This is a genomic window from Alphaproteobacteria bacterium, from assembly GCA_025210155.1.
Lineage (GTDB): Bacteria > Pseudomonadota > Alphaproteobacteria > Rs-D84 > CASDRH01 > JAOASE01.
The window spans coordinates 1-57,671 of the sequence record JAOASE010000007.1; the positions used below are offsets into that span (position 1 = coordinate 1).

General features: G+C 31.1%; 61 protein-coding genes and 1 tRNA gene. 31 read left to right on the top strand and 31 right to left on the bottom strand.

What is annotated here, in order from left to right:
* Positions 1-432: outer membrane protein assembly factor BamE (bamE, locus tag N4A44_02845; protein ID MCT4552579.1), on the top strand; the 432-nt coding region annotated here is incomplete at its 5' end.
* Between the two features lies 1 nt (position 433).
* On the opposite strand, the gene N4A44_02850 is transcribed toward bamE, so the two are convergent.
* Entirely contained in the window at positions 434-1,027 is a 594-nt protein-coding gene (locus N4A44_02850) for an RsmD family RNA methyltransferase (GenBank protein MCT4552580.1), read from the bottom strand.
* A gap of 58 nt (positions 1,028-1,085) precedes the next feature.
* On the opposite strand from N4A44_02850, the gene N4A44_02855 reads away from it, so the two are divergent.
* Positions 1,086-1,565, top strand: a complete 480-nt coding sequence (locus N4A44_02855) for a nucleoside deaminase (GenBank protein MCT4552581.1) — start codon at positions 1,086-1,088, stop codon at positions 1,563-1,565.
* Between the two features lie 273 nt (positions 1,566-1,838).
* On the opposite strand, the gene N4A44_02860 is transcribed toward N4A44_02855, so the two are convergent.
* Positions 1,839-2,486, bottom strand: a complete 648-nt coding sequence (locus tag N4A44_02860) for a complement resistance protein TraT (GenBank protein MCT4552582.1) — start codon at positions 2,484-2,486, stop codon at positions 1,839-1,841.
* A 90-nt stretch (positions 2,487-2,576) separates the two neighbouring features.
* On the opposite strand from N4A44_02860, the gene N4A44_02865 reads away from it, so the two are divergent.
* From N4A44_02865 to N4A44_02875, 3 genes are all read left to right on the top strand, one after another.
* A complete protein-coding gene (locus tag N4A44_02865) occupies positions 2,577-3,251 on the top strand; it encodes a winged helix-turn-helix domain-containing protein (GenBank protein MCT4552583.1) in 675 nt (224 codons plus the stop codon).
* Positions 3,252-3,438: 187 nt separating this feature from the next.
* Positions 3,439-3,618 carry a hypothetical protein gene (locus tag N4A44_02870; GenBank protein ID MCT4552584.1) on the top strand — a complete coding sequence of 60 codons (180 nt, stop codon included), beginning with the start codon at positions 3,439-3,441 and terminating at the stop codon, positions 3,616-3,618.
* Positions 3,619-3,765: 147 nt separating this feature from the next.
* On the top strand, positions 3,766-4,686 hold the full coding sequence (locus N4A44_02875) for a hypothetical protein (GenBank protein ID MCT4552585.1): 921 nt from the start codon (positions 3,766-3,768) through the stop codon (positions 4,684-4,686).
* Positions 4,687-4,878: 192 nt separating this feature from the next.
* Here N4A44_02875 and rpmG read toward each other — a convergent pair whose 3' ends face one another.
* The 3 genes from rpmG to N4A44_02890 all read right to left on the bottom strand — a co-directional run bounded on the left by rpmG (position 4,879) and on the right by N4A44_02890 (position 6,309).
* Entirely contained in the window at positions 4,879-5,049 is a 171-nt protein-coding gene (gene rpmG / locus N4A44_02880; protein ID MCT4552586.1) for a 50S ribosomal protein L33, read from the bottom strand.
* Between the two features lie 198 nt (positions 5,050-5,247).
* Positions 5,248-5,424 carry a 4Fe-4S binding protein gene (locus tag N4A44_02885; GenBank protein MCT4552587.1) on the bottom strand — a complete coding sequence of 59 codons (177 nt, stop codon included), beginning with the start codon at positions 5,422-5,424 and terminating at the stop codon, positions 5,248-5,250.
* Between the two features lie 123 nt (positions 5,425-5,547).
* The gene (locus tag N4A44_02890) at positions 5,548-6,309 is read right to left on the bottom strand and encodes a Bax inhibitor-1/YccA family protein (GenBank protein MCT4552588.1); all 762 of its coding nucleotides are present in this window, start codon (positions 6,307-6,309) and stop codon (positions 5,548-5,550) included.
* A 247-nt stretch (positions 6,310-6,556) separates the two neighbouring features.
* Here N4A44_02890 and N4A44_02895 point away from each other — a divergent pair, with 247 nt between their 5' ends.
* Entirely contained in the window at positions 6,557-8,440 is a 1,884-nt protein-coding gene (locus tag N4A44_02895) for a lytic transglycosylase domain-containing protein (protein ID MCT4552589.1), read from the top strand.
* A 29-nt stretch (positions 8,441-8,469) separates the two neighbouring features.
* Here the strand turns inward: N4A44_02895 and N4A44_02900 are convergent, their stop codons facing one another.
* From N4A44_02900 to N4A44_02935, 8 genes are all read right to left on the bottom strand, one after another.
* The gene (locus N4A44_02900) at positions 8,470-9,255 is read right to left on the bottom strand and encodes a hypothetical protein (GenBank protein MCT4552590.1); all 786 of its coding nucleotides are present in this window, start codon (positions 9,253-9,255) and stop codon (positions 8,470-8,472) included.
* A 119-nt stretch (positions 9,256-9,374) separates the two neighbouring features.
* Positions 9,375-9,845, bottom strand: a complete 471-nt coding sequence (locus N4A44_02905; protein ID MCT4552591.1) for a type II secretion system GspH family protein — start codon at positions 9,843-9,845, stop codon at positions 9,375-9,377.
* Positions 9,846-10,012: 167 nt separating this feature from the next.
* Entirely contained in the window at positions 10,013-12,583 is a 2,571-nt protein-coding gene (locus N4A44_02910; protein ID MCT4552592.1) for a hypothetical protein, read from the bottom strand.
* An 80-nt stretch (positions 12,584-12,663) separates the two neighbouring features.
* Positions 12,664-13,902, bottom strand: a complete 1,239-nt coding sequence (locus N4A44_02915; GenBank protein MCT4552593.1) for a hypothetical protein — start codon at positions 13,900-13,902, stop codon at positions 12,664-12,666.
* Positions 13,903-13,965: 63 nt separating this feature from the next.
* Positions 13,966-15,489, bottom strand: a complete 1,524-nt coding sequence (locus tag N4A44_02920) for a hypothetical protein (protein ID MCT4552594.1) — start codon at positions 15,487-15,489, stop codon at positions 13,966-13,968.
* Between the two features lie 18 nt (positions 15,490-15,507).
* On the bottom strand, positions 15,508-16,758 hold the full coding sequence (locus N4A44_02925; protein MCT4552595.1) for a hypothetical protein: 1,251 nt from the start codon (positions 16,756-16,758) through the stop codon (positions 15,508-15,510).
* Complete coding sequence (locus tag N4A44_02930) at positions 16,758-17,771, bottom strand: hypothetical protein (GenBank protein ID MCT4552596.1); 1,014 nt, start codon at positions 17,769-17,771, stop codon at positions 16,758-16,760. Before N4A44_02930 ends, N4A44_02925 begins: the two co-directional genes overlap by 1 nt.
* Positions 17,772-17,792: 21 nt before the next feature.
* A complete protein-coding gene (locus tag N4A44_02935) occupies positions 17,793-18,533 on the bottom strand; it encodes a prepilin peptidase (GenBank protein MCT4552597.1) in 741 nt (246 codons plus the stop codon).
* A 190-nt stretch (positions 18,534-18,723) separates the two neighbouring features.
* Here N4A44_02935 and N4A44_02940 point away from each other — a divergent pair, with 190 nt between their 5' ends.
* The 7 genes from N4A44_02940 to gpmI all read left to right on the top strand — a co-directional run bounded on the left by N4A44_02940 (position 18,724) and on the right by gpmI (position 28,834).
* A complete protein-coding gene (locus tag N4A44_02940) occupies positions 18,724-19,338 on the top strand; it encodes a hypothetical protein (GenBank protein ID MCT4552598.1) in 615 nt (204 codons plus the stop codon).
* A 90-nt stretch (positions 19,339-19,428) separates the two neighbouring features.
* On the top strand, positions 19,429-21,777 hold the full coding sequence (locus tag N4A44_02945; GenBank protein MCT4552599.1) for a hypothetical protein: 2,349 nt from the start codon (positions 19,429-19,431) through the stop codon (positions 21,775-21,777).
* 9 nt (positions 21,778-21,786) lie between these two features.
* Complete coding sequence (locus N4A44_02950; GenBank protein MCT4552600.1) at positions 21,787-23,046, top strand: helix-turn-helix domain-containing protein; 1,260 nt, start codon at positions 21,787-21,789, stop codon at positions 23,044-23,046.
* Positions 23,047-23,305: 259 nt separating this feature from the next.
* The gene (locus N4A44_02955; GenBank protein MCT4552601.1) at positions 23,306-24,646 is read left to right on the top strand and encodes a histidine--tRNA ligase family protein; all 1,341 of its coding nucleotides are present in this window, start codon (positions 23,306-23,308) and stop codon (positions 24,644-24,646) included.
* Between the two features lie 68 nt (positions 24,647-24,714).
* The gene (gene prfA, locus N4A44_02960) at positions 24,715-25,797 is read left to right on the top strand and encodes a peptide chain release factor 1 (GenBank protein ID MCT4552602.1); all 1,083 of its coding nucleotides are present in this window, start codon (positions 24,715-24,717) and stop codon (positions 25,795-25,797) included.
* Between the two features lie 706 nt (positions 25,798-26,503).
* On the top strand, positions 26,504-26,905 hold the full coding sequence (locus tag N4A44_02965) for a hypothetical protein (GenBank protein MCT4552603.1): 402 nt from the start codon (positions 26,504-26,506) through the stop codon (positions 26,903-26,905).
* Between the two features lie 417 nt (positions 26,906-27,322).
* The gene (gene gpmI, locus N4A44_02970; protein ID MCT4552604.1) at positions 27,323-28,834 is read left to right on the top strand and encodes a 2,3-bisphosphoglycerate-independent phosphoglycerate mutase; all 1,512 of its coding nucleotides are present in this window, start codon (positions 27,323-27,325) and stop codon (positions 28,832-28,834) included.
* Positions 28,835-28,869: 35 nt separating this feature from the next.
* On the opposite strand, the gene N4A44_02975 is transcribed toward gpmI, so the two are convergent.
* From N4A44_02975 to eno, 7 genes are all read right to left on the bottom strand, one after another.
* Complete coding sequence (locus N4A44_02975; GenBank protein MCT4552605.1) at positions 28,870-29,172, bottom strand: hypothetical protein; 303 nt, start codon at positions 29,170-29,172, stop codon at positions 28,870-28,872.
* 115 nt (positions 29,173-29,287) lie between these two features.
* Positions 29,288-29,545, bottom strand: coding sequence for a hypothetical protein (locus N4A44_02980; protein MCT4552606.1), 258 nt, complete (start codon positions 29,543-29,545; stop codon positions 29,288-29,290).
* Between the two features lie 110 nt (positions 29,546-29,655).
* On the bottom strand, positions 29,656-29,877 hold the full coding sequence (locus N4A44_02985) for a hypothetical protein (GenBank protein ID MCT4552607.1): 222 nt from the start codon (positions 29,875-29,877) through the stop codon (positions 29,656-29,658).
* A 125-nt stretch (positions 29,878-30,002) separates the two neighbouring features.
* Positions 30,003-30,446 carry a single-stranded DNA-binding protein gene (gene ssb, locus N4A44_02990; protein ID MCT4552608.1) on the bottom strand — a complete coding sequence of 148 codons (444 nt, stop codon included), beginning with the start codon at positions 30,444-30,446 and terminating at the stop codon, positions 30,003-30,005.
* 453 nt (positions 30,447-30,899) lie between these two features.
* Positions 30,900-31,781, bottom strand: coding sequence for a DMT family transporter (locus tag N4A44_02995; GenBank protein MCT4552609.1), 882 nt, complete (start codon positions 31,779-31,781; stop codon positions 30,900-30,902).
* A gap of 113 nt (positions 31,782-31,894) precedes the next feature.
* A complete protein-coding gene (locus N4A44_03000; protein MCT4552610.1) occupies positions 31,895-32,374 on the bottom strand; it encodes a hypothetical protein in 480 nt (159 codons plus the stop codon).
* 124 nt (positions 32,375-32,498) lie between these two features.
* On the bottom strand, positions 32,499-33,785 hold the full coding sequence (eno, locus tag N4A44_03005; protein MCT4552611.1) for a phosphopyruvate hydratase: 1,287 nt from the start codon (positions 33,783-33,785) through the stop codon (positions 32,499-32,501).
* Between the two features lie 176 nt (positions 33,786-33,961).
* Here eno and N4A44_03010 point away from each other — a divergent pair, with 176 nt between their 5' ends.
* The 6 genes from N4A44_03010 (at position 33,962) to N4A44_03035 (ending at position 39,668) form a co-directional block, all read left to right on the top strand.
* Positions 33,962-35,587, top strand: a complete 1,626-nt coding sequence (locus N4A44_03010) for a hypothetical protein (protein ID MCT4552612.1) — start codon at positions 33,962-33,964, stop codon at positions 35,585-35,587.
* A 17-nt stretch (positions 35,588-35,604) separates the two neighbouring features.
* Positions 35,605-36,279, top strand: a complete 675-nt coding sequence (locus N4A44_03015) for a hypothetical protein (GenBank protein ID MCT4552613.1) — start codon at positions 35,605-35,607, stop codon at positions 36,277-36,279.
* A gap of 81 nt (positions 36,280-36,360) precedes the next feature.
* On the top strand, positions 36,361-37,650 hold the full coding sequence (locus tag N4A44_03020; protein ID MCT4552614.1) for a peptidoglycan DD-metalloendopeptidase family protein: 1,290 nt from the start codon (positions 36,361-36,363) through the stop codon (positions 37,648-37,650).
* 9 nt (positions 37,651-37,659) lie between these two features.
* On the top strand, positions 37,660-38,046 hold the full coding sequence (locus N4A44_03025) for a polymer-forming cytoskeletal protein (GenBank protein ID MCT4552615.1): 387 nt from the start codon (positions 37,660-37,662) through the stop codon (positions 38,044-38,046).
* 454 nt (positions 38,047-38,500) lie between these two features.
* The gene (locus N4A44_03030; GenBank protein ID MCT4552616.1) at positions 38,501-38,938 is read left to right on the top strand and encodes an RpiB/LacA/LacB family sugar-phosphate isomerase; all 438 of its coding nucleotides are present in this window, start codon (positions 38,501-38,503) and stop codon (positions 38,936-38,938) included.
* Between the two features lie 121 nt (positions 38,939-39,059).
* Entirely contained in the window at positions 39,060-39,668 is a 609-nt protein-coding gene (locus N4A44_03035; protein ID MCT4552617.1) for a rubrerythrin family protein, read from the top strand.
* Between the two features lie 60 nt (positions 39,669-39,728).
* On the opposite strand, the gene N4A44_03040 is transcribed toward N4A44_03035, so the two are convergent.
* Both N4A44_03040 and N4A44_03045 read right to left on the bottom strand, forming a co-directional pair.
* Positions 39,729-40,211 carry a hypothetical protein gene (locus N4A44_03040; GenBank protein ID MCT4552618.1) on the bottom strand — a complete coding sequence of 161 codons (483 nt, stop codon included), beginning with the start codon at positions 40,209-40,211 and terminating at the stop codon, positions 39,729-39,731.
* A 127-nt stretch (positions 40,212-40,338) separates the two neighbouring features.
* On the bottom strand, positions 40,339-40,713 hold the full coding sequence (locus tag N4A44_03045; GenBank protein MCT4552619.1) for a hypothetical protein: 375 nt from the start codon (positions 40,711-40,713) through the stop codon (positions 40,339-40,341).
* Between the two features lie 219 nt (positions 40,714-40,932).
* On the opposite strand from N4A44_03045, the gene murF reads away from it, so the two are divergent.
* On the top strand, positions 40,933-42,363 hold the full coding sequence (murF, locus tag N4A44_03050) for a UDP-N-acetylmuramoyl-tripeptide--D-alanyl-D-alanine ligase (protein MCT4552620.1): 1,431 nt from the start codon (positions 40,933-40,935) through the stop codon (positions 42,361-42,363).
* A 13-nt stretch (positions 42,364-42,376) separates the two neighbouring features.
* Here murF and N4A44_03055 read toward each other — a convergent pair whose 3' ends face one another.
* Positions 42,377-42,916 (bottom strand): phosphatase PAP2 family protein, encoded by a 540-nt coding sequence (locus N4A44_03055; GenBank protein ID MCT4552621.1) that lies wholly within the window; start codon positions 42,914-42,916, stop codon positions 42,377-42,379.
* Positions 42,917-43,048: 132 nt separating this feature from the next.
* A complete protein-coding gene (locus N4A44_03060) occupies positions 43,049-43,213 on the bottom strand; it encodes a hypothetical protein (protein ID MCT4552622.1) in 165 nt (54 codons plus the stop codon).
* Between the two features lie 111 nt (positions 43,214-43,324).
* On the opposite strand from N4A44_03060, the gene N4A44_03065 reads away from it, so the two are divergent.
* Together N4A44_03065 and N4A44_03070 are read left to right on the top strand one after the other, a co-directional pair.
* Positions 43,325-44,083: a LytTR family transcriptional regulator gene (locus N4A44_03065; protein ID MCT4552623.1), complete on the top strand. Its 759-nt coding sequence runs from the start codon at positions 43,325-43,327 to the stop codon at positions 44,081-44,083.
* Between the two features lie 471 nt (positions 44,084-44,554).
* Positions 44,555-44,631 (top strand) — tRNA-Gly (locus N4A44_03070).
* A gap of 67 nt (positions 44,632-44,698) precedes the next feature.
* On the opposite strand, the gene zupT is transcribed toward N4A44_03070, so the two are convergent.
* Positions 44,699-45,508 (bottom strand): zinc transporter ZupT, encoded by an 810-nt coding sequence (zupT, locus tag N4A44_03075; GenBank protein MCT4552624.1) that lies wholly within the window; start codon positions 45,506-45,508, stop codon positions 44,699-44,701.
* Positions 45,509-45,623: 115 nt separating this feature from the next.
* On the opposite strand from zupT, the gene N4A44_03080 reads away from it, so the two are divergent.
* The 3 genes from N4A44_03080 to N4A44_03090 all read left to right on the top strand — a co-directional run bounded on the left by N4A44_03080 (position 45,624) and on the right by N4A44_03090 (position 47,486).
* On the top strand, positions 45,624-45,998 hold the full coding sequence (locus tag N4A44_03080) for a hypothetical protein (GenBank protein MCT4552625.1): 375 nt from the start codon (positions 45,624-45,626) through the stop codon (positions 45,996-45,998).
* 133 nt (positions 45,999-46,131) lie between these two features.
* Positions 46,132-46,440 (top strand): hypothetical protein, encoded by a 309-nt coding sequence (locus tag N4A44_03085; protein ID MCT4552626.1) that lies wholly within the window; start codon positions 46,132-46,134, stop codon positions 46,438-46,440.
* A 191-nt stretch (positions 46,441-46,631) separates the two neighbouring features.
* The gene (locus N4A44_03090) at positions 46,632-47,486 is read left to right on the top strand and encodes a hypothetical protein (GenBank protein ID MCT4552627.1); all 855 of its coding nucleotides are present in this window, start codon (positions 46,632-46,634) and stop codon (positions 47,484-47,486) included.
* A gap of 115 nt (positions 47,487-47,601) precedes the next feature.
* Here the strand turns inward: N4A44_03090 and N4A44_03095 are convergent, their stop codons facing one another.
* Entirely contained in the window at positions 47,602-48,042 is a 441-nt protein-coding gene (locus tag N4A44_03095; GenBank protein MCT4552628.1) for a hypothetical protein, read from the bottom strand.
* Between the two features lie 164 nt (positions 48,043-48,206).
* On the opposite strand from N4A44_03095, the gene N4A44_03100 reads away from it, so the two are divergent.
* Entirely contained in the window at positions 48,207-49,031 is an 825-nt protein-coding gene (locus N4A44_03100) for a prephenate dehydratase (protein ID MCT4552629.1), read from the top strand.
* A 26-nt stretch (positions 49,032-49,057) separates the two neighbouring features.
* On the opposite strand, the gene N4A44_03105 is transcribed toward N4A44_03100, so the two are convergent.
* The 5 genes from N4A44_03105 to N4A44_03125 form a co-directional block, all read right to left on the bottom strand.
* Positions 49,058-49,573: a hypothetical protein gene (locus N4A44_03105; protein MCT4552630.1), complete on the bottom strand. Its 516-nt coding sequence runs from the start codon at positions 49,571-49,573 to the stop codon at positions 49,058-49,060.
* Positions 49,574-49,756: 183 nt separating this feature from the next.
* Positions 49,757-50,923: a tRNA guanosine(34) transglycosylase Tgt gene (gene tgt / locus N4A44_03110; GenBank protein ID MCT4552631.1), complete on the bottom strand. Its 1,167-nt coding sequence runs from the start codon at positions 50,921-50,923 to the stop codon at positions 49,757-49,759.
* 169 nt (positions 50,924-51,092) lie between these two features.
* Positions 51,093-51,299, bottom strand: coding sequence for a hypothetical protein (locus N4A44_03115; GenBank protein MCT4552632.1), 207 nt, complete (start codon positions 51,297-51,299; stop codon positions 51,093-51,095).
* 442 nt (positions 51,300-51,741) lie between these two features.
* Entirely contained in the window at positions 51,742-51,912 is a 171-nt protein-coding gene (locus N4A44_03120; GenBank protein MCT4552633.1) for a hypothetical protein, read from the bottom strand.
* A gap of 124 nt (positions 51,913-52,036) precedes the next feature.
* Positions 52,037-53,587 carry a hypothetical protein gene (locus N4A44_03125; GenBank protein MCT4552634.1) on the bottom strand — a complete coding sequence of 517 codons (1,551 nt, stop codon included), beginning with the start codon at positions 53,585-53,587 and terminating at the stop codon, positions 52,037-52,039.
* A 251-nt stretch (positions 53,588-53,838) separates the two neighbouring features.
* On the opposite strand from N4A44_03125, the gene N4A44_03130 reads away from it, so the two are divergent.
* From N4A44_03130 to N4A44_03150, 5 genes are all read left to right on the top strand, one after another.
* A complete protein-coding gene (locus tag N4A44_03130; protein ID MCT4552635.1) occupies positions 53,839-54,534 on the top strand; it encodes a hypothetical protein in 696 nt (231 codons plus the stop codon).
* Between the two features lie 177 nt (positions 54,535-54,711).
* The gene (locus N4A44_03135; protein ID MCT4552636.1) at positions 54,712-55,398 is read left to right on the top strand and encodes a hypothetical protein; all 687 of its coding nucleotides are present in this window, start codon (positions 54,712-54,714) and stop codon (positions 55,396-55,398) included.
* 110 nt (positions 55,399-55,508) lie between these two features.
* Entirely contained in the window at positions 55,509-55,829 is a 321-nt protein-coding gene (locus N4A44_03140) for a hypothetical protein (GenBank protein ID MCT4552637.1), read from the top strand.
* A 156-nt stretch (positions 55,830-55,985) separates the two neighbouring features.
* Complete coding sequence (locus N4A44_03145; GenBank protein MCT4552638.1) at positions 55,986-56,654, top strand: hypothetical protein; 669 nt, start codon at positions 55,986-55,988, stop codon at positions 56,652-56,654.
* Between the two features lie 124 nt (positions 56,655-56,778).
* Positions 56,779-57,600, top strand: a complete 822-nt coding sequence (locus N4A44_03150) for a hypothetical protein (GenBank protein ID MCT4552639.1) — start codon at positions 56,779-56,781, stop codon at positions 57,598-57,600.
* Positions 57,601-57,671: the final 71 nt, after the last annotated feature.

A 57,671-nucleotide genomic window follows, 5' to 3' on the forward strand; every position in this document is an offset into this window, starting at 1 on the left:
GCAGTATTATCAATAACAGCTTGTGAGGGTAATATAGTAAGAAGAGGATACATACCTCATAAAATGGAATTAAAACAACTTCAAGAAGCTAAAACAAAAGCAGACATTAAGAAAATATTAGGAACTCCAACTTTCGTTTCTAGGGCAGATGGAAGTTCTTGGATTTACACTTCATATAAAACTGTTCAAACAGCTTTCCTAAAACCAGAATTTGAAAACTATTACGTTATGAAAATTAAGTTCGACAAAAATGGTAATATAATTTCTAGAACAGTTAGAAACATCAAAGACAAAGAATTTGCTCAAATATCAAATAAAACAACAACTTTCTCAGGTGGAAAAGAAACTACATTCATAAGAGAAGTATTTGGAAATGTTGGTGCTGTTAATCCAGGATTAGCATATAACTCTGACGATGACAATCTGAAATAAACTATTTCAACTTACAAAACACTAATAAATTCTTTCCGTATTTTCTTTCATCGAGAATGCGGAAATTTTTTTCTAATAATTCTTTTCTGCCAGTTTTAGCATATTCTAAAGAATCGGTAGAAACTACAATCAATAAATCCTCAGATTTCTTCCAATCCATAGAACAGACTTTGTTTACTAACTTAGCAAGAACATCAGAAGAATAGGGCGGATCACAATATAATAAATCTGCATCAGAATGATTTGCAATCTCAGAAACTACATCAGCATTAACATAAGAATAACTTCCATCTTCAAGCTGCTCAGAACAGCTATCAAAATTAGTCTTAACAACTTTATAAGCATTCCTATCCATCTCAACACAAACAGCTTTCTTTGCAACATTTTGAGATAATGCTTCTATAGAAACTACACCAGAACCACCAAAACAATCAACCATCTTTTCAAATGGTAGGTCAGCAAACTTACCACCTCTTAAAACATTAAAAAGTGCTTCTCTTGCTCTTTGACTATTAGGTCTTGTAATCTCAGCTGAAGGAGAAAACAACTTCTTCCCTCTAAGAAAACCACTACCAACTTTAATATTCTTTTCCATTTGACAGCTCCAATCCAAATATTTATTATAAAGATAAAATAATTAAGGACGCAAAAAAATGCAAGGTAAAACATCAAAAATAAATAATAGATATTACATGGAAATAGCACTCAAAGAAGCTAAAAAGGCATTCAAGAAAGATGAAGTGCCTGTGGGCGCCGTTATAGTAAATGCAGAAAACGGAAAAATAATATCCAAAGCACATAACCTTTGCGAAAAGAAAAACAATCCTACACTGCACGCTGAAATGATAGCTATTAACAAAGCTTGTAAGAAATTAAAAACAAAAGTCCTTAACAATTGCGAAATCTATATAAGCAAAGAACCTTGCCCTATGTGTGCAACAGCAATAAGCTATGCAAGAATGAAACACATTCATTTCGCTTTAGAAGATGAAAAGGGTGGAGCATTCAATAGCGCTAAATCCAAAAGCATATATGAAAATAATCCAAATTTATTCAAGGTTCCTTTTTCCTCAGGTGTAATGAAAGAAGAATCAAAAGATCTAATACAATATTTTTTTCAACTAAAAAGATAAAATTCCTAAAAAAACCATTGACATTAGTAAGTGAATCATTATTATCTCAAGCAGGTAATTATTAAACATTTGCCCGTGCTCCGAGGGCTAGAGAAGAGCAACCCGATAAATAATTTAAATTTTTAAAAAAGTTTCCGAGGGGCTATTTACTTAGCCCCTAAACTTTCGACCTAACAAAAGCCCTCAAACGTGAGGCGCAAATTTGACATATCTTAAATAAAAAAGGTGTAGATTAATTTCTACACCTTTATCTTTTACTTAATCTAGTTTAGATTAAAACATTCCTGATAACGATTGAGCAAATTTTTGCTTAATAGTCATAACAGCTTCAGGTAAGCTAATATTTATTTTGTGAGCACTCATACTCATAGAACTTGTATGAGATCTATTAACTTTATTTTCTACAATTCTAAAATCAGCATTCACATAATAAGTAGAATCTTCATAACTACTATCAGCTAACAATCCAAGGGCAGCTCCAGCTAATATACCAGTCGCCATAGCAGAATTACTGTTACTTCCTCCTGTAGCTGAAGAAGTTAGCCCACCAATAGCAGCACCTTGTATAGCTGACTCACTTAAAGAGTCTCTGCCTTTATTATCTCTTAACACAGCTTGTCTTACGTTAACTTGAAAAACATATGTAGCCGCTTTAGGATCATTTGTAAGTAAGAAACCTTTGCTCATAAGGTTAGCTCTAACAAATCTTTCTAAATCATTGAAATCAGCGTTATCAGAAGTATTTCTAACATTAACATAAATAACCTTATCGGCATCTGCAATAGGGTCTAGCCAGATAGTCCTAGAAACCTTAGTAGAAGTCTCAAGTTCATTAGATGAAACTCCAGCTCCAATAGCTGAACAAGAAGCTAATCCTAAAACTGCAATCCCAAGCACAGCATATCTTTTAAATAAATTCATAATAAAACCCTCCAAATTTTTTTCTTGGTATTTTCAAATACTATACTATATAATATATAAGAAAGGCTCAAATAGCAAGGAGATTAAAAGATGTTTAGATATATAATTAAAATCATAGAAAAAGACCAGGTCATAGCAGAAACTATGAAAGGACTTATGCATGAGCTTTTCCCAAAGACAGAGATAGAGCTTCACGAAAGCATGTGTTCAGATTTCTCTACATGCGAAAGAGGCGTAGTAAACGTATATATGGTTTCCCTAGATGAATTCGAAAAAAGCGACTGTGGAGTTAAATGTATATTCGACAATATCATTATTTTCTATGAAGATCCTGCAAAAAAAGAAGAGTTCGAAAAGAAAATCCAAGACTACAGAAAGCACTATTACTTCGTACAAAAGCCATTCCATATCAATTCTATATTGAAAATGGGTGAAGGCGCTTTAATGAAGCTAGAAAACCTAAAAGAGTTCGGTGACTACAGAATTAATAAGAAGTATAAAGAAATAGCTTCTATAAGAGAAAATAAAATTATCAATATAACAGATAAAGAAATGGAAATCTTAGAATACCTAATCAAAGACAACTTCCGTCCTAAGAGTAAAGAAGAACTTCTTGAAAACGTATGGGGATATTCTGCAAATATAGAGACGCACACGTTAGAAACATATATTTACAGACTTAGAATGAAAATAGAGCAAGATTCTTCAAATCCTCAGGTAATCAAAACATCTGAAGATAATAAGTACTATGCGGATATTAAGTAAAATAATATATAAGTGCAATTCAAAACCTCTGATAACCTCAGGGGTTTTATTTTATCAACCACTTTCCTCTTGACAAAATTTTATTTTAATCTATATTGTTGAGCAACCTAAAATTTGAAAAATGATGAAATTATTTAATTTTTTAAAGCAACTGTTTTCAAGAGATAAAAAAAAGAAGGAACAATCTATGGAAGAAATTTCTAAAACTCCAGAAGGTAAGGAATTTATAGAGCAGTTCTTTGTTATAGAACCAAGTAGTAATATAAAAACTAAAGAAGATGAAGAGTATGAAAGAGGGCTACGCATAGAAATACAAGCTGCAGCCGCTCAAATAGATCATAGTAAAACAGTAAAACAACTATTTTAGAATAAGTGTAAGAGGCGTAGAAATACGACCTCTTTTTTATTGACAAAAAATAAAACACAGGTATAATATCGGTAATAAATTAGTAAAGTGAGTTTCTATCAACGGATAGAATAATAAAATTTAAAAGATAAATTAAAGCAAAATAATATGGAAAGTTTTTATGAATTAATTTCTGTAGTTAAGTATTTCACTACATTTTTAGAAAATGGTGATGTTTATGCAACTAAAAGATGGTTTAATGATTTTTTAAGTCCAATCCGTATTGGAGGACATACTTACAAGGTTCTTTTTACATCAGATGACAATCCTACTATTTCAATCTCTGAAAAATATACTTTAGGGTTTGCAATTAAAAGAGGTCATAAAGTAATTTGTGATAGTGTAAGAAGTTGTGCCTTTGCAATTGCAGCGGGATCTACTGTAGAAAGTAGTGTTAATTCCTATGAAGAATTCACTCCAAGTACAGTAGAAGAGAATGATAAGGATAAAGAAAAGTTCAATCATCCAACAGCTGTTGCAGTTGCGGAAGAATCAGAAGTAAAAGTATGGCCACATATTGAAGGTGTTTTTATAGGCAGCATTGCAAATGGTGTTAAGGCTAGAGTTTATACGGAAAGATCTATTTCGGAATCTTATTGTGTTGGAGCAATAGCAGAGGCTGATGGTCATAAAACTTTTGCAAATTCTTACGAAGGAGGTACTGCAATATCAAAAAGCTCTCTTGCAATATCTCGTGCCTATACAGGAAATAGTATAGCAATTGCAGAAGATATCGATACCATAGCAGAAGCGCATTCTGAAGGAGCCTTAGCTCTTTCGAAAGTAGATGGAGCTTTATTAAGGGCTTATTGTAAAGGTTCTAAAATAAAAGGATCCAAGAGAGCAGCGGTAGAAATCTATGCTGAAGATGTTTTAATAGAAGGCGTTGAAAAAGAATACATTTTTGATTTAAGCGGTAAGAATAATACCTGTAATAAAAAAAAGTATTCAGATGTATCTAAGAGATTTAGAGAAATTGGCTCTAATTCACTATACTTAGTTTCATACTTCAAAAGCCTATCGGTATAAAACTGGTAAGATTTTTAAAAGAAAGTGGTTGTAGAAATATGACCTCTTTTTTTTATATCAAAATCAAAAAAAACACCCCTAAATCAAAGGGTTAAGTAAATATATTTAAATATTTGAAAATCCAGCATAAAAAAACAAAAAACCCTAATTAGGGTTAAATTGTTTAATTCTATATAAAATATCTTAAAAGAACTATACTTTAGCTTCTACGAAAGTTTCGTGCTTTTGAGTCTTTTTATCATATTTTTTGAACTTTAGTTTTTCAGTAGTTCTTTCAGATTTAGGATTTTTCTTTGTAATATAAAAAGTTCCAGTTTCTGGATTTCTTAATTTAATATGAATTGCATTACCTTTTTTAGCCATTGTCTAATTCCTTCTTTAACTTTTTTTTCTTATAAGAGCAGGGCGAAAACAATACATAAGCCCAATCCTCTAAAGCAATTTCCCGTATAATAATATTTATCACACTAAATTGCAAGCATTTTTTTTACTTTTTTACGATAAAAAAAAGAGGTATTAGAACGAAGTCCTAAAACCCCTTGATCCATTCCCTTAATCTAATTAAGATTTTGGAGCAATACATTGTACTGGGCAGTTTTCTGCACAAACAGCACAATCTTCACATTTTGCTTCATCAATGATGTAGTCGTCGCCGTTAAAAGCTACTGCGCCTACTGGACAAACACTTTCGCAAGTTCCACATTTGATACAAATATCTTGATTAATAACATGAGCCATTTTTTTAGTTCCTTATTTTTGTTAAATCTGAGTACAGCATACTAAGATTTAGTTTTAAGTCAATACTTTTTTCTAAAAGTACCATTCTCTAATATTCAAAGTTTATTTCAACTTTGTAATCTATTAATCTCTTGAAGACATCAATATTCTTAATATAGCTAAGAAGATATTAACGAAATCAATGAATAAAGACATAGCAGCAAACACAGCTACTTTATCTGCAGTCTCACCTTGACTACCATTAGATAAGTAGAAGTATTTAATCTTTTGTATATCATAAGCAATTAAGCCTGAGAATATAAGAACTATAGCGTAAGAATACCAAATACCTAAAGTACTTCCAAAAATCATAGAGAAAATACCAACTAGGAATATTCCCCACATAGCCATCATCAAGAATGACCCCATAGGTCTTAAGTCTTTTTTAGTATTATAAGCAATCGCCCACATAATAGCTAAATCTAATGTTGTTATAAGTAACGCTTGTACTGCAACAGCAGGATTAACAGCAACTACAACTGCCATAAGAGCAGAGATAGAGTAACCCATTAATGCAGTAAATCCATAATAAGCATTCTTAAGTCCTTGAGCAGACATTCTGTTAGCAGAAAAGCTAATCACAAATATAGCAACTAAAGGCAACCAAGGAACAACTTTTCCTAAGCCAGAAACTGCTACAGGAACACCGCCTTGCCAAGTATATAAAGCATTAACCCATCCCAATCTGATAGAAAGGTAAGACATTAAAGCCGCAATACCAATACCAGTAGCAAGATACATAAAAACTTTTGTTAAATATTTGTTTAAGCCAATAATATCACTAGACGCATTCGCATCAACGTAATTAGAATATTGAGCTTGGTTTATATTGTTATCAAATTGCATAAATTCACTCCTATTTTTTAACTATATAAATATATACTATATAAAAGGGTATAAATCAAGTTTTGAAATAAAATTTTATTAAATAATGCAACTCCTTTATTTTCCTAGATAAAACAAAAATCAAGAACTTTTTTTAAGAAAAAATCATTGCCTTTTGAGTAAAAATATTATATATTTCCTTAAACAAAAAAATAGAGAAAATAAGAGAAGAGAATTCGTGAAAAAAGGTTTAAAAAGCAAGTATTTCATGTCGCAGAACATTATAAAATCGAGAAATTTCAAATTGTTAACAATAGCTACGATTCTATTGTTAAGTATCATCGCATTTCCAAAATCATCAGAGGCAAAAGTAAAAAAGATTAATGCCTATGCTCAAAAAGACGAACTTCCAAGTTCCGCTCCAAGAGTTTTATATGATAAGGATATTAAGTTATATAGAAAAGCCTTCGCTCTTCAAAAAAACGGAAAAATAGAAGAGGCCGACAAGCTTCTTAAAAAAGTAGATAACAAAGTTCTTATGGGATATTTCTTATATCACAGATATATGAGTCCTTATTACAAAACTAAATACGCAGAGGCTAAAAACTGGCTGAATAAATATTCTGACCTTCCAATAGCAAATAAAGTTTACGAACTTGCAAAAATGAAAGCAGGTAAGGGCGCTGACACTAGCGAACTAAAAGTTAATAAAAAACCAAAAAGATCTAATTTTTATATTAGTGCTGACGCGATTGGTCACGACAGAATTATTAAGAGTTCATACAGACACCTTTCAAGAACAAAAAGAGCTAAAGCAAAGAAAGTAATAAAAGATTACGAATGGGCTATGAGAAATGGCTATACAAAGAATGCCAAAAGAACTCTTCAAAGCGCAGAGGCTAAAAAATACATTACAAAAGGCGACTATCATAGAATGAGCTCAAACCTAGCTCACAAATACTTTATTGATTATAAATACGATGATGCAATCGAATGGGCAAAGAAACCAGCAGAAAAGTATAATGATGCCAAAGGTAACTGGACTATGGGTCTAGCTCTTTTCCATAACAAAAAATATGATGAAGCAAAAAAATACTTTGTTAGATTAGCAAAAAACAAAGATACATCTTTAAGTCAAATCTCAGCAGGAGCTTATTGGGCATACAAATCTTTAGAAAAGAAAAAAATAACTATAGACGATGACATAGCAAAAATAGAAAAAGAAAAAATGGATTACCTTAAGTTTGCATCAAACTATCCAAAAACATTCTATGGCGTGATAGCAAGATACCAACTAGGTATGACTTTAAACGATGATTGGTCTACAGAAGAGTTCTCATTCACAAACGCAAAAGAAATTCTTTCTTGGAGAGCTGGAGTTCGTTCTATAGCACTTATGCAAATGGGCTTCAAACAAGAAGCTATGGCAGAACTAAGATGGCTTATATTCAATAACAAACAAAAGAGCGACGAACTAATCCGTTCAGTTATGATCTTCGCAGAAGTATGTGGTATGCAAAACCTAGCATTAGGAATTGCTCCATATTTCAAAGATGAAAAAGGTGAGCTTCTTTATACTTCGTATTTATACCCAGAAATCACTCTAGAGGATGATAGTGCTTGGAAGATAGATAAAGCCCTTGTACACTCATTTATAAGACAGGAATCTATGTTTAAGAGCAGGGCATCATCATATGTTGGAGCAATAGGTCTTATGCAACTTATGCCATCAACGGCATCATGGCTTGAAAAAGATAGAAATCTAAGAAGTAAAGAGGGTAGAAGAAAACTTGAAAATCCAAGTTACAATATTTACCTAGGGCAAAAATACGTTGGCTATTTACTTAACACTCCACAAGTAAACCAAGACTTGATTAAGTTAATAATATCTTACAATGCTGGCCCTGGTAATATGGATAGATGGACTAAGCGCTACTTCAGAGAATCAGAAATGGAAGATCCATTATTCTTCATAGAATCTATCAGAGCCAAAGAAACTAGAATCCACGTTCAACGAGTTCTAACAAACCTATGGCACTATAGAGAAAAGTACGGACAAAGAATTCCATCTATAGAAGATCTGATAAACGGAGAATGGGCCAAATATAAGAATATGGATTTAAATCTAAAACAAGATTTCCCAAAACAATAAAAAAGGCTTCCCACAAGGGAAGCTCTTCTTTATTTTACATAGGTTTTATTGTCTAGGATAATAGTACCATCAGGAATATTTTGATCTGCTACAACAGTAACATTATTACCGATAGTAACATTTTTCCCGATTATACAATTTTCACCAATAGTAGAGTTGTTACCAATGGAAGTTCTTTCTCGAATGATAGTATTATTCAAAATTTTGGTTCCGGCTCCAACCCTTACATAAGAATCTAATATTGTTTTTTCACCGATTTCGGTTCTGTTTGATAGAGTAGAGTCTACTATATCAACGAACTTACCAATATTAGCTCCAGCACCAATTTTACAACACGCTCCAACTTTAGCCATAGCCTGTATTGTTGCTCCTGCGGCGATATCTAAAAAGATATCTAAGAATGCACCCGCAACAACAGTTGTAAGCTTACCTTCTTCTTCCCGAAAGTAGCAGCCTCTGGCAAAAAATGAAGGCACGCCAAGAAATCGAACATTTTTAAATTCAATAAAATTCTTGATTAATTCTGGTTTAGCAAGAAAATCATGCCATGGTTTAGGATCCATAACTTTAGCAAAGCTACCAATTCCTGTCCATGTCAATGACATTTTACTGCGCACCCATTCCAACTGAAGAAGTTCATCAGTATTAAGAGCTTTAAAACCATCCTTTTCAATCAGCTCAAGAAAGAAATATACTGATCTCATGGTTTTAAGTTTGTCTACATCTGAAGAAGACAGTTTTTTATCACCAATCTTCTCTTTTAAATTATATGCATCTAATATTGTTTTTAAATGCGAAGTTTTTTCATTATTCATAATTAAGTTTAAATTATTATTATACAATAATATTTATATAGCAATAAACACAACCAAGAGTCAAATAAAAAAGCCCCGCAATAAAAGCAGGGCATTTATTAAGTATATTAAAATAGAACTTATTCTATATATCTAAGAGTGATATCTGAAGTACCTGTATCAACACAATTAACATCTATACTTTCAGCTTCTCTCCAACCCAAAGATTTAGCGAAGTGACAATCTGCTTCTTCATCAAGGAATATAGTAATTTCAAAATAATCGCTATCTTGACCTTCTAGTTCATATCCAGGATCAGTACCCATAGCATTAAAAGAATCCATAATTTGAGCATCTACGAAAGCACTTTCAAAACTCATTTGTTTTCCAGTAGGATTAGTCGCTACCCAATAACCAAATTCATCAGGTAAGGTTAATGACCTAACATGACTAACAATTTCAGCCACTTCAGATTTTAAATTATTTCCTTTAATTCTTCTATTAGCAGAGTTAAATGCTGTAACACCTAAAACAGTAATAATAGACATAATAGCTAGAACACCTAGCATTTCGATCAAAGAACGACCTTTTTCATTTTTAATAGATAACATCTTAGTTACTCCTTTTTTATTTCTATAACACATTATAAATCAAATTAGCAACCAAATCAAATGATATTTTGAATTTTTAAGATGACTATTTAACTATTAGGATTAAAAAGAAAATCCCCACTCAATAGAGCAGGGAATTATTAAAATAGTCTTTCAGCTTTTGCCGTTTAAAACATATCATACTCCAACTTAATTCTCTCACCTTCGTTAGCAATCACACCTTCAACAGCAGAAGCATTTTGATTAGTAATAACACATTTACCTTCAATAAGCTCTTTGTTTTGGCTATTTTGCATAACAGCTTGAGTGATTTGAAGTCCACCTTGCATAACATTGTTTAATCCGCTTTTTCTAGTATCTCTAGCATCAGAAATATTAGAAGAGTAAGATTTTTTATCTTTTTCAAGATTAATCAATCCTTGTTTAGCAGCATTATACTCAGCCATATCAGCTTTATATTTTTGTTGATACAGAACTAATCTTCTTTGAAGTTTCTTCATATCTTTTTGCATTTCAGCATCCCCATCATTCATACAAGCTTTATAATCAGCCATTACACTTTTTCCGTCTTCAGCAGGATTAAAGTCAGATTTAATCTTCCCATTATCATAGACGCTTTGTTTAACATAATCACGACATAAGTTCATAAGGAATGCACCCATATCATTATATTCATTTCCACCATCTCTAGTCCAAATAACTTGTCTTCCTGTTTTGATAGAGAAGGCTGCAATAGCTAAAGATTTTTCAATACAATTTTCATCTTTATTATTAGCGCTATTACAATGAGATAAATCAATAGCACCATTTTCATCATCCATATCAACAGGATTTTGTCTATCCCAAACTTCACTTTCATAAGTTTGATAAGTTTTCATATTCATACCAAGTCTACCAGCAGAACCAGAGTGTCTTTCTAAACAAGAATAATATTTTTCTTCTGCAGTTAAGAATAACTCATATTTAGCTTTTTCATCATCTCCAGCTTTAGCATTTAACCAATTACTATCAGCAGTTCTATAAGCTGTTAAGTGAGCTTCACAAGCAGTGGCCGCATCACCAGTTAAAGAAACTTGAGCATCTTTAAGATCTTTTCTTTTGGCCATTAATTGACCTCTATAAGAATCTTCGAAAGCAACCCATTTACCACCAGCAGAAGAACATTCTGACTCATTGTAAACATAACCTTTTTTAGCTTTAGCATAACCTTTTTTCTTAGTGTCGCCAACTTTAGCAGTTTTTCTAAAAGATATACCTGATTTTTTAACAAGACATTGATCAAATCTAATTTCAGCATCTGCCCATAGATCATTACCAAATTCATCATTATCTACGAAACCTCTATCTAAGAACATTTTAACTCTTTCAAAATCACCTTTAGCATTCTTTAATAGTTTTTCATATTGAGTCTTATCAGCTGTTTTTATTTTTCTACCACCACAGTTCGTCATTTCAGAACCATCTTTAGCAATACAAAGACCATTATTTTTAGCACAAGACTCTGCCGTTTTAGGTCTAGCAACTTTATCACACATTTCACCTTCCATGAATGCTTTTTCTTTAACTTCAGAGGCCTTAACACCAGCAGTAGCAGCACTTACACCACCAATTAACACGTCAATAGATCCATTAATCAATTGGCTCATAGCAGCACCATCATGTTTCATCTTAACTTTATAAGTCATTTTATCTTCTGATAAATTAAAGTTTTCTCTAGAACACAACATTCTTGAATTTTGACCTAAGAAGAACTTAAGAGGGTAGTATTTACCTTTTGAAACATTCACACCTTCAGGAGTAGTAGCACCCTTTTGTAAAGGACCATAACCAATATACACAGGACATTTACCAGAAGCATCTCTATAAGAAGTTAATCTTTCATATTTGTAATAACCATCAGAACCATAAGCAAACATCTTTCTTTCACAAGAATCTATCTCTTTAGGTTTAGAATAATTTTGCATAGTAGGGTGGCTTACAGGACATTTTACAGCACCATCTTTAATTTCAGGTTTAACAGCAACCCCTCTAACGTCTATACAATATTTATCTTGATAAACATAAGAAGGAGTTTCAGTATCAGTATTTAAATCAATACAGTCAGAAACAACAACACTTTCATCAGGATTAACAGTTTCAGCAACCTCTATATCCCAGTCAACAACAGATAACTCAGCTTCAGAAGTGTTAACTCTAGATTTTTTATAAAGATATTTTACTCTATGAGAAGTTTCTTTATCTTTTGCACCGGCAAACAATTCTTCATCAGTAAAGCTTGAATTAATATTACCACAAGCAGATAAGAAAGTTTTATTCATATCATTTAGGAAATCATACAAAGCTCTAGTTCCATGACCAGTTTCTTCTAACTCTTCTTCACAAGAAGATGATAGTAAAGAATACGCCGCTGAAGTATCGAAACATTTTCCATAAGGATTTCCGAAACCTTCACAATATCTAGCAGCACATTTTTTGGCAACTCTCTTACCCTTAGAAGAACTATAATCTTTTTTAAGACAATCTTCATCATCACTATCACATTCATCGTCTTCGTCATCTTCATCATCAGTAGATGTTGTTGATGTAGAAGAAAAAGGTGAATACACATTCGTAGTAGGTGCATTTGTATAAGGAACTGTAACTTTACCTCTAGCTACAACATCTTTCATATTAAACGAAAATAGTGCAACAAAACAAAGAGTTAAGAACAGCATAAAATTAAAAGATTTTTTAGTCATGATAAATATTTCCCTTTTTTATATCCCATATAGGTGCAATTATAGCACAATTTCAACTTCAAAACAAATGTTTTCGTAAGTTAATAAATCCATTCAATCTTAACAGTATTTTCTTCCGGAATTATTTCATTTCCAAACTCACAAACACCGTAAATTTGATCTGCGGATCTCTCCATTTCCTTTTGATTTATAGAAGATTCAACTATGCCACCTACACCAGTAGCAACTCCCTCAAAACTATCCATATCAAGGTAAACTTCACCTTCAGAACTATAAGAAGAATAATCTTTTTCGGCTGCTCTTTTTGCTCTCTCAAACGAAGCATCTGTTTTATAATCTTCTCTTAAAACGTCAATCTTAGCATCAGCTTTAGCCTGTACTTTTCTTCTTCTATTTACTTCTTTTTCAATATCTGCTAAGTTCGAATCAGAGGTAAAAGCCCCTTTATCATCTCCTAAAGCCTCCAAAGCTTCCGCCTTTTTCTTTTTACCACTTTTAAAACCACTCAAATCAATGCTTGATGCCATATTGATAGCAGCTAAACCTGTTTGAACAGATCCCATAATAACAGCCATCTTATGTCCAGTATCATCAACTTTTTCTCTCTTAATACCTAATCCAAAAGTCTCATATCCACACATAAATCTTTTACCAACTGTAAACCACTTCTCAGCTATTTCTCCATCTCTTTTATAAGTAACTTTATATTCACAAGTATCCTTATCTTCTTTCCATTTACCACCACCATCAGCACATAAAGAAACTTTTCTTTTCTTAATCATCTTAGCAACTTCGTCTTCCAAAGCAACAACATCAAAACTCTCAGAAATATCATTTTCCTCAACAGCTTCTAAAAAAGCAGATTCAAATTTATATTTATTAAAACATCCTAAATACATAGGAGCAGAACTACCAGCAGAGCAAATATCTTGCATAGTTTTTTTAATTTGCTTAAATTCCTCACTAGACTCCATATCAACTGGGCTAACTAAAACATCTTCAGCACCCTCAACAACACTTTCAGACTGAACCACAACACCAGAATCGGTATCTACAACAGTTTGCGAAGAAGTCTCTAACTGTTCACTAGTAGCATTTAATTGTTCCTGTAATTTACTCAAAGAATCGTTAGAAGAGGGTGTAGTAACTTCATTACCTGCAAAAGGGTTGACCACTTCAGCAGATGCCGGTGTAGCAACTTGATTGCCTGCGGTTCTAACTCGTCTACCTCTCGCAGCAAAAGAATGTTTAGCAAAACTATTAATGACAAATAGCTCAGCAACTAACATAACAGAAACTATCTTTCTTGAAACTCTCATAAAATCCTCCCTAAATATCTAAGAAAAATATATCATTTTTTATAAATCAAATCAAACTAAAAGTTAAAACTTATAAAAATCTTTCCACATTAAAGTCATGACTTGACCTTCTTGAGCTACCATCTGCCCATTCACCCAACAAGACCCTTTAGCTCTAACTTCAACAGAGTATTTTTCTATAGCACTATACTTTTTAATATCAGCAATTCCATTAGTAATGTCTCCAGCAGCAGATAAAATATTTCCAACGCCACCCATTGCAGCACCAACTCCAGCACCAGCAAGAGCTCCTACAGTTGCACCAGTGCCACCACTAGTAGCACTTGCGGCTTTCCCAGTAACTTCAGCAACCTCTCCAACATTTTTTTTAAGCTTTTCATTACCACTTGCAGAAACAGCGACATTAGCCAAACTTGTACCTACAGCAGCATAGCTAGAAACTTTTGCAGTCTTATCAATAACACTTAAAGTCTTAGCATATTTAGCGCTATCGGCAAATTTCTGAAGTTTTGTAGCTTTATCAGCGGCTTTAGCAGCAGCATCTATACCTTTCGAAGCTGAATTTGCAGCAGTACTCGCAGCATTTCCACCAGGAGTAGCAACATTGGCAACAGCAGCAACTAACTGCACACCACCATTAATAGTGTCAGCGTAAGCACGGTTTTTCATTTTCTTAGCATTCTGCTTGGCAATAGACTTAACTACAGGAGTTTCTGTACCAAAATATTCTTGAGAACACATAATTGTATCACCCATCTTAAAAGTCATCTCCTTAAGAGGTTTTTCAGAAGTAACACCATAAGATACTTTAACATCACACCCATAAGGATCATCAGCCGTAGAAGCATGTCCTAAATCAGCACAAAAGTCTTGCATTCTAACTTTCATAGAATTAACAAAATACTCTTTTAATCCAAGGTTACTATGACTTTTAGCAATAATATGAGAGCACTCATTAAGCAAAACCTCTGCCTCATCTAGATCAAAACATTTAACAAAAGGAACATAATCAGGCATTCCTTTATCTCCCTTGCAAACAGGTTCCATACAAGCTTCCAACTGTTTCAACTCATCATAAATAGTTGGTTCAACTTCAGGGTTCTTAGCTGCCCACCCAACACAATCAGACTGAGAAGTTATAGCAAAAGAATTTTTCAAACCACTTTCCATGCCAGAACATTTATCTAAAATAGCCTTACACTGCGTCTCAGAATATTGAAGTAATTCAATACCTTCCTTAACCATATAACCATCTAAATCATAAAACTGAGCTAGTTCACCATTATCTTTATTCATATTTAATGCTGAGGCCGAACAAGAACAAGCTCCCTTAACATCATCTTGTATACAATATTTATTCATACACATAGAATAAAACAGTTCACAACTTTCAGAGTTAACCAAATAACCTGGTATCCCAATAAGCTCCATAACCTTATCTTTTTCAGGTTGTATAACCGGGGCAGGGGTAGCAACAGTGTTGGAAACTTCTCTTCTCATTCTACCTCTAGGAGCTGCTATAACAGTGCTAACCAAAATAGCAAAAGCACTAACTCCAACAAATAAACTTAAAACTTTTTTATTCATATTGAATTCTCTCCCAAATTATTCAATCCAATTTAATTTAAACTTCGCACCTTCCTGTATAATAGGTCTTTGATCCATAAAACAAAATAGGTTGTTCTTAGAAGTATCTATAATCTTCTTACTTTGCTCATTCAATTGCTCAGTTCTTACCATAGCATTCATAATACCACTAACAGCAAACAAAGAAGAACTCAATCCAGATGAAACCATATTCACAGTTCTCATACCTTTTTGAAATCCTGTAGCGGTATCAGTAACTTTCTTACCAGTCTCTGCTGCAGCTTCTGCAACTTTATTAGCAGCCTTACTAGCCTCAGCAGCTGAAACTATACCACCAACAGTATTTGCAACAGCTCCTGTAATACTTATATAGCTTCCAACAACTCTAATTTTCTCACTTTGTATCAAAGCCTTTTGCAATTTAGCAGTATTATCTTTAACCTTAGCAACGGTATTAAATCCTGCCTCAGTACAATCTATAATATCACCAATCCCAAACATTCTAGTAGCAAATATCTTCATACCAGTTTCTTGAGTCTGAGCAACGTCTTGGGCATCTCTTTGTCTAGCATTGTTTGGCTTATAATATCCAAACGCAATCTCTACTTTACATTCACCAGCATTATTAGCTGCATTAACAATTTGCCCAGAATCAATTCTATCGCAATAAACTCTTTTAACATTTCCCATATCAGATAAGAATTCTTCCTTAAGCTCCATTAACTGACCAGGAGAATCGGCATGGGCAGAACAATGATTTCCAACTTTATTAATAGCATCAGCAGTAAAACACTTAGTAAACTGTAAATCAGGATCCTTTCCCTCAGAACACAAAGGTTTCATACAAGATTTAAATTTCTCATATCTACCAAAATAAGAATCTTCAGCGGCCTTTTGCAAATTGGTCTTAATATTTCCCAAAGCTAATTGAGCGCAGTCATTATCCATAGCCATTTTATACTCTGAAACAATCTTTCTCTTAAGAGTAGGGCATTGATTTAATAAAGAAGCACATTCTTGTTTTTGCTTAACATAAACAGAATATCCAATAGGTTTGATATCTGCTCGTTTATCTTCAGGTATATTTTGTTCGGCCATAGAAGAACAACCACATCTTCCAAAACCATCGTTATAACATTGTAAATTCATACATCTATCATAAAGTCTCTTACAATCACTATTTTCTATATTATTCAGGTCTATAGCAAAAGATTTGTTCGCAATAAAACAAGAAGATAAAATAGATAAAGTTAAAATAAATTTTTTCATTATTGATCCATACCTCCAATAATAAACATATCACCTTCTTCAGCAACTTGCTGATCATTCATAAAACAAGCACCTCTTTTTGCAAGGGTAATTCTATTCATTTCTTTAACCGTATTAGCAGCCATTTCTGTAGTCATAGCAGCAGCATTAATAATCATAGTAACAATATTAGGAATGGCCTTAACGACATTCACAACACCTTTAACAGAAGTAACAATAGCATCTAAGAAAAAAGTGCTTTTCTCTTTTCTAGTACCAAGGTCTACATCAAAGTAATTTTGAGCACACTCAACTACTTCACCCATAACAAATTCTTTTCTTTTCTTAACAGTCTTCATATTTTCAGCCCTGAATTCTACCATGAAAGAACACTTCATTGTATTATTATCGAAAATAGCCCCGGGATTATCCATGCAAAAATTAAATTGAGCCTTTCTAATCTCATCATACATTTCAGCTTTAATAGTAAACGGAGTAGAGGACTTAGCCAAAACATCTTCACATTTTTTCTCTAGAATTTCCATTTTATAAGGCTTCCAACAGTTTATATATTGTGGAGCATCTGGATTAGTAGGGTCAGCGCATTGTTCTCTCATGCAGTTTCTATAAAACTTATAATGGTAACCATAGTTCTCACCTTTAGCTTTACTAGAAAGATAACTCTGTATATTAGCAACAGCTTGAACATTCTTAGCATCTATTTGGAATGCTAACTCAAACATATCTCTTTTATGTCTATCCTTTATAGAAAAGGTACACATAGCATTCGCATAATTAAATAACTCCCTACCTTTTCTTAATTTAGCACCATTAACATTTACATACTCATTTCCCTTATAATCTTTATTGCAAGCTAAAATGCCGTTACCATCGGTAACAGCGTTATTACAAAATTCCTTAACGCACTTATAAAAAGTATTGTACTCCTCATCAGCCACATTCATCGCAAAAGCCACTGATGAAACTAAAGAAATAGCAATAGAAACAATTCCCAATTTAAAAAGCTTAATCATAAAATCTCCCCCTTTATAGTTTTAAGCCAAAACACCATATGCAAATATGCTCAACAATGATAATAAAGCAAACGGAGCATAAGGTAAATATCTCATTCTAAGTACCAAAGACGCCATAGCAAAATAAACGATTGATACTATTATCAAATAAGGAAAATAAGTAAACCCAAGTAAAGCACCCAAGAAAATCAATAGCTTAAGATCTCCGCCACCAAACCCATCAGGGTATTTCTTGTATGTAATAACAGTTAGAATGATACAAAGTAAATAAGCATAAATGGAACACATAGCACTATTTAAAACAGAAGGTGATGTATAATGTAAAATTCCAGCCAACAATTTAGAATTGTTAGCAACAACATCAATAGTAGTCAAATCTACATAATATCCTTTTAAAGCCACAAAAAGAAAAGTAACCAATATAGCAGGGAAAGAAATCAAATCCGGTATCAAACAAAACTTTCTATCAATCTCTGAGATAAGAAATATCATATAAGCAAGAATTAAAAACACAATAACTAGAGGTAAAAACAAAGAATCTATAGCTAGATACATATTATAAGAAAGAGCCGCAAAAACAGACCCTAAAATAAGATGTCTAAACAATCTTTTTCTAAGCATTTTAGCTCTAACATCCATCCAGTATTTTCTACCAGATATCTTCTTGTTTTTCATAAGCTTTTTCCATCCCTTATATTTTAAAATAAGCTCGGCATTTGTATATCCGAACATCCTAACTATATAAGAGCCAAAACACTCCATTTTAAAGCCTAAATAAAACGGCAATAATGCAAAAAAAATAAAACCTAATATATCGCAAAATAAACTCATATCACACATTCCAAATAAATAATATTGACAGTTACCCAATCATTCTATATAATTCTCATATCAATTAATATTCTAACACAATTTCGTTAACAAGACAAATTAAAAATGAAAGATATTTCTAATGAAAAATAATAGCTGGACAGACAAAAAAGTTGAAAAATTAAAAAAGTACTTAGCAAAGGGACTTACTACTTCAGAAATAGGTAAAAAGTTAGACCTTTCTAAGAATGCTGTTATAGGAAAAATTCATAGATTAAAACTTAACGAAACTATTAAAAAAGAGACTCCTGCTAAAAAGCCTAGTCTATTCAAGAGCTTATCTATTAAAAAAACTCCTGAAAAAACAGCGAAGAAAGCATCTCCAAAAGCTAAAAAAGAAGGTACTAAAAAAGCTACTAAAGCAAAAACTTTAGAACTTCCTCTAGGTGAAGCTCCAGCTAAAGAAGCTAAAAAGGCAGTTAAAAAAACTACTAAATCTACTAAAAAAGAAACTACTTCTGAAGAAAAAGAAATCAAAGTTATTGAAAAGCCTGCTACTAAAAAAGCATCAGCTCCTGCTTCTACAGGCAAAGGCTATAAACTTCAAGATATCGGTTTTAATATGTGTAAATGGCCACTAGAAGAGGGTGACGAAGACGGTAACTTCTTATTCTGTGGATGCCAAACTGAAGATAAAAAACAATATTGCGCTGAACACCTTGCAGAAGCTTATGTTCAACAGGACGATAAAAAGTAGTTTTTCTAAACAATTTTCTTTTGACCTTTATTGTTTTTTATAGTATAATACACTCATATTTACAAATTAGTAAAGCGTGGGAAAGACACTATGGATAACAAAAAAATTGAAAAATGGACGATGGACGAAAAGACATCGTTAGATAAGTTTGTATATAAATCAAATGATGTAGACTTTGAAGCTTTTTACTTGCCTAACAACAAAGTTCAACCAATATTTGTCATAGACCACAAGATTTCAGACGAAGTTATAGATCCTATTCTAATTATCAATCCAGATGAAACTGATAAAGAAAGAAAATGGGATAGACTTCTTTCAGAAAAATACAACGTTAATCCAATGAACGTTCGTCCTAAGAAAAATAATAAATATCTAAAACTAGACGTTATCTATAAAGGCTTAAATCTATATAGAGATTATGTAGAAATGCCTGATCAAAGAATTGCTAATAAAATAGAGCATAACAAATTAACAGAATTATTAAAAGTATGTAAAGAAAGATTAGATTTCTTACATCTTGATCTTAAAAGAGCTACTTCTACAAAGGGAACAAGTGCAAAAACACTTAAGAATCTAGAAGATCACTTAGAAAGAGTTAAAATCAAACTTAAAAAGATTGAAGAAAATCCAAAGATAGAAGGGTTCACTGCTAAAGAAGAAAGAGAAAGAAGTAAAATCTTTGAATTAGAAGATAAAATTAAATCTGCTAAAAGAAGAATTAAAAGAGCAGAGAAGAGAGAAGCTGAAAATCAAGAAAAGATTGAAGTTATCAAAGAGCAAATCAAAAAAATTGAAGATAGAGTTAAAAAGATTAAGCCTGCTGACGAGACTATTCAACCAGAAGCAAAGGCATCTCATACTATTGCTGAAACAGTAACTGAAACTGTTGAAAAAATAGAGAAAAAAATTGAGGAAAAACTTCACAACTTAACTCATCATAAAGAAGATAAAAAAGAAGCGAAAGCTGAAAAGAAAGAAGTTCAAGAAGTTAAGCTTACAATTGATGTTCCTAATAAAAAAGTAGAAGAAGAGGAAATTAAACTAGAAATAGAGCATAAAAAACCTCTTAAAATACAACATCAAGAAACTTTCCCTAAGGACAAGTTTGCTACAAAAGAAGAGTTAAAAGAAACTCACAAAAATATTGATGCAACTAAAAAAGATGTTCACTTTACTAAAAAGGATATAGAACATACTAAAAAAGAAATCACTTCTCTTAAAAAAGAAATTAAAGTTGTAGCTGAAAAGAAACATAAAGTTCTTGCAGCAGAAGGTAAAGAAGATAAGAAAAAAGCATTCAGTCATCTTCTAACAATATTACTACTATTATTCATCTCTATAGCTTTATTTGTTTTCCTAAACAGAGAGCATATGCAAAAAACTAGAGTTAAACCTCAAAACATAGAAGTTGTTAACGAAGATCTTAATAAAAATTTCGAAGACATGGATAGTCTAGAAAGAGAAAATAGAATCTATTTCAACAACCAATCTGTAAAAAAAATAAGAGTATCTACAGGAACTAGAACAGAAAGATTAGTAGACGCGCCTATGAAACCAGTTGAAGCTCCTTATGGTAAATACGAAGCTCCTGAAGAAACTCAAGAAGTTATCAGAGAAGATAAAGCAGAAAAACTAGACGCTAGAATGAATATCTTCAGCAGAAAACTTAAAGAACTTAAAGATGCTCAAAAAGCTGCTAAACCTCATCATGTAGAAGAAAATCATGATCATAAAGAAGTAGTTCTTTCTGAAGACGAGGCAAAGAAAAGCGTTCTTAAAGTTATCATTCCTGTTAAAGAAGAAAGCCATATAGAAAACAAAACAGTTATTAGAGAGGCTTCTCATTCTGAAGAAAGATATGAAGAGGAAGTTATTGAAGAAACTGAAGAAGTTTATGTTGCTGATCTAGGAAGAGAAACTCCAGAAGAATTCCAAGAACAACCTATGGAAGTTCCTCTTGCAACTGTACAAGAACAAACTTTCAAGAAAGATCTTATCGAATTCAAGAAACTTATTGGCTTCGACGAAGAAAAATACGTAAGAGTATTCAGCCTAATGAAAATATCTTACGAAAAAAGAGATCTTGGTACTTTCAAACTTTACTATAAAGAAGTAGAAAGAATGAACTACGAATGGGAAGTTATTAAAAACAAATTCATGGAAGAGTTCTATTACATTCACAGCGATATGGAAAGTACTCCTGGAGAAAATGAAGAATATGTTATCAGCAGATTTATAATTGATAGCTATATCGAAGATTTCCAAAGATACTACAATGCTGTAACAAGAGAAACACCTAACTTCATTAATCCAGAATTACTAAGAGAGATGAAGTTACATACTGTAAATCCTTACAGATACAGAAATGCTAATGAAAAATTAGATTTAATGCTTAGAGCATTAGAAGAAATTAATTTAAAACAACAACCAATCTTATAGGGGATGAAAATGGTAGAAAAAGCAAAAAGTAAAAAAAGTAAAAATACTGCTGCTAAAAAAACAGCTTCAAAAATAGCTCTTAAAAAAGCTGCTGCTAAGAAGGAAATTATGGAAAAAATCGCTAAGCAGGCTGAAGAAATAAAACAAGAAGCTGTAGCACTAGAAGTTGCTACAGAAAATGAAGTTGCTCAAGAAACGACAGAAGCTCCTAAAGAAGAAAAAGCTGCTCCTATAGTTATAGACGATACAGCAAACACAGAAGATTTCGTAGTTAAAATGAAAATGGAAAACGGAGTTGTATGCGATGTAGAAGAAGTTAAACCTTCTTGCGGAAGCATCTTAAAAGAAAAAAGATTAGAGAAAAACGTTTCTATAAAAGAAATTTCATCTTCTCTTATGATTAAAAGTTCTTACCTAGAAGCTCTTGAAGATGATAACATGGATGAAATCCCAGGTAAAACATATGTATATGGCTACATTAGAGCATATGCTAATTACTTAGGTCTAGATGACAACGAATTAATCAATATCTACAAAGACTCTATCTCAGAAACATCTGAAGAAACTAAAGAAGAAATTGTAGAAAGACAATACCAAAACATAGAAAAGAACGGCTTATACATGAAAATGTTGTTCCTAGTTCTTGGTGTCTTAGCATTCACATCTCTTTCCCTATATGGTTACAATATGTATACTCAAAAGAAAGCGGATGAAGCTAGAGAAGCTATGAATGAAAAAATCTTACAAGATCTAATGTCTGAAGAAGATAATCTAATAGAAGCTATGAACCAAGAAGCTATGTTAGAAGGCGGAATTGAAGTTCAAGAAGGTGAGGTATTACCAACTGAAGAAGGAATTGAAACTTCAGAAGAAGTAGTTACAGACGAAGCAACAATTACTCCTGAAGAAACTAAAGAAGAAGCTACTCCAATTTCAAGCGTAAGAAGAGATATTCAAATGATAGCTACAGGCTCTGTTTGGATTAAACTTAAAGAAGGTGGTAAGTACGAATACTCTCACGTAGAAAAAATGGATATAGGCGGCGGAAACGACGTTTTCGAAACACTTTTAAGAAAAGGTGAAAACAGCCAATTACCAACTCTAGAAGAAAACAAAGTATATTACCTTACAATCGGTAACATAGAAAATACTAAAGTTATCTTAAACGGCCAAGAACTAGAGTTAAGAGAAGCTAAACAAACTGCAATCTTTAACATCAGATTAGACACAACTAAAGATATTAAAGAACAACTTAAAAGAAGAATTTAATATCCTCTTTAAGAAAAATAGAAAGATCCTAAGAAATTAGGGTCTTTTTTAATTTCTACTCCATCAAAATTTCATTGAATTTTCAAAAGAAATACCATATAATAATCAAAGTTTTAATGCTTCGTAAAAAATTCTTACAATAATTTTGTGCGAAGTATGTTGAAATAAATTTCAATTTTTTTGAGTGTATAAATAATACATGATAAAAAATTTACAATTGATATTTCAACTTTAATTCGTGCAAAAGGAGAAGCAAGAAATGAGTAAAGTAATCGCTAAACCAATGTCAGGTTTCCAAGAATTATCTCTAAAGAAGCAAATAATTTTTGATAAAATAAAGAGAACTATAGAAAAAACTTTCGAAGAAGAAGGCTTTTTTTCAATAGATACTCCTGCTATCGAAAGATGGGAAGTTCTTAATGGTAAAGGTGGAGAAGAAAATCAAAAGCTTATTTACAAAATAGATAAAGACACTCCTCAAGGACTTAGATTTGACCTTACAGTACCATTCGCTAGATACGTAGCAAATAACCTTAACGATTTACCAATGCCATTCCCTCGTTACCAAATAGGTAAAGTATATAGAGGCGAAAGAGCCCAAGCAGGTCGTTTCAGAGAATTTTACCAATGCGACATAGACATAGCTGCCCCAGTAGAAAGATTAGGGAAAGGTAGTAGTAATAGAATTTTATTAACTCTAGCAAATACTTTAAAAAATATTTTAGAAAATACCTCTATTTTAAAAAAACAATTTAACTTTGAAATTCTTGTAGGACACAGAGCTATTTTAAATCAATTTTTTGAAGAAAATAATTTATCAGACAAATCAACGAAAATTCTTCAAATAATAGATGATATTAAAAAGATAGGCGAAGAAAAAGTTTGCGAAAAACTAAAAGAAATAGATTTATCTGATGAGGATATTAAAAAAACAATTAACTTGATTAATTGCTCATCTATAAATGATTTAAAATCATTTTCTTGGAAAAATATAGAGAATATAAAACCTTTTATAGAAGAATTAGAATATGTGATAAAAAGTAATAATAAAGCAGTGTTAGATCTTTCAATCACTAGAGGATTAGATTATTATACAGGAATTGTGTTCGAAACATTCATAGAAGGAGAACTTTCTAAATATGGTTCTATGATGAGTGGTGGTCAATACGATGGACTTATCAATACATTTTTACCAAATCAAAATATAGGTGGAATAGGGGGGTCTATAGGTCTATCTCGTCTATTTGATATTTTAGATAAAGAAGATTTATTTAAAGATATTCATTTATATGAATTTGGTTTTATTTGCGAACTTACAGGTGAAAAAATAGAAGAAGGTTTTGATTTTTCAAAATCTCATGAAATTTTTGAAGAAGCTGAAGCTATAATTAAAAAAGAGTTAAAAGAATTCAGAAAAACTAGTAGTTTTACATCAAATACAAACAAAATCTATAAAAAATATAGTAAAAACATCCCTGTTATCCTAATACTTGAAAACAATGAATTCAAAGTTAAAAATATGCTTTCTAACGAACAAGAAGTATTTACTAACAAAGAAGATGCTATTTCAAAAGCAAAAGAACTTCTTGCTAAATTATAGCTTTTTCCCTTTACAATCTAGCACAAATAAATAAACTATGAAAAGATTTTAAAATACAGGAAAAAGAAATGTCAGTAGAAAAAAGTAAATTCGACCTAAAACTAGAACAAGTAAAAGAAAAATTACAAACCTTAGAAGATAAACTTTCTCAAGGTATTGATGACAATAAAGAATTCGCAAAAACATCTAAAGAATATTCCGATCTAAAGCCAGTTGTAGAAGCTATAGACGAATACTTCACTACAAAATCTAACATGGAACAAGCTCAAGAACTTCTTAAAGATCCTGAAATGAAAGAGCTTGCTGAAATGGAATACCACGAAGCTAAACACCAACTACCTGAAATGGAAGACAAAATCAAAATCATGCTTCTACCAAAAGACGAAGCCGACGAAAAGAACGCTATCTTAGAAATCAGAGCTGGTACTGGTGGAGACGAAGCAGCCTTGTTCGCAGGTAACTTATTAGAAATGTATAGAGGCCTAGCAACAAATAAAGGTTGGAGATTTGAAATCACAAACGTAAACGAAGCTGAAGTTGGTGGCGTAAAAGAAGCCATTGTAGAAATCAGCGGACAAAACGTTTTCTCACAATTGAAATATGAATCTGGTGTACACAGAGTACAAAGAGTTCCAGAAACAGAAACACAGGGTAGGGTACATACTTCTGCCGCTACAGTAGCAGTTATGCCTGAAGCAGAAGACATCGATATCCAAATAGACCCTAAAGATTTAAGAATTGATACTTTCAGAGCATCTGGTGCTGGTGGACAACACGTTAACAAAACAGAATCTGCTGTAAGAATAACTCACATTCCTACTAACACAGTAGCAGAATGCCAGGACGGACGTTCTCAGCTTGCCAATAAAGATAAAGCTATGAAAACTCTTAAAGCAAGAATTTACGACGCTGAAAGACAAAAACAAGAACAAGCAAGAGCGGCTGACAGAAAGTCTAAAGTAGGTACAGGTGATAGATCTGCTCGTATCAGAACATATAACTACCCTCAAGGTAGAATATCTGAGCACAGAATTAACCTTACTCTATATAAGTTAGACGACGCTCTAGCCGGAGGTCCTGCACTTCAAGAAATTATAGATGCTCTTACAGCCGAAGAAAATCTTGAAAAGCTAGCAAACTTAGAAGCATAAAAAGCTTTTAAAACAAAGAGTATAAGGGAGTTCATTATGAGCTCCTTTCTTTTATAAGAGTACTTTCTCCTTGACTCTTTCAACTTCAAATCTAATAATTATATAAAGATCTACATATAAATCCCTAAATCAAGCACTATGATTTCAAACGAAGAAATACTTAATTTTATAGGTAATTACTTTGAAGAAATCTGCTTAACTATGACTATAATTTTTGTAAATATAATCATAACCATCATAGCAGTTTCAAAAAGATCCTATAAAAAATTACTAAAATTAATAGAAAAATATAAAAAATAGACAAAAAAGAGGGTGTAAAAAACAACTTCTTTTTTTATGAAAAAACCGCAGAAAACAAAGGTTTTTACAACCTTTTTCTATATAAACCAATCCCAAAAATAACATTTTTCACACTTTTTTTCTTGACAAATATATTATTTATGTTATATTTTTAATATATAAAGATACAATGTAAACAAAATATGCCCTGACTAACAAAATAGAGAAGGGCACTACAAAATCGTTAAACCTAAAAAATTAAGATATGAATTACTTTAATTTAAAAAACGCAAAATTAGCTCTGTTTCTAACAACAGTTTTCTTCTACATAATTTCATTATTTTTCTGGTACGTTGGAATTCACTTCAATAATGAAGCCTTTTCAACCCCAACATACATAACAATAGTATCGCTGATATTATTTGTAATGCTATGGATACCTGATGAAATCAGTTTCAAGCCACTTGGAATAAAAGATGAAGAAATGAGTGTAGGGATATTAATGTGGTGGCCAATAGCTGCTGCATTTGCTTTAAGCATTGATTGGTTAATCAAAGATTATGAAGCTCACGTACCATATTACTTAGTTCAGTTATATGGAGTAGTTAGGTTCATTCTAATAGGTATAAACTTTAAGAAAAAGAAGATTGGATTTAAAAAGAAATCTTTTTGTAAAAATTCTAAAATCTATTTAATAACAGATTTAATAGTTGTTGCACTTTTCTTAATGTTAGCAATCAATAGAGACAGTAGATATCTCGTTGACCTTGCTATAATAGGTTTACCTATGGTTCTTGCTTGGAGAAATTTACTTTCCGGGCGAGTTTAATCGAAAGATATTTAAAAGAAGAGGCTGTGGATCACAAATCCCAGCTTCTTTTTTTATGTCAAAATATCACTTAGAGCAACACATAAACCACTTCTAAAAATTATTAAAATTCACAATTTTCACACAAGCATAAAATTAACACATCCATACCTCTATAAAATAAGAGAGAAAAATCCATCAATATTTTTGTCGCATAATATATATTATGTATTAAAAAGCTCACAAAAAGCAGGGAATCGAATAAATAGAAACCAGAAACACAATTAAGAATTAATTACATATATTATACATATTTTTTTATTACAAACAACAAAAAGAAACTTTCCTTTTAAAAATCATTTGTTATAATATAACGCAAAAAGGAATTAAAGGAAGCTCTTCTTGCTTACCAGAATTAAAAATGAAAAGGAAAAAATCATGAGCAAAGTTTTACTATGCATCCTAGACGGCGTTGGAATATACAAAGACTACGAAGGAAACGCATACACACATTCAAACACACCTAACTTAGACAGAATATTTTCATCTAATCCCTACTCTCACATAGAAGCTTCTGGCGAATTTGTAGGTCTTCCAGCTGGTCAAATGGGTAACTCTGAAGTTGGACACATGAATATAGGTGCTGGACGTGTTGTAGAGCAATTATTACCAAGAATCGAAAATTCCATCAAAAACAACAGCCTAAAAGACGACAAAAACCTTGAAAAATTAGTAGAAAAAACAAAGGCTTCAGGCGATTTAATTAATGTAATGGGCTTGTTATCTAGTGGCGGTATACACTCGCATATAAGACACATAACATATCTTTGCCAAACCCTTGCTGACAAAGGCTTACAAGTGAATTTACACGTTGTTACAGACGGTAGAGATACACCTCAAGAATCAGCTATAGAATTCATAAAAGAGTTCGAAGATGCTACATCATCAAATGAAAACATCAAAATAGCAACTCTTTCAGGTCGTTTCTACGCAATGGACAGAAACAATAACCAAGACAGAACTGACTTAACTCACGATACACTTCTTGGTAAAAAATCAGATGCTAAAAGATATACTACGGCAACTGAAGCAATAGAAGCATCATACAAAGAAGGTGTTACTGACGAATTTGTAGTACCATGCTTAATCGGAGATTACGAAGGCATGAAAGATGGAGAATCATTCATATTCGCAAATTTCCGTTCAGACAGAGCTAGACAAATCTGCTCAAAATTCCTAAACAGCAAAGATATTAAATTATCCGCACTAGCTGGTATGGCAGACTACTCAGCAGAACTAAGCAAATCCCTAATCACTCTATTCCCTGATTTAGAAATTAAAAAGACATTAGGTGAAGTAGTTGCTGAAAATGGATTAAGCCAACTTAGAATCGCTGAAACTGAAAAATATGCACACGTAACTTTCTTCCTTAACGGTGGAGAAGAAACAGAATTCAAAAACGAAGATAGAATTCTTGTAGAATCTCCAAGAGTAGAAACTTACGACCAAGCACCTGACATGTCTGCAAAAGAAATTACTGAAAAACTTACAGCTGATTTAGATACTCAAAAACACGACGTAATCATTCTAAACTATGCAAACGGTGATATGCTAGGCCACACAGGAAATATGGATGCAACAGAGCAATCTGTAGAAACTGTAGATGCTTGCGTTGCAGAACTAGAAAAGAAATGTAAAGAAAATGGCTACCATTTAATGATCACAGCAGATCACGGTAACTGCGAAATCATGATTAACGAAGAAACTGGTAAACCTCACACTGCTCATACTTGCAATGTAGTTCCATTTTCTATCATAGAGCCAACTGAAAACAAAGAAATCAAATCTCTTTCAGAAGGCGCTTTATGTGACGTAGCTCCTACAATTCTAGAAATAGTAGGTATCACGCAACCAACTGAAATGACTGGAAAATCTTTAATCAAAAAATAAATGATTAAGTTTCTAAAATTAAAGAGTGGGACCTCTTAATAAGACCCCACTCTATTTTTATAGCTATTTTTTAAAAACAAGAGATAGATTCCTATCCAACTCTTACCACGCGTCGAAAATCCCTCTCTTTTTTCCATCTCTCTTACTCTTTCTACTAGAATTCTTAACTGTAATAACAAACTTGCTATAGCAGCTAAAAACATAACTATCGAAATTACAATCGCTATATCAACTATCTTAATTAAAAAGCAAAACCCAACAACTGGAGCGCCAACAATAACTATAGACATAGTAAAAATAGACCATCTAAGAGCATCTCTTATGCTAAATCTTTTCATAAATTAATTTGTTTTAGGTTTAAATTTTCCTCTGAGGGAACATTCTAGTTTCAAAACAATAATAAATCAAGAAATAAATCCTAAATATAAAAAAAGGAGGCAAAACTGCCCCTCCCTACCACAAATTTTCTTTAAAAATTGAAAAAACAATCAACTTATGCGAAAAAGAATTAATAAAAAATAAAAGAAAAGCACAAAAGCCAACTTCTATCCACCCATAAAAAGGCATATTAACGTTCTTAACAATAAAAATTATCCTCAAGATAGATAAAACTACAAGTAATAACATAAGAATAAGATATTTATCAGCTCTTTTCTCTGTTTCACCCATATGCTTTAAAAGCTTAAGCTCCATCTCTTTAATTTTCTTCATAATTGGTTAGATTTTGGTTTTTAAAAATATACTTAGGAAAAAAGTACTACCGACCTATGGAAATGTCAAATAAAAAAGCCACTTCCATAAGAAAGCGGCTATTAAAAATTTTATTTTTTCCAATAATTACAATCCTTTATATATACATAGGCCTTTTGTAATGTTAACTTTTCAGATCTATCTAGACCTTTTGAAAAGAAACCTATATTTAACATTAGAAACAATGAAACGAAAAGTGAAAACAAGCCAAATTGCTCCATAACAATTGATACAATCATTAAAAATGAAATTGCAAACTTAGAAAAAACGTAGATTTTTAAATTTCTATCCATATCTGGGTGTTTAAAAAATAATTTAAGATGTAAACATATTTTAAAACCCCAAAAAATCAAGTAAAAAAAGAAAAAGCTCCCAAATTAATGAAAGCTTCCTCCTCTATTTCATGTAATATTAACAACTAAAATGGAATTTCATCATCAATATCATCTACATCTGCTGATTTAGCATTAAAACCACCATTATCAGATGAACCACCCATAGAAGATCCACCATCTCTACCATCTAACATAATAAGAGTAGCATTAAAATTAGAAAGAACAACTTCTGTTGTATATTTATCTACGCCTGAAGCATCTTGCCATTTTCTAGTTCTTAATTGACCTTCAACATAAACTTTACTTCCTTTATGAAGATATCTTTCACAAACATCTGCAAGACCTTGAGAGAACACAACAACTCTATGCCATTCAGTTCTTTCTTGTCTTTCACCAGACTTATCTTTCCAAGATTCAGATGTTGCTACTGTAAAAGAAACAATCTTATTTCCATCTTGTGAATTTCTAACTTCAGGTTCAGCTCCTAAGTTACCAACTAAAGTAACTTTATTAACACTTCCCACCATTTTACGCACTCCTTACTTCTACGACTCTATTTTTCTTATTCAGTAAACCAATAAATCAACCAAATAAATTTTAATAAATCAACTATAGCAATATACAAAAATTATTCAAGCAAAAAAGCTCTAAAAAAAATAAAATTTCCAATAAAAAAACTCTATAAGAAATAGTGCCGTCCAAAGCCCAATTCAATTCCTTATAGAGTTTCATTTAATCCAACGTAATTCAATTTTTTTTTCATAACATCACAAATTTTTATGCTTTAACTTTTTTACCAAATAAAGGTTTAACAATATAGGGATATATCACTAACATATAGAGAGTTCCCAAAGCAATAAAAGCCGCGACTGCTATTCCAAAAATCTTTTCAAATTCCATGACATAAGTGTTTAGGTTTATAGATAAATTTATAAAGGAATTATATCACAATTTTAATTCCATGTCAAATACACCTAATTTTAGTGATGTCTGTGCAGCCATTTATGATGATGGTGGTGTTCTTTTTTCTTGCTTTTATGCTCAGCCATAAATATACCACCAAGAACAATCACAACACCTAACATTTGTTGGAAAGTAAATAAATTTCCAAAAATAAAGTAGTCCCAAATTAAAACCAATGGAGGTAACATCATAGTAGCAGGAATAACTACATGAATTGGCAACTCAACAATAGCTTTAGAAACAACAAATTTAGCAATTAAAGTTCCATAAAGAAGAACCCACAAGAATGAGAATATAGCTATATCAGAAATATTTCTCACGGCTTCAACCTGACCAGTTTCAAAGAAGTAAGATATTATAGATGCTCCTATACCAATAGTAAGAAATCTTCCAAGTAATAACTCCCCTACTTCAAGCTTTACCTTTTTAATAATATTAACATTAATTCCAGCCATAAAAGACGCTAACAAAGGAATATATAATAAATGGGAATTATCTAAAGAAACATTACTAGTAACCAAGAATAGTCCAGCAAAAGCTCCTAAAACCCCTGTTGCCTCTCTTCTACTCATCTTCTCATTAAAAATAAAAGTTGCCAAGAATATAGAAAATGGAACTTCCGAAATCAAATTGACTATACCAGGAGAAAATATCTTAAAGCTGTAAAAGAACAAAGATATAGTAACTAAAGAAATGGCACCTGAAAAAAAGTTCTTTTTTAAATTCTCTTTTTTTAATCTAAAGAAAAATGACATAGCTAAAGCAGCTATTAAGAATCGCACTCCTAAAAAGAACATAGTTGGCAACTCATTCAAACCTAATTTAATTGCAATAGGTGTAAAAGAATTAAATATCATGGCCACAAATAATATAATCATTAACTTTTTATTTTTATCCATAACGAATCTCCTTCATAATAAAAATCTCACACGAATTATACCACAAAAACAACCATTTAGAAAGTATTAATAATAAAAAAAGCGATGCCTTTTAGACACCACTTTTAAAAATTTTAATACTCAAAATAATCATTTAAGATTTTAGTAATATTTTCAGTCATTTTTAATGAACTAGATTTTTCATCTTCCTCTGTAGGTAAAATAGCCCCCAAACCTTTAAAGTTAATTTCCTTCACAATATCTTGAATACCATCTTTAGTTATCAAAACAGATTTAAACTCATAATTAAAACCAAATTTATCATGAATTTCCTTTAGTGTCAAAAAAAGATTATAAATCAAGCCTTTATCAAAAGCCTTATCAATTATAAAATCCTGTACTTTAGACTTTAAAACTCCAGATCCGGAAAATTCCCATTTTTTATAATCTTCTTCATGCTCAGAATATTTCAAAGAAAATAGTTCTTTAAACGGATTTTTAGAATTGCCCCCACTCCCATCTTTCTTTTTCAAAAAATACATTGATAAAGACGATGTTACCCGAAGCGCATCACAACCATTATCCCACAATGGCTTAAGATTTATTTTTTTCATAATTTATTTATTAAAATATTAATTTTTAAACGAACAATAAATAAAGACTAAAACATAAAATTTATATTTACAATAAAAAAGCCCCACAAATCGTGAGGCTCTAAAATATAATCCAAAGATCTAACTATTTTTTAAGTATAGCTTTACCTGGATAAACTGCGTCAGAACCTAGTTCTTCTTCAATTCTGATTAATTGATTGTATTTAGCAATTCTATCAGATCTAGAAAGTGAACCAGTTTTAATTTGACCAGTTTCTAATGCAACAACGATATCAGAAATGATAGCATCTTCAGTTTCACCAGATCTGTGAGAAACTACTGCAGTATAACCAGCTTCATGAGCCATTTGAATAGCTTCGATAGATTCAGTAACTGAACCAATTTGGTTAACTTTAACTAAGATAGAGTTAGCAGTATCTGTATCAATACCTTTTTTCAATCTTTTAGTATTTGTAACGAAAAGGTCATCACCAACGATTTGAATTTTATTACCTAATTTTTCAGTCATTAGTTTCCAACCATCCCAATCGTCTTCTGCAAGACCATCTTCAATTGAGAAAATAGGATATTTAGCAACTAAAGCTTCATAGTATTCAACCATTTCTTCAGATGTAAGAACTTCACCAACACCTTCTAAGTGGTATTTACCATCTTTGTAGAATTCAGACGCAGCAGCGTCAAGAGCGATAACAACGTCTTCACCAGCTTTGTAACCAGCATCAGAAATAGCTTTTAAGATAAAGTCTAAAGCTTCGTCTGAAGATTTAACAGCTGGAGCGAAACCACCTTCGTCACCAACATTAGTATTTAAACCAGCAGCTTTTAATTCTTTTTTCAAGTTATGGAAAATTTCAGCACCCATTCTAACAGCTTCTTTAAGAGAAGACGCACCTACAGGCATAACCATAAATTCTTGGATATCAACTGGGTTATCAGCGTGAGAACCACCATTAAGGATGTTCATCATTGGAACTGGTAATGTTTTGTAGTTAGAACCAACCATTTCACCTAAGTATTTATAAAGAGAAATACCTTTTTCTTGAGCAGCAACTCTAGCACAAGCTAGTGAAACAGCAAGAATAGCGTTAGCACCTAAATTACCTTTATTTTCAGTACCATCGATTTCAATCATTTTTCTATCGATAGCTTCTTGATCAGTAACGTCCATACCTACGATTGCATCAGCAATTTTAGTATTTACGTTTTCAACTGCTTTTAAAACACCTTTACCTAGGTAACGAGCTTTATCACCGTCTCTAAGTTCAACAGCTTCATGAATACCTGTTGAAGCACCTGATGGAACGCAAGCGCTAGCTTTAGCACCTGATTCTAGAATAACATCAGCTTCTACAGTTGGATTACCACGAGAATCTAAAATCTCTCTAGCAATAATTTTTGTGATTTTTGTCATATAACCAACTCCTTTTTATTAATTGTTATAACAGTAAGAGAATATACTCCAAAAATATGAAATTTCAACAGTTTTATTCAAAAAAATTAAAAAATATTTTTTTCCCAATAAAAAACTTTTTTCCTAGCCATTTTTATGTTATACTGTAGGGAGAAATAAGATAAAAAGAATCTTTTATGGGAAGAGAAAATATGAAAAAAATTTCGTTTTTTACAGTACTTACATCTATTGCTGGAGCAAGTGTGTTTTCATCAACTTCTAATGCCTACGAATATAGAACTGGCGAAGGTAAGCCAATCTACTACGATATGTTAGAAAATGAATATAATAATTCATTCAGCTTTGCTACATGCGACGAAAACGACTCTGACTGCAAATTAGACAGAGCTCCTAAGATCAAACTTAAACCAACTGTAAAAACTTCTTCAAGAAAAGTAAGATATACTAGCAACAACAGACAATTTCAATCTGGTCAAACAAAATCACAAAGCGCTGCAGTTTTTCAACCAAAAGCACAACCAGTTATGACACAACCTACTATCCAACCATCATATGAGCTAGGCCCACTAGAATCGGCATTCGAAATTGCTCACCCTGAAAATGGATGGGAAGGTAGCTTAAACTATTTCACAGGTACAAGTCACTTTGAATTTACAACCTCTACAAATTCAAAACTTAAATGGTTAAATATGGATACTTCTGGAGTAGAATTAAACTTAAGAAAATATTGGACAAGCGGTAGAGACAATCAATACTTCTTAGATCTATCTCTTGCTAAAGGTTCTACTGATACAGATTATACAACAGACGACGACATCACTAACCCATTAGTAGTGTTCTCTGCAGGTACAGGTGATGGTGAGTTAAACGACTATAAAATCGGTTTTGGTTATAAAAGTAAAAGACAAATCCTAGGCTTCGACACTAGATATGTATTTGGTTTCAAAAGAAAAAATATGGATCTACAAATGTTAGGACATCAACAACCTGTTACTAAATACTTAACAAGCTGTACTAATCACGTTAGCGACAGTAGTGGCGCAATTCCTGATATCAAGCTTTCAGATGGAAGTACTGTTGGCGGACTATGTCAATATACATTTAATGCTAATACAAGCATTGAAGGGTTCTTAAGTCCTGAAAATATTGAATATAGAGATACTGACGGCGACGGAGATTTCGACGTATACAAAGATTATAACTCTACTCCTGTAGCATCACCTAATTATGTAGGAGATTCATCTATAACGGTTTACATCCCTCTTGGAAACTTAATACAAAAAGAAGATGAAGAATATGAAATTCAAGAAGTATACTTTACTACAGATTCAAAAGCACAACACGGTATGATAGACATGAACAATGCTCAAATGAATGATACATTCGGCGGCTATGCATTTACCAATGATATTACTAAACCAAATGAACCAACTCAAATATATGACGTAACTTGGGATGGTATCTACGCCGGTATAGAATTAGAAAAAGCATTATCTATGAGAGATTATCTTAAGTTTTATGCAGAAGTATTCTATGGTAAATATACTGCAGACGGAAACTGGCCAGCAAGAGGATTAACTTTCGAAGACGAAGCTAGTTCAGCTACAGGATTTACTTTCTCAGCAGAATATAACTATATATTACAAAATAACGTTACTCTTTTTGCAGGATGGACTTATGATTACCTAGAAGCAAAAGATGGCGACACTACTTATGCAGATGGTTCAGTAACAGAAAATCTAATTGACGAAGCATTCTGGAAATATAACGGATTTAAATTTGGACTTAAAGCAGGATTTTAAAAGGAGAGAAAAACAAAATGAAACTAAATAAATTCGCATTAGTATTAAGTGTTTTAACATTAACATCATGTCAACAATTACAAAACACTTTCACAAACACAAATAACAAAGCCAACTTTACAAATGGCCCTACTTCTGAAGTACCATATTCATTTTCAAACTTCTCAGATGTTCCTATTCCAGAAGAATCTAGCATGGTAGTAGAAAAAACAAGAGTATTTGGTGAAAAAGACGAATGGGTTGGAACTCTATATCTAAACTCTCCATTCACTCTAAGCAACGTATTTAACTTCTACTCTTCTCAAATGGAAGAATTTGATTGGAAAAAACTTTCTGTAATTAGAGGTGGTGAAACTATCCTTACATATATCCAAGAAGATAGAATCGCTACAATCTTCATAGAAGAAACATCTCTATCAGGAACAAACATCTCTTTCACAGTATCACCTATTCCAAATGATATAAGAAAAATGTTCGCTCCTAAAGAAGAAGCTAATAAAGAAACTGTTATAAAAGAAGAAATCAAAACTGAAGGTGCTCTAGAAATAGAAACTGAAGAAGTTGAAGAAAAATTTCACAATCCAGGTGCATTAAATATAGAAGAAACACCTGCGGTTGAAGAAGCCCCTTCTACAAACTCTAGTGAAAACAATGGGTTATCAAATGAAGAGAAAGATTTCTTTAATTTTTAAATAAAAAAATCCAAAGAAAACAATGGTTTTTACAAAAAAGACTTGAACTAAAAAAGATTATATTATAGTCTATTATGCAATATGATAAATATTAAGAATAAAATAAAAAAGCTTTTTAGCAAAAAAGAATTCATTATCAAAAAGAACGATGAATTTGTAACTTATACCTTAAGCTCTAAGTTTCAGGTATTTATTTCTTTATTATTTATTATAATGACAGCATCTCTAGGCATGACTTCTTACATGTACTTCTCAAATAAGTTTGCAATAGAAAACTCTATCGAAATGAAGAAATTAACTCAAAAAAAGATAGAAAACACTATTATCAAAACAAAAGTATATAAAGAAGAGTTCGATAACGTTGTAAAAAAACTAAAAGCTTTCAACAAAAAAACTATTAAAAAATTAGAAAAAACAGAACAACTTTCTGAAAAAGAAAAAGCTCAACTTGAAAAAGAGCTATATCTAATAGACGTAAACCAACAATATTTATCAGAAAAACTTGAAAACTTCTTTGAAAATGAAGTTTCTAATGAAGAAGAAATTATCCAAACAAGTAAATATAAATTAGATAAAGCAATCGTACAAAGAAACATAGCTTGGAAAGAAAGAAAAGAGATTAAAAAGAAAAATGAAGAGATCATTGAAAAAATGTATCAATTCCAAGACGTTCAAAGTGAGCTACTAGAAAGACTTGAATTCATAACAGATACTGAAACTCAAGACGTAGAAAAAATGCTTAACAAGATAGATAGAACTCTTGGTGAACTTGGTATCAAAAACAGAAAAACTCTTGGTAAAAAAGCAAAAGAAGCTAATGAAGGAAAAGGTGGATTATATTATCCTGTAAATGACATAGAAATAGACAACTCTGAAGAAAACAAGATGATAAACAATCTTTCTAAAAAAATCAAAAGTGTAGAAGATCTTCAAACAGTTATAAAAGAATTACCTTTAGGCCCTCCTCTAAAACGTATGAGTATATCTTCTAAATTTGGTGTTAGAAACGATCCATTTAATGAAGTAAAAAAAGGTATGCATAAAGGAATCGACTATAGAGGAAAAATAGGAGATCCAATTTATTCTACAGGATCAGGTAAAGTTTTAAAAGCCAGAGATAGACATGGTTACGGCCTTTCAGTTGAAATAGACTATGGATTAGGTTTCGTAGGCATATTTGCCCATTTAAACAAAATAAACGTAAAAGAAGGTGATTTCGTTGAAGTTGGTGACGTAATCGGTGAACTTGGTAACACTGGTAGATCAACAGGCCCTCACCTACACTACGAATTAAAATACAAAAATCGTGCATTCAACCCGTACAGATTTACAAAAGCTAAAACTCTAGAAGAAATGACTACTGTAAACTAGGAAAAGTAAATGTTAGGCATAAAAAAAGATTTCTATACTACATCATTAATCAATATGAAAACAGAAATAACTGGTAATATTAAGTCTGAAGGCGAAATAGTTATTAACGGCCTTATTAACGGAAATATCACTGGTAATGAGATACATATTGGTAAGTCTGGTATGGTTAAAGGAAAAATCATTGGTGAAAAGATTATCGTAGAAGGTAGATGCGAAGGCAACATAGAAGCTAAATCAATTCTTCTTAAACCTAGTGCAAAGATCTTCGGAGATGTATACCACGATAAAATTTCAATTGAAACTGGTGCTCAAATAAATGGTAAATTAAGAGAAAAGAAATTCTTAAGCCAAGAGAAAAAAACTAAAACTACTACAAAAAGCAAAGCTAAAAAGTAATAGTTAAAACATAAAATTCACAATAGTTTAGATTAATTTCTAAACTATTTTTTTATCTAACCTCCTCTCATTTCATTCATAAAAAACATAATTTCCTAAACACACAAAAAACCAAGCAAAAACAAAGAAATTTAAATTGAATCAATATATAATATAAACAAAGTTAACCATCTAATAAGACTCATTTTTTTATTCAAAAACAAACTTAAAAATATATAGACACACATAAAATTCCTCAAAAACTCAAGAATAGCAAGGAACAGCATGAATCAAAACTTAACTCAAACAAAGCTAAAACACTGAAAAGACTCCCTTTCTTGACTCAAAAACCATCTTTGGAAAACAAATTTATACCAACATTTAAAAAACCTTTATTTTTACAATAAAAATTGTTATAATTTCAACGTTAAGACATCATAAAGCAATATTCAAACATTATAAGGAAATATCTTTCATGAAAAACAACACTATCGCAATAGCTTCAGATCACAGAGGCTATAAACTAAAACAAAACCTAATAAAATGGTTAGAAAAAAACGATTATGATATTATAGACTTTGGCACTTCTAGCGAAAAAAGAGTTGATTATCCAGATTACACAAAAAATCTATGTGAATGGATGAAATCCAACCCTAAAGGAAGAGGTATAGTTATTTGTGGCAACGGAATAGGACAAAGTATCTTTTCAAACAGATTTAAACACATAAGAGCTGCCCTACTTTATTCTAAAAAAGTGGCAAGAGATGCAAGAATACATAACGATACAAACGTAGCCGTTTTAGGAGCTGAAAGCTTTAGATTTTCAAAACAAAAAAAGATGCTAGAAATCTTTTTCAAAACAGAAAAATCTCCAGACCCTAAGTATAAAAGATGTATTAAAAAAATATCATAAATACAGAGACTTAAAAAACAAAGGAAGAATCTTTTCTTTAACAATAAAATTTTTATTAAATTTTTTGCTTTAAAAACAAAAAAGAATCCTTAAAATAAAAGAAAAACAAAGGAGCAAAACAATGAGCAGATTTCAAGGCACTAAAACTGAAAAAAATATCCTAACTGCATTCGCAGGTGAATCTCAAGCAAGAAACAAATACGATATGTTCGCAAGCATCGCTAAAAAAGAAGGCTACGTACAAATCCAAGCTGTATTTGAAGAAACTGCAAGACACGAAAAAGAACACGCTAAAAGATTATTCAAATTTTTAGACAGCGGTCAACCAGTAGAATTCACTGGCGTAGAATTCCCAGCAGGTTGCCTAGGCGACACAGCTGCTAACCTAAAAGAAGCTGCTGCAGGTGAAAACGAAGAATACGAACACATGTACCCAGAATTCGCTAAAATAGCAAGAGAAGAAGGCTTTGAAGACGTTGCCCTAGCAATGGAAGGTATCGCTATAGCTGAAAGATACCACGAAGCAAGATATCTTAAATTATTAGAAACTCTTGAAAAAGGCGAAATGTTCAAAGACGGCGACAAAGTTGTTTGGAGATGTAGAAACTGTGGTCACTTACACACAGCTGACAAAGCACCAGAAGTTTGCCCAGCATGTGCACACAAAAAACCACACTTCGAAAGATTAAATAGCATTGACGATATCAAAGTAGATTTCCCAACTAGCTAAAATCTTCACAAAAGATATTAAAATAAGGAGCGTATTAATTTACACTCCTTATTATTTCCTTCAATTTAATTTACCAAAATCTAATCCTTGAGATTTAATCCCAGCATCCATCATATCCATAATACTTCTCATAAATATAGGATTCTTTAAATCTTTCTCCGACCTAAAATCAAAATCATCCGGATAAGAATACTTAAAGAAATACCAAACCGACATAGAAGATTTAACCTCCAAGTTCCCAAATTCATCAATTTCTTTAACTTCCAATATAGATAAATCCGATATAGAAAATTCATCAAAAATTTTCTGATACTTGTCTATGTTCGCTTTCAAATCAAGTATAAATTCTTTAGCCCACTTCTTATCAGAACAAATCTTAGGCAAATTAGGACCTACAGTCCCAATCATTTTCTGTAAATTCAAAAGATTTATTCCCAAAGTAACAAAGGAATCAAAAGATTTATTTCCACTATTCAAAATAGTATCAATAGATAAAATACTCTTTTCTATAATCTTAACTAATTTCTCAATTTTTTTATTCATGCAAATATAGGTTTAAACAATATATTAGGAATATATTATTAACTTTAAAAACAAAATTCAAGAAGATTCATATAGTTACAAAAAAAGAGGTTGTATAACAACCTCTCCTTCCAATTCGTTTCCCAAATTATGCCCTATTAAAAACATTGTCTGGAATAGGACTATCAATTGCCTTAAAGAATTCTTCTGTTTTGATAAAATCCTTCCAATATTTATTCCCAACAAGCTCTTGGGAAAAAGGATAGGCTGTCATCGAGCTAGAAACAACACAAATTGGGCTGTTAATACTAAACTTTAACCTATCGAAATCTTTAATTGTAACCTCTTCTAAAAGAGATTTAGCTTTTTTCAAATTATCTTTAATTTCGGAAGACTCTTTTTTTCTCTCCTTCAAGGAAACCATTCCTCGCCCAAGAGAAACATAATCATCAAAATTAATACACTTACCAGCTAAAACAATAGCATTCATAAATTTTTCGAAATCAATAACTTTTTCAATCATCAGGTTTAAATTTAACGGAGAAAAACACTCCAATTCAACATTTAAAATTTTTTTCACAACTATAAGATAATAATCTTCAAGAAATAAATCAAGGATTTTTTCCAATTTTATTTTTTTATCAACACAAAACAAATTACAATCTAAAATAATAATTTTTTTCAATTTACATATAGAACAAATTCATATAAAATTTAGGACAAAGAATAAGGGAAAAGAATTATGTTAAAATTTACCATAAAAGAAATAATAGAAGCTCTAAAAGACAACTTCAAAGGAGATATAAATCTATATAAAGACAATTTCAATCATGAAATAAAATTACTATCAACTGACTCTCGCGAAGCTGCATCTAACGAAACTTGTTTCATAGCCCTTAAAGGTAAAAGAGCCGACGACCAAGAAGTAAATGCCCACAGATTTGTAGAAGGAGCATTAAATAATGGTTCATACGCAATAGTATCAGAAGACTTCCCTAACCTTTCAGAAGACAAACAAAAACAACTTATAAGAGTTAAAGATACTATAGATGCTTTCGGTCAGATAGGAAATCTACACAGACAACAATTCAAAGGCAAACTAATAGGAATAACAGGAAGTTCAGGAAAAACTTCTACTAAAGACATGCTTAAAACAATATTACTAAGCTTCGGTAAAACATATGCCACACCTAAAAACCTTAACTCTCAATTAGGAGTACCCCAATGCCTTATAGATATGACTAAAGAGAATTACGACTATGCAATCATTGAAATGGGTATGTCTGGCATAGGCGAAATGAAAAAACTAACTTCATACACGCAACCAGATATCGCAATAGCAATAAACGTATACCCTATGCACCTAGAATTCTTCAAAAGTATAAAATCTATAGCTGCTGAAAAAGCTTCAATATTTGAAGGACTTAAAGACAATGGAATAGCAATATATAATGCTGACAGCCAATGCGCAGATATTCTATCAGAAGGAGCTCAAGAACATAACAACTTCAAAAGTTACGGAAGAAAAGGAAGCGACATAAGTTTAATATCAGAAGAAGATACTATTTTAACAATCAAAACTTCTTCAAACGAAACCATCTCATATGAGATACCTGAAAACAACCTTGCATTCAAATATAACTCTATGAGTACTATGTGTATATGCCAAGCTCTTGGTCTACCACTAAAAGAAATCTCTAAAAAATATAAAGAAATTAGATCATCTGATGGACGTGGAAAAATTAAAAATTTTACAATAAACGAAACAAAAAACATAAAAATAATAGATGAGTCTTACGGTGGCGGGCATGCTGAAGCCATGATAATAGGCTTAACAAGACTTCAAAACAAAGCTTCTAAAGGAAGAAAAATAGCTATCATAGGAAATATGGCTGAACTAGGAATAGCGACCGAAGAAGAACATAAAAAAGTTGGACAATTCATAAACACAATGAAACTAGATAAAATTATACTTATCGGCGAAAATACTAAAATAATTCAAAACGAATTAGATAAAAATAAAACAGATATAACAACGTTTTATGACAAAATAGATGAATTACTTCCTAACATAGAAAACAACCTTCAAAACAATGATCTTGTATTCATAAAGGGGGCCCACTACTCTTCCCAAGTTTGGAAAATAATAGATAAATTTGAAACAACAAAATAAACTCAAAAGCTTACTAACTTGTAAGCTTTTTTTCTTCCTTGTTAAAAAATCTAAATAAGATTTCGGCACATATTATACCAAGCAAACTTCCTGCTATAACATCAGACAAATAATGAGCCCTCAATATAAGCCTACTAAAAGCAACTAATGTAGCAAATGAATAAGCAAATATTTTAATAACCCTAGACGTCTTCCCATCAACATAAAACAATAATAATAAAATCGTTACAAAAGTAAATATTGAGGAACTATGCCCTGATGGGAATGAAGAATTAGAATATCCAACTCCCAAAAATGGTTCAAAACCAAAGTTCCCACATTTCAAATATTCTTTAAACCTATACCTTCCAATAGCAAACTTAAATAACTGAACTATCAAACCACTAGATAAAATAACCTTCAACTGTAAGATAAACTTAAATTTAAGTTCTCTCAAAGAAGTCTTAAAAATTAAGTAATTCAAAAGATAAACCACCACTGTTATAGCAAACATATATAATGGTTCTGCAAAATCATTTAAAAATTTATAAACATAATATATATTACTAGTCATATACTTTTTTAAAAACATAGCAAAACTTAAATCCACATAACAAAATAAAAATATAAAACAACAACTTAATAAAAATAATACCCCTAAAAACTTGAGATTTTTATACATAACAACTCTCCAAAATTTAATTAATTAAAAAAATTTATAAAACCTATCTAAAAAAGTTTTATCACCAGAATTAACCAAAACCATATCCATAAAATATGCAATAAAAGCCAATGGTATAAGCACCAAAGCTAAAACAAATAATAAATTACCCTTTATTAAAAGTAGTAATACCTTCATTTTCATATACATTAATAATCTCCTTACTTTTATACTTGCAAAAACATATTGAAATAAAATGAAATAGATGTAAAATCGATTTTAATAAAATTAGTAATAATTTTTTATAAAAGGAATTCGTCAATGACAAAAATTTGGAACAAATACCCATTCCATAAATTCATAAAAGAGAACTATTCTTATATGATTATCCTAATAACTTGTTTTCTAACAGAAATCTTTATAAAAGTATCTGACTATCTAGAAGATCCAAGTTACAACAAGATAGAACAATTATTACATGCCTTTGAAATACCTATGTTTATCCTTTCATATATATTCATTGAAAACAAAATCAAACACGTAATAAAAAATAAATTTATTAAAGCTATCTCTATAATATCAATTATATCTATAGTCTTCTGCTCTATGCAACTAGCCTTTTTTCACTTTATAGGATACGAAGAAAACTTCGATATAAAAAGTGAGGTATTATTAGAAAGCACAGAAATATTCTTTTTCCTATCAATGGTAGCATTAATAAACTTCATAAATAAAAAATTCCTTCTATCACACATATTAGAAGGAGATAGAGGTTTCCTTGCAAAAATACCTGAACATAAAAGAGATAGTATATTTATGATAAAATCAAACGAAAACTATATTGAAGTATTCTTCGAAGATAAAATAGAAACTATTAATTACAGATTAAAAGATGCAATTAAAGAAATGCCTGCTAATATGGGAATACAAATTCATAAATCATACTGGATCAACAAATCATACTTCAAAGAAATTTCTAAAAAGAATAATAAAAATTACATAACATTAACAAACAGCTTAGAAATTCCAATAGGAGGAACTTTCTTAGCTTTAATAAAAGAAAATTTTAAAAAAATATAAAAAATAGAGCCTTGGAACTTTTTCCAAGACTCTATCTAAACGCTGACTGATAATTAGCAAGAAGGTTGTTGTCCCATTACCTACATTTCCCCCTCTGCTACGGACTTTACACTATTCAAAAAAAACTTTTTAACTACTATTTTAAAACAATATTTTAAAAATAGATCAGCAACGCAATAACTTTTACATGTTTGGTTTATTAGGAATATAAACAATTAAAATATAAAATCAAGATAAAAAATAAAGATTAACAGTTAAAGAAAGGAAAAATTACAAGGATTTATGAAAAAAATGTAAAAAAACAAAAAATGGGTATTGAAACTTTTCCGTATTCAAAGTTAATGAGGAGCGGGTCTAGCGACGAATTATACAAAGAAAGGAAAAATTACAAGGAGTTACAAAAAATATTAAAAAAAATGCATTTAGGGTATTGACTTTCGAAAAAGAATCCATATAATAACACCATATTAAGCGAATGTAGCTCAGTTGGCTAGAGCGCAACCTTGCCAAGGTTGAGGTCGAGGGTTCGAGCCCCTTCATTCGCTCCAAAATTTCAAAAGATAGATTAATTTCTATCTTTTTTTATTTAACACAATAATATAACTAATAATATTCCTAAAACATAGCTAAACTTATAGCCATTACTAACATACCTGAAAACAATCCTAAGATTGATAAATGATGCTTTCCATATTCTCTAGACGCAGGCAACAACTCATCAAAAGATATATAAACCATAATTCCGGCAATTCCAGCAAATACAAACCCAAGCAAAATATCATTCAAAAATGGTCTAAGTATCGCATAACCTATCAAAGCTCCAACAGGTTCTGCTAAGCCAGATAAAAATGAATAGTAAAACGCCTTTTTCCTATCTCCTGTAGCATAAAATATAGGAACTGATACAGATATCCCTTCCGGAATATTATGTATTGCTATAGCAAAAGCTATGGAAATAGCTAAATTAGGGTCATGAAAAGCAGACATAAAAGTTGCAAATCCCTCAGGAAAATTATGTAAAGCCAATGCTAAAGCTGTAAACAAACCAATTCTCATCAACTTTCTACTATCTTTTCTACCTACTTTCAATGCATTAAGCTTTTTCTGATTCTTTTCAAATTCATGAGGATTTTCTATATTTGGTATAATCATATCTATAAATGCAGTTAATAAAACACCAAAGAAAAAAGCTCCAACAGTTATCCACTCAGATAAATTACCTCCTAAATTATTAGAAATAATATGCTGAGCCTCAGGTAGCATTTCAACCAAAGAAACATAAATCATAACCCCTGCTGAGAATCCCAAAGAAACAGATAAAAATTTAATATTAGCCTTCTTTATAAAAAAAGCTATAGAAGAGCCTATTCCCGTAGAAAGCCCTGCAAATAAAGTTAGTAAAAATGCAAACCAAAAAGTATTCATAACAAAATAATATCAAATTTTAACCATAAAATCTATAATTTTTAAAACATTAAGTTTGAAACTTTCAATCTAATATTCTAAACTAACAGCAATTATAAACATTAAACAAATAAGAATGGAAACAAATATAAACATTAAAGGTTTAATTATTGAAATTTCCTTTACATATGAAGATGGTAAAAAAGTTTCATACTACTCTCTATACTTAATTAGAAAAACTTTCTCAAACCTTATCAAATATTTGGTATATGTAGATGAAAAAGATCAAGTTTTCTTTAAAATCTACTATGATGTAGGCATTGATGACTATATATTAACTGAATATTTCGAAAGTGGATTAAAAGTAAATGGTTCTTATGTAAGCGAAGAAGAATTTAACGAAAATATTGAAAGTAAGAGATTTCGACCAGAGGAAACCGCGGCATTTAAGGAATTAATTAAAAAATTAAAGTCTAAAGAAGCCATTCCAGAAACAAATGAAAAAATTTAAAACACCTAAAGCTTCTCTAACGAGAGGCTTTTTATTTAAACAAAATAAAATATTGACAAATAAAATTTTAATACTATTATTAACCCCAGACTCAATTTAAAACAATTTAAATTTAAACCTATACATTGATTTTATGAAAAGTTTAAACGTTCGAGCTACGAAAGTGTTATTATCATTATTAGCCATAACTATCATGGCATGTGTTAATACCCCTGCTTCAGCTGCTAATATAAGCACTGAACAGCAAATAGAAAATTCTTTTTATTCAAGACCTAAGAAAAAAAGAAATAATAGCAAACGTAAAAAACATAAGATTAAGAAAGTAAAAAGAAAAAACTCCAGAGTTAGTCCTAGAAAAAAGAGTAACAAAACAGGAAAAGTAAAACACAAACCCTGCAGGAGTTCCAAACATAGAAATTATGATATGTTTGGCAAAAAGTAACAAATCAACGCCCTTCTCCTATGAGGGGCGTTTTTAAATAATAAAACACCTATCAAAAGTTTCATTACAAATCACAAATAATTATAAATTAAACTCTTATCATAAAATCATAAAAAATTAAAAACCCTTTGATTTAATTCTAAATTTTTGATAAACTTTTCTTATGGGGAAAATAAAAGAGGATTAAAATCATGAAAAATAGAATTATGATAACTGCCTTAGTCAGTCTAACTTTTACAACTAATAGTTTGTATGCTTCTGAAACTCCAACAGATTTAGAGATCAATAAAAGTATAGAAAAAAAAGAAAATCTTCCTTTCGCAATAAACAACACAGTAAAAGAAAGAGATAATAGCAAGAGGGATATGATTGTCCAAGTATATGGAGAAGGTATCGACGAAAGTGGAAAAATAGTAGATACTAGAAAAAAACATAAAGAAATAAAAACGATCAATAATAACCGCGCCTTCAAAAACATCTATAAAAACAATCACAAAAAATATCTTTCCGACAAAAAATACGAAATTGAATATGAGATCAACGATCCTAATAAAGTTAAAAAAGTAACTAAATTCAAAAAACTAGAAAAAAATGAAGATAATAAAAACATTGAATGGGTGCCAACTAGCTCAGACAGATTAATAAAGGATGATACTTACAGAGAAGGAGAAATAAAATCCGTATATGAAGGCGAAGACAAAAAATCTCAGAAAGTAATAAATAAATTCCAAAAAATAGAAGATAAAAGAATCTCTCAATCTTATTCAACCGAAATAAAAAGCAAATTTAACGAAATCGCCATAAAACAGGATACTAGAGGAAAAATAGTTGAACTAAAAAATCTTCAATCAGAAATCAATAATAATCCTGAAATTTCAAATTCCGACAAGAAAAAACTTCTTAGAAAAACAAAACAAGAAATCAAATTCACTAAAAAAAATCTAATAGATAAAAAAGTTAGAGATATGAATTGTAAAAATAAAAAAACAGGTAAAGAAAAAAGGCGATGCAAAAAACAAGCTAGAGCTGAAATAAAATCTTTATAAAAAATAAAAGGGGCCAATTTTCCGATATTAGCCCCTTTTTCCCGAATAGTCGGAAACTATGAAAACCTTCCCTACGCGTTTCACAGCCTCCTGGAGTCTGCCCCCCTGTCATATTTTAACTTACTTCAACGGTATCTTCACCGACTGAAATAAGGCTCAAATTAGGATTGTTCTTCCGAATTAATTTTTTTAAACTCAAAGGACAAATAACCTTCTCCAGCTTTTTGTTATAAGAAACATTAAGGCTTTTGATTTTATTTTCATCCAAATTCAAAACTTTTAATTTTTTCAGATATTTAATCCCAGGCATATCTTTTACTTTAATGCCGGAATTAGATAAATCCAAAACTTCAGCTTCCTGAATGCTTTCTATAGTGAAAACTCCAGGATAGTTTTTCTGAGAAAACTCCACAAGTAAGGTAAGTTCCTTAACTTTAATAGAATTATCTACTTGATTAATACTTTCATTCTCAAGAGGTTTTGAATTCTCTTTTCGAATACTGCTATGCCCTACAAGAGAGATACACAACAACAATAAAAAAATAATTTTTTTCATGGTATATTTTGTTTAGTTAAACTTCAAATCTTATTTATAATAAATTTATACACTCTCAACAATTATTTGTCAAGTAAAAATGTCAAAAAAATATTTTTTATCCTCTTATTTTGACTTTCAAAAACAAATCCTTATAATAAAACCTCAAAAGAAAGGAAACTTTAATGAGTAAAATAGCATATCAAGGCACAACCGGCGCCTATTCTAACGCAATCTGTATAAAATCACACCCAGAACACGAAGCAATTGGGTTTAATTCCTTTCAAGACTGCTTTAACGCCCTTTCAAACAAAGAGGTAGATATAGCGATGATACCTGTAAGAAACTCCATAACTGGTAGAGTTTCCGAATCTCATATAATACTTCCAAAACTAGAAGGGCTAGAAATAGTCAAAGAAATAAAATTTGCTATTAATCACTGCCTTTTAGGAAATAAAGATAGTTCCCTAGAAAGCATCCAAAGAGTATATTCACATCCTCAAGCACTTATGCAATGTAAAAAACATATTGAAGATATCGCTGCAAGCCCTAAAACCTTCTCAGACACAGCTGAAGCTGCTCAATATATAAAAGGTAAAGGAAACAATGAAGCAGCATCTGTATCATCAGAAATATGCGCTGAACTATATGACCTAAAAATCCTAGCAAAAAACTTTCAAGACAAAGCTGGTAACGCAACTACATTCTTCGTATTCAAAAGAAAAAATGGAAACACTCCAGAATTTGATAACACGAAATCATATACATCTTCTATAATACTAACAACTAAGGAAGGTCATTCTCAATTATACAAAGCATTAGGAGCCTTCGCTAACCACAATATAAATCTAACAAACATAGAAAACTTTACTGGCGGACAATATGCAAAGTTTTTCCTATCATTCGAAGGACACATCAACGAAGAAAATTGTAAAAAATGTCTAGAAGATCTAAAAGAACTTTCTCAAGAAATAAAAATACTAGGCTCTTACGAAACTATCGAAATATAAAAAAGCTCCCAACTGGGAGCCTCTTTTTAATCTTTAACATTCAAACTTAAAAACCTATCAAAATAGATCGTATAATTGTTTTCAGGAATATCATCCATAGTATAGATTTCTTTAGACGGTGTACTACCTCTATAAGACTCTCCATATTTTTTTAAAATAATTTTAGAAGATTTTTTTTCATCCAACTTATCACTAATATCTATTCCCTTAACTGACGGAACAACGTCAACAACCTCTTCTATTTCATTATCAGACTGCTTCAAACCAACCAAGCTGTTTTCCTCTAAATCATAAATTTCTTCTATTAGCATTAATTTTTCAACGGAAACTTCATCAAGATAAGGCTCAACAAAGTTTATTAAATCTTTTTGAAGCTCATCTATAACAATAGAATAATCATCACTATTAGAATAATTCTTTAAAAGATTTGTCATATTCATATCAAGTTCTTTCAAACTTTCTTCATCCAAAAGAAACAAATCTATAGGTATTAACATATTAGGACTTTGAAATTCCTCTTCTGCTATTAATTTTTTATCCATTATCTCCCCTTTTCCCATTCTCCATAATAAAAAATATCAGAAAATCAAATAAATGTCAAAGTCTTTCCAAAAAAGGATTAAAAACCTAAGGTTTCTAGGGATTTAAAGCACAACCTCTAAAACTATAAATAATAGAAAAAATGATTTTTTAAAAAAATCCCCGAACAAATCGAGGATTTTATATTAAGACTTAATATTTTTATCGTGACTCATTTCTCTATGAGTAAAAGTATTATTAGTCATAAATTCTTCAGCCCAAGCTTCAAACTCACCAGCTTCTATTTTCTCACGTATAGTAGCCATTAACCTTTGATAATATCTAACATTATGCTGAGACAACAAAGTATATCCTAAAAGCTCCTTAGCCTTAAATAAATGATGCAAATAAGCTCTTGAATAATTCTTACAGCAATAACAATCACACTCAGCATCTAAAGGAGATGAATCTTCCTTATGACAAGAGTTATTAATATTCACTGTTCCCATACCAACAAATGCTTGCCCTGTTCTACCTGATCTAGTAGGCATAACACAGTCAAACATATCAATACCTTCTCTAACAGCACCAACAATATCATCTGGCTTACCAACACCCATTAAATAACGAGGCTTATCTTCTGGCAACTCATCACAAATATATGAAAGTACATCAAACATAACTTCTTGAGGTTCTCCAACTGCCAAACCACCGACAGCATAACCATCAAAACCAATCTCTACTAACCTACGAGCAGACTCTATACGTAAATCCTTAAAGTCAGCTCCTTGCACTATACCAAATATACCATAACCATCTCTATCCACAAAAGCATCCTTAGATTGTTGTTCCCATCTCATAGATCTTTCCATACTCTCCTTAGCATATTCATAAGTACAAGGCATAGCAGGACACTCATCAAACGCCATAGTAATATTTGAATCTAACTTATATTGAATATCTATAGACTTCTCAGGTGTAAGAAAATGTTTTATACCACCGTCTAAATGAGATTGAAACTCTACACCATCTTCTTTAATCTTTCTCATACCAGCAAGAGACATAACTTGGAAACCACCGCTATCAGTAAGAATAGGTTTATTCCAATTCATAAACTTATGTAATCCACCCATCTTCTCTACAATATCAGCACCAGGTCTAAGCATTAAGTGATATGTATTACCCAATAGTATATCAGCCCCTGTATCATCTACCATCTCTGGAGTTAATGCCTTAACTGTCGCAGCAGTACCAACAGGCATAAAAACAGGTGTTTGTATATCACCATGAGCAGTCTTCACTACCCCTCTTCTAGCCTTAGCATTTCCATTACCTTTTTCAGCATTCTTTAATAAATCAAATTTAATAGCCATAAACAATTTCCCTTATATAAGATTATTAATACGAAGTGATTATACTCCCATCCAAAAATATAGCAATAAAAAAAGCCTAACCCTCGGACAAAGGTTAGACTTAAAACTTAGTATGAGCAATATACCAGTTGTTTTATCAATAACTATTTTATAAACTTAATAAGGATCGTTATCCTTTATTATCTTCTTGATCGAAACTACCTGTTCCACCATAATTTTTATAAAAAGGCACTTTTCTTTTGTGCTCGGCATCATAACTGTCAAATCCAAAAGAATTACCTTTAGGATCTTCTTTTTGAAAGGCATGTTGCCCAACAATACCGATAAACACATCTGCATTTGCAAAAGCAAAACTTGAAGTCGTTTGATTTCTCATAACTCTATTGTTTTTTAGGTTTAAACTATATTAACAATATCAAATCTACTCCTTTTATATGAAATGTCAATGAATAAAAATATATTCCTATCAAAACACAACTTTAAGACAATGTATTAAAAAAGCCCCTCTTTAAAAATAAAAGGGGACTCTAACATTAATCTAATCTATTAAATCTATCTTATGAAAAGAAAATTCAAAAATACAACAATAAAAACATTATATCATAATTATATATCCTATACAAACGAAAAAAGGCCCCTACTATTAAATAGTAGAAGCCCTTTCCCTTTTTTTTAACCTTAATATGAAAAATGCCCCTTGACATCTCCTTCAAAAATATTTGTACAAAACAATTATAACATATAATATAAAATATACAAATAAAAAAAGACCTCTTTAAAAAAAGAAGTCCTTTAAACTAACCTAAAATATAAAAAAATTAATTCAGCTGTGATAATTTTGCAGCAACATACTGCGGATCCTCGTTAGGATCATCCCACAACCGTCTTAAAATATCATCTTCGGAGCTTGCCTCAACAGGAATTACTCCTTTTTCTTGCTGTTCGTGTATATGTATTACTACATCACAATGTTTTTCAAAATTTCCCATCAAAATCAGGTTTAAATCATTAATAATAACACAACTCTATAATATTAAACAAAAAATTGCAAGAAAAAAGAGCTCTGTCAATAAAACAAAGCTCAGTTTCCCCCTTTTACAGTATAGCCTACTACTATTCAACTATACTATTTCCACCCTTAGCCCTTTCGGCTATTTTATCACCAGACATAAGATTTTCCCCTTCAGCCTGATTAAACTCTTCTTCAAAATTATCCTCACCTTCAATAACATCTAAACCACTATAATAATATAACATATCATAAGATTTAGTCTCTATATCATTCTCTTTATTGAAATCCTCTATTTCCTTTCTATTAATCTTTTCTTCTTCTTCAACTCTTTCTTCCATAGTTCTAATCATAGCATAAAGAGAATTATCCCTTTGTGCTAAATCTATAAATAAATCTGAAGTCTCCTTAGTCCTAACTTTATCATCTAAAATTAAAGTATTAATTAATTTACCCTCAACACAATATATAGCAGAACCACTTTCATAAGGTAATAAGCACTCTTGTAATTTTAAATATTCTTTTTTATCACTATCATAAAGCCCCTTGATTTTATTAACCGCAAATTCATTAAAATCATTTCTTAATATGTCGGCAACCTCTTCATATTCACCTGGATTATTACTATCTACAAAACTCAATAACTCTTTATCTTTCTGAACCTTAAACTTCCATAAAACAGATAACACCTTATAATTAACACTGCTTCTAGACATATAGGTTTCTTGACCATTAGAAATACTATCCTCTATAATAGAATATATACAAAAATCCTTTAAATATTTATCACATTCTAAACAAAACTCGTCTGATGTATATTCAGATAAAGTAGAAAGTCTCATTTTAACTTCAATAAAATACTTATCAATATTCTTAAACATATAATCTAAAAACTTTTGCTCAAGCATATTAATAATATCTATTTTTCTATCTTTATCAAAAAGATGATTAAAAGTAAATCTCAATAAATTTTTAAAATCATCCAAACTAGAATCTTCTAAAGAAAACTCTTCCCAAAGATCATCTATCCTTTTATCTAGTATAGAATGTCCCCTATCACTAGCATTAAAAAGATCTTTAACTGAAAGAATCAAAGCTAACTTATCCAATTCAAACTCTTCAACATTTTCCTCTATAAAATCCAAAGATTTATTTTTAATATCAGCCAATAATTCCTCTTGAATCTTTGTATTTCTAATAGGAGCAACATAATTATCAATATCTCTATCTAACTTATCGTCAACACTTTCAAAAACAGGAGCATCTTCATTACCTAAAAATGCAAGTGAATAATCATAATTATCCCAAAAACCCACATAATACCTTTGATCCAAAACATCTATAACTTCATTCTTTAGACTAGGATCATCAATCCAATTAGCAAGAGCATACTTTCTTCTTTTGAAATCATCTTCATCAGCTGTATTATCCGCTTCTTCTTCCTTCTCAATATCCTTTAACTTAGAAACAATAGCATTATCTACTTGATCAGCAACATCAACCAAAACATATCTTTGTATACTAGCCATCTCCCCCTTAAATTCAGGAGTATCAATATTTTCTTTTTTTATATCCGATAATAAATTTCGCAAGATTAATTCTGGAATATTTAATCCTTCAGAATTATTTTCACTAGAATATCTTTCTTCAGTCATGACAAGGATCCTTTTTCATAAAAGTTTTTCTCCTCACAATCATTTATAGAACTATAAAATAGAAGTGTCAATTAAAATATAAATTTTAAAATAAAACTAAACTTTTCTCTTGAAAAACCAAAACGAATCAGTAGTATATCCCTACTAAATAACTTTAAACATATATTCCTATTTATTAAAATGTTAATAAATAGTACTAAATATTAAACAACAAACTACAAGTACGATTTAAACCTAAAATTTAAAAAAGAATGAAAGTTAGAAAAACATTAGTAAGCATCATTGTGTTAATATTCCTAAGTCTTTCTGGATTATACTCTCAAAGATATACTCCAATAGAACTTAAAAAAGTAACACATCTAAAAGAAATTAAAAATCTATACCAATATGGTGATTTCGATAAAAAAGAAGAATATAAAAATCTTATGTGTTTTACGGTAAAAGACTTTGTACTTATTTTTGATAGGTTTGAAAAGAAAAATCCTAAAACATTCTATTTCTTTAACAGCACAAATGGAGAATTAATCTTCAACAGCAAAGAAAATAAGATTAACTTTATAGGATCTTTTATTGATGAACACAAAAAAATACACCTTCTATTTAAGGATAAAAAGGATAAAATGTTTATGTATAATGGTGAAGATGAGTTAACCGAACTCTCTCTACCAACACACATAACCAATCCTAAACCTGTTACAATTATAGACGAAGAAATACTCTGGACAGATGGAAGGACTTTTAAAGTTTATAAAGGAAAACACGCTATTTCTGGTGTTAGAGCTAAAATAAAGAGATCCATCTATAGCTTAGAACTTGGAGATCTTAAAGAAAACTTCTACTCTGCCTTAAGAGGTAGTGAGGGTTTTGGCTTTAAAGAGAAAAAAGAATACGCTGAAAAATTATTCTCAATCAAAAAATCAGCTGAAAAATATGGAATTGATTTCTAATCAACGAAGATTTTGAGGGATAAATACCCTCCTACTAATTTTTTTCACAGTCTGAAGCCTCCTAACGGGGGCTTCTATCTTTTTATATCCCTGTACAAAAATACTTATTGACAAACAATTTGCCATAATCTAAAATTGTCGAGTAAAAACAATGTAAACCACCTAAAATTTATATAAATGAAAAGTAAAATAACATTATTAATTTCATTAGTCCTTATATCGTTAACATCCTTTGCCCAACAGAAAGAAACTCTGGAAGTAAAAGATATTAAAAATCTAATTGATTTAAAAGACGGTGAACTAAGGAAAAAAGAAATTGTAAAAGGATTAAGATGTATATCCATAAAAGATTACACCCTAGTCTTTAAAGATAGCTTTTTTGATATGTCTGTATTCGATACAGAAAGCGGAGAATTTTTATTTAACACACAAAAACCTGTAGCAGAAGCCTCAGGCAAGAAAACCGGTAAATTAAAATATATCGGCAGCTTAATTTCCAATAACGGAGATGTAAGCATTCTTTTTGTGAATAAAAAGAACGAAATGAGCCTATATTCCAAAAATAAACTAAAGGCCATTACCCCTCCTGAAAACATCAAAAATCCCCTACCTTTAACAGTATTCAATAATGAAATTATATGGTGCGATCATATTTCAAAACAAGTTTTCTATAATGGAGAGCCGATGAAATACGTATCATGCAAACTAGAACGAACTCTTTTCAGCATAATTCCTGAAAATTTAGATACTAACTTTAGATATATGTATCAAGGAGATTATAATGAGAAGCGAGAGCTATCAAAAAAAATAAAGTTAGCACATAGTCTTTCCATAGAGCATGGTGAAGATATTGCATTAAACTAACTTTTCAAAAAAATTAAAGTCCCATCTTGGGGCTTTTTTTTATTTTATTGACAAAAAAAGAAATAAACGTAGTATATGAAGAAATTAAAAAATTTAAACCTCTTTTACATATGAAACAATTATTAATAATTCTTATACTGCTACTGATTGGTATAAGTCCTGCCATTTCTAGCGAAACTTTCTCTTTAAATAATAATAGTATAAGCTATTTCGGAGATAAACCTCCTAAAAGAGATAAAAAAAAGGCTGGAAATGGAGCTATAAGTTGCACAGCCCGAGAAAACTATAACTTCTTTAAAAATCCTAAAAGATTTAAAAAAAGAAAACGTTATCAGTTTAATAAACTTCAAAAAAGTAAAGTACTTAGAAGAAAAAAACGGCTCAAAGCAATGAGATCCAAAAATTATCGAACAAGACATAAGAAAGTATAATAATACTTCCCAAGTCTAAAAAAAAGCTCTCCTCCCCGGAGGGCTTATTTTTTACCCAAATCCCTACCCTAGACCCTTTTTTCTTGACAAATATATTTTATTATACTATGTTATTGTCAAGAAACGTTTAATTAGTAAACCCTTAAATCACATAAAATGAAAAAATTAATAGCATTTACATCGTTGCTATGCCTTTTAGCAATTAATAGTTCGTTTGCAAAAACAAACATTAATAAAATCAAAAATCTAAAAGACATAAATGGAAAATACGAAACTGGAGATTTCCAAAAATACCAAGTTCGTAACGGAATTGAAATAACCGTCATCAAAGAATTCACCATTTTAAATGACCGTAATGACGAATACAATGATAGATTTGCCTATGTATTTGATACAGAAAGCGGGGATCTACTTTTTAAGAAAGATCACCTATCACATTGTTTCACTTCTGACCAGGGCGAAGTTTTCCTTTGTTTTAAGAAAAAAGAGAATTACCTTATTATCTCTAAAAACAACAAAGAAGAAGTCACCCCTTACAAAATTGGTAAATACGATTTCGGTCTACCCGTTGGAAAAGCCGGCAATCAATTCATTTGGAATCACATTAATAGAGAAAACTATTTACAAAGGATTTCTATTAATGGACAAACTCTGGATAAAATCGAATTAGAATCTGACAGCTCCCTACTAAAATTTTATTTAGAAGACGCTGAAATAAACGGATCCTTCGATTTTGGACTTTCCTGCGATCAAAAAAATAAAGAAATTGCTGAAATGTTTTTAGCTATAAACGAAAATGCCAATGAATTTGGCGTTAACTGGTAAATTTTTCATATTTTATTTCTCCCTGATACATTAATTTGTTGATGGGAGTTTTTTTATCTTTTTTCTTGACAAATATATTTTATTATACTAAAATCCTGTCATAAACCTAGTAAAATTTAAAAAAATGAAAAATTTAAACATCACTTTGGCAACAACAATCATTATTGTTTTAACATTATTATCAACCTCTTGTGGTAGCCGATCAGGCAAAAGACAAGTAGAAATGGAAAAGCGAAGGATTGAACAAGCCGAACTAAAAAAGTTAAGAGAAAAGTTTACAGCCGACAGTATTGCCAACGCAGAGCTTGAGGCAGAAGAAAGAGAAACCGCCCGATTACACGAGATATCAATAAAAATTGATTCTCTGAAAAAATTTGGTTACGAAAAAAACTCAATCAAAGAATTTGAAGACCGTGAAATTCATATAGATGATTACACTATCATTAGTAAACCATTCAATGAATACTACACTCTTCTTTTTGAAGGAAATAAATTTGTTAACCTAATCAACGGGAATCTGAAAAAATTCTATTCAAATGACGAAGTATTTCTTTATTGGACATTCGCCAAAAATGGTGATCGTAAAATAAAGATACATTCTAAATCCTACAAAGGGTTAATTAAACTTCCTGTTTACGGAGAAGACACTTATGTCTCTTATCCTGTCGGAAAAATAAAGAATGACTTTATATATAGAATTTATGGAGAAACTTCAGATTTAATATATAAGGGAAAACAAATAGTTATAAACCATGGTTCTTCTTTCGACATTAATTCCGGGAAATTTATCATTGAAGGAAATAAAACCTTCAATGAAGATGGTACCGAAGATAGTAATTACGACTTTGGACCAGATTGGACAAGACAAGAAAGTAACTTACTTGCCTCCCAATTAATGGCTATTAATAACAATATAGAGCTAATAGAAGTTCTAGCCATTAAGTAGGCAATCTTATCTTAACATAAAAAGACCTCCCATAAGGAGGTTTTTTTATTTCTCAAATCTTAATATTTACA

Excerpts from the sequence above, each read along its gene's own strand:
- N4A44_02940 (MCT4552598.1), top strand. The coding sequence starts at position 18,724 with ATGAAAAATAATAGCTGGACAGACAAAAAAGTTGAAAAATTAAAAAAG.
- N4A44_02985 (MCT4552607.1), bottom strand. The coding sequence starts at position 29,877 with ATGGATAGAAATTTAAAAATCTACGTTTTTTCTAAGTTTGCAATTTCA.
- N4A44_02860 (MCT4552582.1), bottom strand. The coding sequence starts at position 2,486 with ATGAATTTATTTAAAAGATATGCTGTGCTTGGGATTGCAGTTTTAGGA.
- N4A44_02945 (MCT4552599.1), top strand. The coding sequence starts at position 19,429 with ATGGATAACAAAAAAATTGAAAAATGGACGATGGACGAAAAGACATCG.
- N4A44_03125 (MCT4552634.1), bottom strand. The coding sequence starts at position 53,587 with ATGACTGAAGAAAGATATTCTAGTGAAAATAATTCTGAAGGATTAAAT.
- eno (MCT4552611.1), bottom strand. The coding sequence starts at position 33,785 with ATGACAAAAATCACAAAAATTATTGCTAGAGAGATTTTAGATTCTCGT.
- N4A44_03140 (MCT4552637.1), top strand. The coding sequence starts at position 55,509 with ATGAAACAATTATTAATAATTCTTATACTGCTACTGATTGGTATAAGT.
- N4A44_03040 (MCT4552618.1), bottom strand. The coding sequence starts at position 40,211 with ATGAATAAAAAAATTGAGAAATTAGTTAAGATTATAGAAAAGAGTATT.
- N4A44_03145 (MCT4552638.1), top strand. The coding sequence starts at position 55,986 with ATGAAAAAATTAATAGCATTTACATCGTTGCTATGCCTTTTAGCAATT.
- N4A44_02855 (MCT4552581.1), top strand. The coding sequence starts at position 1,086 with ATGCAAGGTAAAACATCAAAAATAAATAATAGATATTACATGGAAATA.
- N4A44_02925 (MCT4552595.1), bottom strand. The coding sequence starts at position 16,758 with ATGAAAAAATTTATTTTAACTTTATCTATTTTATCTTCTTGTTTTATT.
- N4A44_02900 (MCT4552590.1), bottom strand. The coding sequence starts at position 9,255 with ATGAATAATGAAAAAACTTCGCATTTAAAAACAATATTAGATGCATAT.
- N4A44_03080 (MCT4552625.1), top strand. The coding sequence starts at position 45,624 with ATGGAAACAAATATAAACATTAAAGGTTTAATTATTGAAATTTCCTTT.
- N4A44_03065 (MCT4552623.1), top strand. The coding sequence starts at position 43,325 with ATGACAAAAATTTGGAACAAATACCCATTCCATAAATTCATAAAAGAG.
- N4A44_03025 (MCT4552615.1), top strand. The coding sequence starts at position 37,660 with ATGTTAGGCATAAAAAAAGATTTCTATACTACATCATTAATCAATATG.
- N4A44_03135 (MCT4552636.1), top strand. The coding sequence starts at position 54,712 with ATGAAAAGTAAAATAACATTATTAATTTCATTAGTCCTTATATCGTTA.
- N4A44_03120 (MCT4552633.1), bottom strand. The coding sequence starts at position 51,912 with ATGGGAAATTTTGAAAAACATTGTGATGTAGTAATACATATACACGAA.
- N4A44_03100 (MCT4552629.1), top strand. The coding sequence starts at position 48,207 with ATGAGTAAAATAGCATATCAAGGCACAACCGGCGCCTATTCTAACGCA.
- rpmG (MCT4552586.1), bottom strand. The coding sequence starts at position 5,049 with ATGGCTAAAAAAGGTAATGCAATTCATATTAAATTAAGAAATCCAGAA.
- N4A44_03095 (MCT4552628.1), bottom strand. The coding sequence starts at position 48,042 with ATGAAAAAAATTATTTTTTTATTGTTGTTGTGTATCTCTCTTGTAGGG.
- N4A44_03010 (MCT4552612.1), top strand. The coding sequence starts at position 33,962 with ATGGGAAGAGAAAATATGAAAAAAATTTCGTTTTTTACAGTACTTACA.
- N4A44_03085 (MCT4552626.1), top strand. The coding sequence starts at position 46,132 with ATGAAAAGTTTAAACGTTCGAGCTACGAAAGTGTTATTATCATTATTA.
- N4A44_03000 (MCT4552610.1), bottom strand. The coding sequence starts at position 32,374 with ATGAAAAAAATAAATCTTAAGCCATTGTGGGATAATGGTTGTGATGCG.
- N4A44_02895 (MCT4552589.1), top strand. The coding sequence starts at position 6,557 with ATGTCGCAGAACATTATAAAATCGAGAAATTTCAAATTGTTAACAATA.
- N4A44_03060 (MCT4552622.1), bottom strand. The coding sequence starts at position 43,213 with ATGTATATGAAAATGAAGGTATTACTACTTTTAATAAAGGGTAATTTA.
- zupT (MCT4552624.1), bottom strand. The coding sequence starts at position 45,508 with ATGAATACTTTTTGGTTTGCATTTTTACTAACTTTATTTGCAGGGCTT.
- N4A44_02920 (MCT4552594.1), bottom strand. The coding sequence starts at position 15,489 with ATGAATAAAAAAGTTTTAAGTTTATTTGTTGGAGTTAGTGCTTTTGCT.
- tgt (MCT4552631.1), bottom strand. The coding sequence starts at position 50,923 with ATGGCTATTAAATTTGATTTATTAAAGAATGCTGAAAAAGGTAATGGA.
- N4A44_03015 (MCT4552613.1), top strand. The coding sequence starts at position 35,605 with ATGAAACTAAATAAATTCGCATTAGTATTAAGTGTTTTAACATTAACA.
- N4A44_02875 (MCT4552585.1), top strand. The coding sequence starts at position 3,766 with ATGGAAAGTTTTTATGAATTAATTTCTGTAGTTAAGTATTTCACTACA.
- N4A44_02905 (MCT4552591.1), bottom strand. The coding sequence starts at position 9,845 with ATGTTATCTATTAAAAATGAAAAAGGTCGTTCTTTGATCGAAATGCTA.
- N4A44_03090 (MCT4552627.1), top strand. The coding sequence starts at position 46,632 with ATGAAAAATAGAATTATGATAACTGCCTTAGTCAGTCTAACTTTTACA.
- N4A44_02965 (MCT4552603.1), top strand. The coding sequence starts at position 26,504 with ATGCTATGGATACCTGATGAAATCAGTTTCAAGCCACTTGGAATAAAA.
- N4A44_02950 (MCT4552600.1), top strand. The coding sequence starts at position 21,787 with ATGGTAGAAAAAGCAAAAAGTAAAAAAAGTAAAAATACTGCTGCTAAA.
- N4A44_02910 (MCT4552592.1), bottom strand. The coding sequence starts at position 12,583 with ATGACTAAAAAATCTTTTAATTTTATGCTGTTCTTAACTCTTTGTTTT.
- N4A44_02850 (MCT4552580.1), bottom strand. The coding sequence starts at position 1,027 with ATGGAAAAGAATATTAAAGTTGGTAGTGGTTTTCTTAGAGGGAAGAAG.
- ssb (MCT4552608.1), bottom strand. The coding sequence starts at position 30,446 with ATGGTGGGAAGTGTTAATAAAGTTACTTTAGTTGGTAACTTAGGAGCT.
- N4A44_03115 (MCT4552632.1), bottom strand. The coding sequence starts at position 51,299 with ATGAGAAATCAAACGACTTCAAGTTTTGCTTTTGCAAATGCAGATGTG.
- N4A44_02870 (MCT4552584.1), top strand. The coding sequence starts at position 3,439 with ATGGAAGAAATTTCTAAAACTCCAGAAGGTAAGGAATTTATAGAGCAG.
- murF (MCT4552620.1), top strand. The coding sequence starts at position 40,933 with ATGTTAAAATTTACCATAAAAGAAATAATAGAAGCTCTAAAAGACAAC.
- N4A44_03130 (MCT4552635.1), top strand. The coding sequence starts at position 53,839 with ATGAAAGTTAGAAAAACATTAGTAAGCATCATTGTGTTAATATTCCTA.
- N4A44_03030 (MCT4552616.1), top strand. The coding sequence starts at position 38,501 with ATGAAAAACAACACTATCGCAATAGCTTCAGATCACAGAGGCTATAAA.
- N4A44_02865 (MCT4552583.1), top strand. The coding sequence starts at position 2,577 with ATGTTTAGATATATAATTAAAATCATAGAAAAAGACCAGGTCATAGCA.
- N4A44_03020 (MCT4552614.1), top strand. The coding sequence starts at position 36,361 with ATGATAAATATTAAGAATAAAATAAAAAAGCTTTTTAGCAAAAAAGAA.
- N4A44_02935 (MCT4552597.1), bottom strand. The coding sequence starts at position 18,533 with ATGGAGTGTTTTGGCTCTTATATAGTTAGGATGTTCGGATATACAAAT.
- N4A44_02915 (MCT4552593.1), bottom strand. The coding sequence starts at position 13,902 with ATGAGAGTTTCAAGAAAGATAGTTTCTGTTATGTTAGTTGCTGAGCTA.
- N4A44_02995 (MCT4552609.1), bottom strand. The coding sequence starts at position 31,781 with ATGGATAAAAATAAAAAGTTAATGATTATATTATTTGTGGCCATGATA.
- N4A44_03035 (MCT4552617.1), top strand. The coding sequence starts at position 39,060 with ATGAGCAGATTTCAAGGCACTAAAACTGAAAAAAATATCCTAACTGCA.
- N4A44_02890 (MCT4552588.1), bottom strand. The coding sequence starts at position 6,309 with ATGCAATTTGATAACAATATAAACCAAGCTCAATATTCTAATTACGTT.
- N4A44_03150 (MCT4552639.1), top strand. The coding sequence starts at position 56,779 with ATGAAAAATTTAAACATCACTTTGGCAACAACAATCATTATTGTTTTA.
- prfA (MCT4552602.1), top strand. The coding sequence starts at position 24,715 with ATGTCAGTAGAAAAAAGTAAATTCGACCTAAAACTAGAACAAGTAAAA.
- N4A44_02975 (MCT4552605.1), bottom strand. The coding sequence starts at position 29,172 with ATGAAAAGATTTAGCATAAGAGATGCTCTTAGATGGTCTATTTTTACT.
- N4A44_03045 (MCT4552619.1), bottom strand. The coding sequence starts at position 40,713 with ATGATTGAAAAAGTTATTGATTTCGAAAAATTTATGAATGCTATTGTT.
- N4A44_03105 (MCT4552630.1), bottom strand. The coding sequence starts at position 49,573 with ATGGATAAAAAATTAATAGCAGAAGAGGAATTTCAAAGTCCTAATATG.
- N4A44_02980 (MCT4552606.1), bottom strand. The coding sequence starts at position 29,545 with ATGAAGAAAATTAAAGAGATGGAGCTTAAGCTTTTAAAGCATATGGGT.
- N4A44_02885 (MCT4552587.1), bottom strand. The coding sequence starts at position 5,424 with ATGGCTCATGTTATTAATCAAGATATTTGTATCAAATGTGGAACTTGC.
- N4A44_02955 (MCT4552601.1), top strand. The coding sequence starts at position 23,306 with ATGAGTAAAGTAATCGCTAAACCAATGTCAGGTTTCCAAGAATTATCT.
- N4A44_02930 (MCT4552596.1), bottom strand. The coding sequence starts at position 17,771 with ATGATTAAGCTTTTTAAATTGGGAATTGTTTCTATTGCTATTTCTTTA.
- gpmI (MCT4552604.1), top strand. The coding sequence starts at position 27,323 with ATGAGCAAAGTTTTACTATGCATCCTAGACGGCGTTGGAATATACAAA.
- N4A44_03055 (MCT4552621.1), bottom strand. The coding sequence starts at position 42,916 with ATGACTAGTAATATATATTATGTTTATAAATTTTTAAATGATTTTGCA.